Consider the following 56,485-nt stretch of genomic DNA (forward strand, 5'->3'; position numbering starts at 1 on the left):
CGCATGCCCAGGCGAGAACCGCCTCGGGAACGGAAGATCAGCTGCGCACAACGGCGGTGCGGGCGGCGATGTCGTGGAAGCCGCGCCGGTCGGCATCGAAGATGACGGCTGGGATGACGAGCATGAGCAGCAGGGTGCGGATGAAGCCGGAGGCGATGCCCGGGGTTGCGCCGTCGAGACGGATGACGCGGATGCCGAAGATCTTCTGCCCGACTGTTGTGCCCAGCAGCGAGACGAGCACGAGGTATTCGACGAAGAAGATCGCGAGGATGGCCAGATTGCTCCCTTCGAAGAGCCAGAACGCGATCCCCAGGCACATGAGGTAGTCAAGCCACAGGGCCAGCAGGCGCCGCCAGATCGGGGCGATCGAGCCCGGCCCGTCCTCAGGCAGGCCGAGCCGGCTGCCTGGCCAGCTGCTGCCGGTGCTCGCGGCGGTGGGTCCGTTGAGCCATGAGCCGAAGTCATCTCGCTGAATCACGCCCTCAAGTGTAGCCGCCGGCAGCCGGTGGCTTTGCACCGGCAGAGGGTGATGCAGCACTCGCCGACGTCGCCGAAAACGGCGTGGCACCTGTTCTGGCAAGGGCGTGGGGTGAATTAGGATGGAGAACACACCACAGGGCCACGCCCGAGTCGTGGCCCGCGACTTCCAGGAGTGATCTTGTTCAATACCCCGGCAGAGCTCGTCGCCTACATGAAGGAAAACGACGTCGACTTCGTCGACATCCGGTTCTGTGACCTTCCCGGTGTGGTGCAGCACTTCAACCTCCCGGCCTCGGCCTACGGCGAGGAGCAGCTGGAAGAGGGTCTGCTGTTCGACGGTTCGTCGATCCGCGGGTTCACCTCGATCCACGAGTCGGACATGAAGCTCATCGCCGATGTCACCAGCGCCTACATCGACCCGTTCCGCATGGCCAAGACGATGGTCATCACGCATTCGACCGTCGACCCGTTCACCGATGAGCCGTTCTCCCGCGACCCCCGCCAGGTCGCAGCGAAGGCCGAGGCGTACCTCAAGTCGACCGGCATCGCCGACACCGTGTTCTTCGGCGCCGAGGCTGAGTTCTACCTCTTCGACTCGATCCAGTACCAGAACCACCCGGGCAACAGCTTCTTCAAGATCGACTCGGTCGAGGCCGCCTGGCGCTCCGGTGCCGAGGAGGGCGGCAGCAACCTCGGCTACAAGACCCCGTTCAAGGGCGGGTACTTCCCGGTCTCCCCGCAGGATCACTTCGCCGATGTGCGCGATGCGATCTCGCTGACGCTGGCCGAGATCGGCTTCGAGGTCGAGCGCGCCCACCACGAGGTCGGCACCGCCGGCCAGCAGGAGATCAACTACAAGTTCGACTCGCTGAAGAAGGCCGGCGACCAGCTGCTGGACTTCAAGTACGTCGTCAAGAACGTCGCCTGGGACTTCGACAAGTCGGTGACCTTCATGCCGAAGCCGCTGTTCGATGACAACGGATCGGGCATGCACTGCCACCAGTCGCTGTGGAAGGACGGCGAGCCGCTGTTCTACGACGAGAACGGCTATGCCGGCCTGTCGGACGTCGCGCGCTGGTACATCGGCGGCCTCATCGAGCATGCCGGTGCGGTACTGGCGTTCACGAACCCGACGATCAACTCCTACCGCCGTCTCGTCAAGGGCTACGAGGCACCGGTCAACCTTGTGTATTCCTCCGGCAACCGCTCGGCGGCCATCCGCATCCCGGTCACCGGCACCTCGCCGAAGGCCAAGCGCCTGGAGTTCCGCGCACCGGACCCGTCGGCCAACCCGTACCTGGCGTTCTCGGCCCAGCTCATGGCAGGCCTCGACGGCATCCGCAACCGCATCGAGCCGCCGGAGCCGATCGACAAGGACCTCTACGAACTGCCGCCGGAGGAGCTCGAAGACATCAAGCTCGTGCCCGGCACGCTCGAAGAGTCCCTGGCCGCACTCGAGGAGGACCACGACTTCCTCACCGAAGGCGATGTCTTCACCGAGGACCTCATCGAGACCTGGATCCAGTACAAGCGCGAGAACGAGCTCGACGTCGCTCGTCTGCGCCCGACACCGACCGAGTTCGAGCTGTACTACTCAATCTGATGAGCACCCCGTAACCTGAGCAGCCGGGCCCGGCTGACAGGAACAGCGCCGCAGGCGGTCTCCCCCACCGGGATGCCGCCTGCGGTGCCTCTGCGCGGCGGCTGCACATCTGCGACCTGGCTGATCTCGTAGGATATGGGTCATGACTCATTACGACGTACTCGTCATCGGCACCGGATCAGGCAACTCGATCATCGATCACCGCTTCGACGACCTCTCGGTCGCCATTGCTGAGTCCAACCGCTTCGGCGGCACCTGCCTCAACGTCGGCTGCATCCCGACGAAGATGTTCGTGCACACCGCCGATCTCGCTCGTGACGCCGCTGATGGTGAGCGCTTCGGCATCGACACCTCCTTCAACGGCGCGGACTGGCAGTCGATCCGCGACCGGATCTTCTCGCGCATCGACCAGATCGAGTCCAGCGGCCGCGCCTACCGAACCCATGAGCTCGACAATGTCACCGTCTACCCTGAGCACGTCGAGTTCGCCGGTGCCCGCTCCTTCCGCACCGCCTCAGGCAGGGAGTTCACCGCCGACCGCATCGTCATCGCCACCGGCTCCCACCCGGTCGTTCCGACGGCCGAGGGCCTCGATCCCCAGCGCGTCGACACCCCCGGCTACCCGGTGCGCACGTCGGATACCGTCATGCGCATCGACGCGCTGCCTGAGTCGATGGTCGTCATCGGCGGCGGCGTCATCGCCGCCGAGTTCGCCCATGTCTTCTCCTCCTTAGGTGTGGAAGTCACGGTGCTCGTGCGCGGGAAGCGGCTGCTGAAGCACTCCGATGAGCTCGTCTCCGAGCGCTTCACCCATGCGTTCGGCGCCGCCCCGCGCATCGACCTGCGCACTGACACCGTGGCGACCCGCTACGAGATCCGCGAGGACGCCGATGCCGCGCAAGGCCAGCCCGGCGCCCGAGCGGTGCGCCTGACGACCGATGCCGGCGATGTCATCGACACCGACCTCGTGCTCGTGGCCACCGGCCGCACGCCCTCGACCGGGCGGCTGGGTCTGGAGCACACCGACATCGACGTCGAAGGCGGCTCGGTCAGCGTCGATGAGTACCAGCGGGTGCTCTCCAGCGGGAAGCCGCTGCCCGGTGTCTTCGCCCTCGGCGACGTGTGCTCGGACTACCAGCTCAAGCACGTCGCCAACCACGAGGCACGCATTGTCAAGGCCAATCTGCTCGCCGACATCGCCTCCGGTTCGCTCGGCGGCGCGCAGGAGGCCGATCTCACCGAGGCCAACCATCACGCGGTCCCGGCAGCGGTGTTCTCGTACCCGCAGTCGGCCGGCGTCGGCCTGACCGAGGCTGAGGCCCGGGAGGCTGGCTGCGACTATACCGTCAAGGTCCAGGAGTACAGCGACGTCGCCTACGGCTGGGCTCTGGAGGACCGGACCGGATTCTGCAAGGTCATCGCCGATCGCGCCAGCGGGCAGATCCTCGGCGCCCACATCTTCGGTGCGGAGGCCTCGATGATCATCCAGCCGCTCATCCAGGCGATGTCCTTCGGGCTGCCGGCGGATCAGATGGCCAAGCACCAGTACTGGATCCATCCGGCTCTTTCCGAGGTCGTCGAGAACGCCCTCCTCGGTCTCGAACTCGGTTGAGCAGGTGCGAACCGGTGGTTCAGAACCGGCGAGAGTAGCCGCGGGCGAATTCGTCGGGGTCGACGACATGGCCGCGGTTGGCGGCGTGGGCGTGGCTGCCTGCCTGCTCTTCGTCGAAGTCGTAGAACAGCCGCTCCATGACCTTGCGTGCCCGGCGGGTGGCGCCGAGGTAGTCGTCGAAGAGGTCCTGGCCGCACCCGGGTTCGTAGTCGAGCAGCCGGGCAGTAGCCTCCAGTTCGGCTGAGTCCGAGGGCAGGGCGGCTGCCGTGCGGCCGCGGAACAGGGTCACAGCTGAGCGCACGCCGGTGGCCAGCAGCCAGGCCTCGCTGAGGATCTCGGCGTCCTCGGCACCGACCTCCCCGGCGGCGAGGAGCGCGTCGAGGGCTGCCAGGGTCTCGGTGGTGCGCAGATGTGGATTGTCAGCGGCGTGCTGCATCTGCAGCAGCTGAACCGTCCATTCGACGTCGGACAGGCTGCCGCGGCCGAGTTTGAGGTGCCGATTCGGGTCAGCGCCGCGGGGCAGGCGTTCACTCTCCATGCGCGCTTTGAGCCGGCGCATCTGCCGCAGCGAGGATTCAGGCACCTCGTCGGGGTAGCGCAGCGGGTCGATGAGCTCGGTGAAGGCATCGCGCAGAGTCTGCTCACCGGCGATCGGCCGGGCGCGCAGCAGCGCTTGCGCCTCCCACGGCTCGGACCAGTTGTCGTAGTAGCCGGCGTAGGAGTCCAGAGAGCGCACGAGCGGCCCCTTCTTGCCCTCCGGACGAAGGTCCGCATCGATCTCAATCGGTCGGGAGGGCCCGGCGCTGCCGAGCTGATTGGTCACCTCGAGCGCGACCCGGCGCACGTGCGAACTGAGCGTGGAGCGGGCGTCGGCGTCGAGGTTCTTCTCCAGAGAGCGGAAGGCGAACATCACATCTGCGTCGGAGAAATACCCGATCTCAGCTCCCCCGAGGCGGCCCATCGCGATGATCGCGAACTCGTACTTGCCCACCTCGGCATCGGCGTCGAGTCCAGCGCGTACCGCGCGCACGGTCGCATCGATCGCCGTGTCCATGAGGGTGGCCAGCTGCTTGGGGATGTCCCTGCGGTCGGCGATGCCGAGGATGTCGGACAGCGCGATGCGCAGCACCTCCCGGCTGTAGCGGGCGCGCACCGCCGGGACCGCCTCGTGGCCGTGCCGGTCGACGATGCCGCGCAGCTGGGCTTCGATGTCCTCTGGCTCCCGCAGCTGCAGCCGACTCTGATCGTCCAACCAGGACACGGCGCTGGGGTTGCGCAGCAGCAGCTCGGTGGCGAACGAGGACAGCGACAGCACGTGGGCCATCGACTTGGCTGCGACGCCGGAATCGCGCAGCATCTTGACGTACCACGTCGAAGTCGACAGCGATTCGGAAAGCCGACGGAACGCCAGCAGTCCGGCATCAGGGTCGACACCGCGGGAGAACCAGTCGAGCAGCGCCGGGAGCACCTGCTTCTGCACCATCGCTGCGCGCGACACACCAGTGGTCAGCGCCTGAATGTGCTTCATCGCCGACTTCGGATCGCGGTAGCCGAACGCCGACAGACGTTCGCGAGCCGATTCGGCTGAGAGCCGGGAGATCGCCCCGTGGCCGGCAGCGGCTTCGAGGATCGGGCGGTAGAAGATCTGCTCATGAAGCGCCCGGATCCGCCGGGACCGGGACTCGCGCTCCTCCTGCAGCCGCTGCGGAGAGCGGTCGCCGAGGGCGTAGACGCTGCGCGAGAGTGCGCGCATCTTCTTCTCCTGTGTCGGCAGCAGCGCAGTCCGGCGCATCCGCGGGATCTGCAGCCGGTGCTCGACGGTGCGCAGAAACCGGTAGGACTCGCTGAGGTCGGCGGCATCATCGGAGGAGATGTACCCGCGTGCACCGAGCCGGTCGAGCAACTCGAGGGTGTTCGTCACCCGGATGGCTTCGTCGTCGCGGCCGTGGACGAGCTGCAGCAGCTGGGCGGAGAACTCAACATCCCGCAGTCCCCCGGCCCCGAGCTTGATCTGGCGTTTGGCTTCCTTGGCCGGGATGAGGTCGACGACGCGGACGCGCATCCGCCGCACCTCGTCGATGAACCCGGGTCTGGCCGAGGCGGTCCACACATGCGGGTTGAGGGTCTCGAACCAAGCTGTGCCCAGGTCGCGGTCACCGGCGATCGGGCGGGCCTTGAGCAGCGCCTGGAACTCCCAGTTGTGGGCGATGTTCTCGTAGTAGTGCTCGAACTCCTCCAGTTTGCGCACCAGCGGGCCGTTCTTGCCCTCCGGACGCAGTGCGGCATCGACCTCCCACAGGGGAGGTTCGGGCGCGTAGCCGGCGATGACCTCGGCCAGCCGGTGGGCGAGCTTCGTCGCTGTTCGCGCACCGGATTCGTCGAGTTCGGCGAGTCTGCGGGCCTGCGCACCGTGGTCGGTGTCCTGGCCGCCGCTGTCGGGCTCACCGGTGTCAGCAGGTGCCCAGCAGTAGACTACGTCGACGTCGCTGACGTAGTTGAGTTCCCGGGCTCCGCACTTCCCCATCGCAATGACAGCGAGCCGCACCGTCTCGGCATCATCGGTTTCGGCCCGCGCGACGGCGAGAGCGGCGTCGATCGCCGCGGCTGCCATGTCGGCGAGCAGCGCGGACACATCGCAGACGATCTCATTGGCGAACAGGCTGCCGAGATCGTCGCAGGTGAGCTGGACGAGCAGATCCCGGTAGGCCTGCCGCAGCGCGACGACAGCGTCCTCCCCCGTGACCGAGGCGACCGGGGCCTCGGCGGCGGGATCGGCACCGATGGCCTCGAACAGGTGGGACCGCAGACGCGCCGGTTCGGCCGCCTCGGTGCCCAGGAGCAGGGTCTGGTTCTCTGCGGCGAGCAGGAACACCGCCTCGGGCCGGCGCACGAAGTGATCGACTGAGACATCCGAAGTCCCTGCCAGATGCGACAGTCGTGGGAGGAAGTTCGAATACTCATCGACGGCGCTGGCGAAGCGGCGCTGACCCTTCTCATCGAGTGCCTCGATGGTGCGCAGGATCCCAAGCGCCGCGGCATCCGGGTCAGGTGCCTGGGTGATGAGCTCGACGCTGACCGGTGAGCTCAGCACCTCCCTGCCGAGCAGCTCGTCGGCCTCAGCCAGGAACCCCCTGGCACGACGGGAGTCCCCGAAGCCTGAGCGGCTGCGTGCGGGGTCGACCTGACGGCTCATATGGTGTTGAAATGGCGTCGGTACTCGTGCGGGGTGACCTGGTCGCGGTAGTCGACCCACTCCTGCATCTTGTTGCGCAGCACGAACTCGAACACCGCTTCGCCGAGGGTGTCGGCGACGAGTTCGCTGTTCTCCATCTTCGCGACCGCGTCGTTGAGGCTCACCGGCATCGCCGAGATGCCGAGTGCGCGGCGCTCATGATCGGACAGCAGCCACACATTGTCCTCGGCTTCGTCGGGCAGCTCGTAGCCCTCTTCGATGCCCTTGAGGCCAGCGGCCAGCATGAGCGAGTACGTCAGGTACGGGTTGGCTGAGGAGTCGATGCCGCGGTATTCGACCCGCGCCGAGGAGGCCTTGCCCGACTTGTACTGCGGGATCCGCACGAGTGCGGAGCGGTTGCGGTGGCCCCAGCAGATGTAGCTGGGCGCTTCGTGCCCGGTCCACAGCCGCTTGTAGGAGTTGACGTACTGGTTCGTCACCGCTGAGATCTCCGGGGTGTGCTCCAGCAGACCGGCGACGAACTGCCGGCCGGTCTGGGAGAGTTGATACTCAGCACCGGGTTCGTAGAAGGCGTTCTCATCGCCTTCGAACAGCGAGACGTGGGTGTGCATGCCGTTGCCGGGCTCGTCGATGAGCGGCTTGGGCATGAACGAGGCGAACACGCCCTGTTCGAGGGCGACTTCGCGGATGACGGTGCGGAACGTCATGACGTTGTCGGCCATCGTCAGCCCGTCGGCGTAGCGCAGGTCGATCTCGTTCTGGCCAGGGCCGGCCTCGTGGTGCGAGAACTCCACGGAGATGCCCATCGATTCGAGCATCTGCACAGCACTGCGGCGGAAGTTGTTCGCCGTGCCGCCATCGACATGGTCGAAGTAGCCTGCGGTGTCGACGGGCACCGGCGGCTGGCCGCCGAGGTGGCCGGACTTGAAGAGGTAGAACTCGATCTCGGGGTGGACGTAGAAGGTGAAGCCGCGGTCGCTGGCGATCTTCATCTGGCGCTTGAGCACATTGCGCGGGTCCGAGGCCGACGGGGTGCCGTCGGGATCGTAGATGTCGCAGAACATCCGGGCGGTCGGCTCGGTGTCTCCGCGCCACGGCAGCAGCGCGAAGGTCGCCGGATCGGGCCGCAGCACCATATCGGCTTCGAAGATCCGGGAGAAGCCCTCAACGGAGGAGCCGTCGAAGCCGATGCCCTCCCGGAAGGCGCCTTCGAGTTCGGCGGGCACGATGGCCACCGACTTGAGCTGGCCGAGCACATCGGTGAACCACAGGCGGATGAACTTGACGTCACGGTCTTCGACCGTGGACAGCACGTACTCCTGCTGGCGGTTCATCGACATCAGCCGTTCCACTCCTTGTCCTCAGCGTCCCACTGCTTCGTGTTCTCGGCTGCCTTGGCCAGGGCCTGTTCGGCTTCTTTGGCGGTGTCGTAGGGGCCCATGCGGTTCTCCCAGTTGCTCTGCGGGCCGTGCTCGACCTTGCCGGTCTTGGTGTTGAACCAGTACTTCTCGGCGCCGTAGGTCTCTTCCTGATCAGTCATCGCTGAGCTCCCTCGTCGGAAGGTTAGGCAGCGCCGGGGACGCGTGTGCCCCAGGCACCCTGTCGTCCCAGTCTAGCGCGCTGACTGGCGGCAATTGGCCGCTATCGTCCGCGCGCCGTAAGGTGTGCGTCAGGGAGTTGTGAATTGCGCCCCAGAGCGTTGAAATGAAAGGTCTGTCAATGAAGATTGCCGTTCCCACTGAAGTCAAGAACAGCGAATTCCGCGTGGCCATCACCCCAGCCGGTGTCAATGAGCTGACCAAGCGCGGTCACGAGGTCAGCGTCCAGGCTGGCGCCGGTCTCGGCTCGAGCATCACCGACGAGGAGTACGCCGCCGCCGGTGCCACCATCACCCCTGATGCCGCCTCGACGTGGGAGGCCGGCGAGATGGTGCTCAAGGTCAAGGAGCCCGTCGCTGAGGAATACGACTTCCTGCGGAAGGATCTCACCCTCTTCACGTACCTGCACCTGGCCGCCGATGAGCCGCTGACCAACCGCCTCGTCGAGGCCGGCACGACAGCGATCGCCTACGAGACTGTCCAACCCGATGGTCAGGGTCTGCCGCTGCTGGCACCCATGTCCGAGGTCGCAGGCCGCCTGTCGACCCAGGTCGGCGCCAACAGCCTGCTGAAGAAGAACGGCGGCCGCGGCATCCTGCTCTCGGCCGTCCCGGGTGTCGAACGCGGCAAGGTCACCGTCGTCGGCGCCGGTGTCGCCGGCACCGCTGCCGCCCGCATCGCCCTGGGTCTCGGTGCGCAGGTCGACATCTTCGACATCTCGCTGCCGCGTCTGCGCCAGCTCGAAGAGCAGTACGGCACCGGCCTGCAGGCCCGCATGTCCAACGAGTACGACATCGCCGATTCGCTGCGCACCGCAGACCTCGTCATCGGCTCGGTCCTCATCCCCGGCAAGCGCGCCCCGAAGCTCGTGACCGACGAGATGGTCCAGAACATGAAGCCCGGCTCGGTGCTCGTCGACATCGCCATCGACCAGGGCGGCTGCTTCGAGAACTCGAAGCCGACCACCCACGACGACCCGACCTTCGAGGTTCACAACTCGGTGTACTACTGCGTGGCGAACATGCCCGGTGCTGTGCCGACCACCTCGACCCGCGCCCTGACGAACGCCACCATGAGCTACGTGCTCAAGGTCGCCGACCAGGGATGGCGCGAGGCGATGAAGAAGGACACCGGCCTGGCACGCGGCCTCAACACCTTCGACGGCCACGTCACCAACGCCAATGTCGCCGAGGCATTCAACCTCGACTTCACCGCACCTGAGAAGGTCCTCGCAGACTGAGGCACGTCTCACCGCAGGCGGCCGTCTCCACACCTGGAGGCGGCCGCCTTCCGCGTTAGACTGGGGATCATCATGACTTCACACGCACCGCTTGGCACCCTGCGCAAAGGAACCGTCTCTCCGATCCTGCCCGTTCCCAAGGACATCCCGCGTCCGGAATACGTCGGCAAGGCCGTCCCGAACGAGGGCAACGCCGGCGATGTCTACTCCGCCGAGGACATCGAGAAGATCCGCGCCGCCGGCCGCATCGCCGCCAACGCGCTCGAAGCCGTCGGCCAAGCGGTGGCTCCCGGCATCACGACCGATGAACTCGACCGCATCGCCCACGAGTTCCTCTGCGACCACGGCGCCTACCCGTCATGCCTGGGCTACCGCGGGTTCCCCAAGGCCTGCTGCACCTCGGTCAACGAGGTCATCTGCCACGGCATCCCCGATGACACGGTGCTCAACGACGGGGACATCCTCAACGTCGACATCACCGCCTACATCGAGGGCATGCACGGGGATACGAACTTCACATTCTTTGTCGGCGATGTCGATGACGAGTCCCGCAACCTCGTGCTGCGCACCCACGAGGCGATGATGCGCGGCATCAAGGCCGCCAAACCCGGCCGCCAGATCAACATCATCGGCCGGGTCATCGAGAAGTACGCCCAGCGCTTCAGCTACGGCGTCGTCCGCGACTACACCGGCCACGGCGTCGGCGCGGAGTTCCACTCCGGGCTCATCGTCCCCCACTACGACGCCGCCCCGAACCACGACGAGCTCATCGTCCCGGGCATGGTCTTCACCGTCGAGCCGATGCTCAACCTCGGCACCGAGGGATGGGAGGCATGGGATGACGATTGGACGATCGTCACCGCCGATAAGAAGCGCTCAGCCCAGTTCGAGCACACCATCGCGATCACCGAGACCGGCGCCGACATCCTCACCCTGCCCGATGAGACCGCAGCCATCTACGGCGGACCAGGAGACCCGGCATGAGCCCGGCAGCGCAGCGCGCCGACTGGGCGATCGGCGTCGACATCGGCGGCACCGGCATCAAGGCCAGCCTCATCGACCCGGTCGCCGGTGAGCTGGCGTTCAAGCGCCGCCGCATCCTCACCCCGCAGCCGGCCACCCCCGAGGCGGTGGTCGCCACGGTCAGCGAGGTCGTCCAGCAGGTCATCGACAAGGCCCTGCAGAAGGACATCATCGCCGATGCCGCCGAACTCGACCACGCCCCCATCGGCGTGGCCTTCCCCGGCGTCCTCAAGGACGGCGTCGTGCGCTTCGCCCCGAACCTCGACCAGTCCTGGATCGGCGAGCACCTGCCTGAGCATCTGGAGAAGGCAACCGGCCGTAGCTGCTACGTCCTCAACGACGCCGATGCCGCAGGCCTTGCCGAGATGACCTTCGGCGCCGGCCGCGACTACCGCAAGCAGACCGTCATCCTCACCACCCTGGGCACCGGCATTGGCACCGCGCTGTTCGCCAACGGCCAGCTCGTGCCCTTCACAGAGCTCGGCCACATCGAGATGAACGGCGCTGATGCCGAGACGCAGGCAGCCGAATCGGTGCGCACCCGCGAAGGGCTGACCTTCGCACAGTGGGCTGAGCGGCTCCAGCAGTACTACGAGCAGATCGAGCTGCTCCTCCACCCCGACCTCATCATCGTCGGCGGCGGAGTGTCGAAGGAGCACGAGAGCTTCCTGCCGCTGCTCAAGCTCGAAGCCCCGATCCGGCCGGCTGAGCTGCGCAATGCCGCCGGCATCGTCGGAGCCGGCTACTCGGCCGCTCGCGCCGGCCGGACGAAGGTGAAGAAGAACACCGCCAAATAGCGAGGTGAGCCGCCCGGCGGCGTGCCGGTTTTGCACCCAGCTGAACACTGTTCAATAATTGAACGATGTTCATCTACTCTTCCCTCGCCGATCGCGTCCTCGCTGGCACCCCGGCCACCGCTGACGACGCCCACGCCATCCTCTCCAGCTCCGATGAGGAGCTCCTCGACCTCGTCGCCGCCGCCTCCCGCCTGCGCCGGGAGCACTTCGGCAGCCGGGTGAAGGTCAACTACCTCGTCAACCTCAAGTCCGGCCTGTGCCCGGAGGACTGCGGCTACTGCTCGCAGCGCCTTGGCTCCGAGGCCGAAATCCTCAAGTACTCGTGGCTGCCCGGTGACGAAGCCCGCCGGCAGGCGGAGTTCGGCCTGGCCGGCGGCGCCTCGCGCGTGTGCCTGGTGGCCTCCGGCCGCGGCCCGTCGAACCGCGATGTCGAGCGCGTCTCCGGCATGGTCGAGGACATGAAGGCCGCCAATCCCGGCGTCGAGGTGTGCGCCTGCCTCGGCTTCCTCAAGGACGGCCAGGCCAAGCGCCTCAAGGACGCCGGAGTCGACGCCTACAACCACAACCTCAACACCGCCGAGTCCCACTACGCCGACATCTGCTCGACGCACACCTTCGCCGACCGCGTCGACACCGTCGACAAGGCCCGCGAAGCCGGTATGTCGCCGTGCTCGGGCCTCATCGTCGGCATGGGCGAGACGAACGCCCAGATTATCGAGACGATCGAATCGCTCAAGGCCGTCGACTCTGATTCGATTCCGGTCAACTTCCTCATCCCCTTCGACGGCACTCCGCTGGAGGGCACGAACACGCTGACCCCGCAGCACTGCATGCGCATCCTGTGCGCGGTGCGGTTCATGTGCCCGGACCGCGAGCTGCGCATCGCCGGTGGCCGAGAGATGCACCTGCGCTCGCTGCAGCCGCTGTCGCTGCATGTGGCCAACTCGCTCTTCCTCGGTGATTACCTCACCTCCGAGGGCCAGGCCGCAGAAGACGATCTCGACATGATCGTCGACGGCGGCTTCGAGATCGTCGGTGCGAAGAACACCGCCCAGCTGCGCGATGAGCTCAAGGCCCACCGCGCCGCCCACCAGGCCGCCTTCGACACCAGTGCCAACGGCACCGGCGCCTCCGAGGACACCGCCTCGGCGGCAAGCCCGGCGGCTACCGCGAGCACCCTGCCGTGCGGCAAGCCGCTGCCGCCTGCCGGCCACGAGGCGGGTTCGACCGGTGTGCAGATCCCGACGATCCGCCGCCGCGGTGCCGGCACGGAGCTCGCCCCCAATGCCTGACCAGCACCAAGCCTCGACTCTGAAGCGCGACACCGGCCTGCTGTGGCACCCGTATGGGCCACTCGATGCCGGTGCGCACTTCTCGGTCACCGGTGCCTCGGGCCCGTACGTCGACCTGATCGACGCCGCAGGCACCAGCCACCGGCTGCTCGACGGCATGAGCTCGTGGTGGTCGGTCGTTCACGGCTACCGCCACCCGGTCATGGACGCCGCGCTCACCGAGCAGATCGGGTCGTTCTCCCACGTCATGTTCGGTGGGCTGACCCACGATCCTGCCGTCGAGCTTGCCGAACGGCTCGTCGACGTCACTCCTGCCGGGCTCGATCACGTGTTCCTCGCCGATTCCGGTTCGGTCTCTGTCGAGGTCGCGCTCAAGCTCGCGATCCAGTACCAACGGGCGCGCCGGCGGCAGCGCGGCACGTTCCTCGCCCTCGAAGGCGCCTATCACGGCGATACGACCGGGGCGATGAGCGTGTGCGACCCGGTCGGCGGCGTGCACGCCGATTTCGCGGCGCTTCTGGCTGAGAACGTCTTCCTGCCCCGGCCGCCGCTGCCGGAGGCGCCCGCCGCCGAGGTGGAGGCGTGGGTTACCCAGGCAGAGAACCTCGTCGACGCCCACGCTGAGGATCTGGCCGGCATCATCGTCGAACCCCTGTTCCAGGGGGCCGGTGGCATGCGGCCGTACCATCCGGCGGCACTGCAGGCGCTGCGCCGGCTGGCCGATGAGATCGACGCGGTGCTCATCGCTGATGAGATCGCCACCGGTTTCGGGCGCACCGGCACCGCCTTCGCCTGCGAAGCCGCCGGGATCGTCCCCGATGTCATGTGCCTGGGCAAGGCGCTGACCGGCGGATACCTCACCATGGCCGCACTCCTGTGCCGCGGCCCGGTCGCTGAGGTCATCACGCAGTCGTCATACCGAGCGCTCATGCACGGCCCGACCTTCATGGCCAATCCGCTGGCCTGTGCTGCGGCGTCAGCCTCGCTTGGGCTGCTTTTTGGCGATGAGACGAGCGGCTGGCAGCCGGCGATCGAGCGCATCTCCCCGGCCTTGGAAGCAGGCCTCTCCCCTGCCCGAGAGCTGCCGGGCGTCCATGAGGCCAGGGTGACCGGCGGGATCGGCGTCATCGAACTCGACCGGCCCGTCGACGTCGGCCTCACCACCCGCATCGCGGCCAGGCACGGCGTGTGGTTGCGGCCGTTCCGCCAGCACATCTACACGATGCCGCCCTACATTTCCACACCGGAGACGATCGCCACGATCACCCTGGCGATGGTCGCCGCAGCGGCTGCCCACACCGAGGAGACGGAGTCGTGAACGCCATCGCCGCCCGGCTCGCGGCTGCCGGTGAGCGACGGCAGGCTGCTGATATGCACCGCACTGATCCGGTGCTCACCGGCCTCGACCTCGCCTCGAACGATTACCTCAGCCTGTCCCAGCACCCGCAGGTGCGTGCGGCGGCCATCGAGGCGATCGAGCAGTTCGGCACCTCGGCACGTGCCTCCCGGCTCGTCACCGGCACGACGCGAGCCCATCACGCGCTCGAAGCCGCCCTGGCCGAGCGTCTGCTCCACCCGGCCTGCGTCACCTTCTCCAGCGGGTATATGGCCAATCTCGCTGCGGTGGCCACACTGGCTGGGCCGGATACGCTCATCGTCTCCGACGCCCACAACCACGCCTCGCTCATCGATTCGTGCCGGCTGACGAAGGCACCGGTGCAGATCGTCGCCCACAACGACACGGCAGCCGTCGAGGCCGCACTGGCCGAACGCCGCCAGCCCGAGGCACTCGTCATCGTCGAATCGGTCTACTCCGTCCTCGGCGATGCCGCAGATCTGGACGCGCTGCTCGATCTGTGTGCTCGCTACGATGGGATGCTGCTCGTCGACGAGGCTCACGGCCTCGGGGTCGCCGGCACCGGTGAGCACACCGGCTTTGGCGCAACCGCCCAGCTCTCAGCTCACCGCGACCGGCTCGTCGTCACCGCCACCTTGTCCAAAGCTCTCGGCTCGCAGGGCGGTGCGCTGCTGGGCAGCGAGCTCATCCGCGATGCCGCGATCAACACCGCCCGCTCGTTCATCTTCGACACCGGCCTGGCGCCGGCCAATGCCGCTGCCGCCCGTGCCGCACTCGACCTCATCACCCCAGAACGGGTCGCTGACATGGCGTCTGCCCGCGCTCAGCTGGCGGCCGCGCTCGAGGTGCCGGTCCCGGCCGGTGCGGTGCTCTCGGTGCCGATGCCCAGCCCCGAATCCGGAGTGCGGGCCCGGGCGCTGCTGCGCGAGGAGGGCATCCTCGTCGGCTGCTTCCGCCCGCCGTCGGTCCCCGATGGCATCACCCGGGTGCGGCCGACCGCCCGCGCCGGCCTCAGCAGCGCCGAGCTCGAACGCGCCTGCACCCGCATCCGTGCGATCACCGATGCCTGCGCATCCCTGGTCGCCGGCGCTCAGGTGACCGGGTCATGATCCCCCGGTATCTGCTTGTCACCGGCACCGACACCGGTGTCGGCAAGACGATCGCGACCGCCGCCCTGGCTGCAGCGCTCTCAGCGGCCGGGCGGCGGGTCATCATGGTCAAGCCCGTGCAGACCGGGCACATCAGCCCCGATGATGCCGAGCGCACCGAATTGGAGGCACAGTACTCCGACGTCGTAACCGAATCCGATGCGCAGATCATCGCCCGGCTGGCCGGCATCGAGACGTTCACACACACCACCCTGCGCCTGCCGATGGCACCAGTCCCGGCCGCCCGTGCCGAAGGCGCCAGCCTGCCGACAGCCGGTGAGCACGCTGAGTACATCCGCGAGCTGGCTGCGCAGACCAGCGCCGACCATGTCCTCATCGAAGGCGCCGGCGGGGTGCTCGTCGACTTCGGCGGGCACACGGCAGCCGATCTCGCTCACACCCTGGCAGTCGAATCCTGTGAACCGGTCGGTGCCGTCATCGTCGCCCGCTCAGGGCTGGGCACACAGAATCACACCGCACTGACCGCCGAAGCGCTGGCCCACCGCGGCGTGGACGTCACTGGCATCGTCATCGGCTCGTGGCCTGATCCTGCCCTGCCGGTCGATATCGACAACCGTGAGGCGCTCACGACCATCGCCCCGCTGCTCGGTGCCCTGCCAGCCGGAGCCGGCCACCGCCTCGGTGCCGGTGATTTCCAGGCCCAGGCACCTGCCTGGCTGCGCCTGCCGGACTGACCTGTTCATGAGTGCTCGTGCCACTCCTGCCGCACCCGGCTGAGATCCTGGTTGGCATCCTCGAGTGCCTTCTCATTGGCCGCCTGGCCGAACTATCAAATGTATAAAGGACTGCAAAGACGGGGAGGTCAGGCCGCCTGTACGCCGGGTTCTGTCCGCAGGCGGGTCGCCCCGGTCTGCGTGACGGTCATCTGTCTAGGAGCACCGTTGCCGGTGCCCTCAAGCGATCCACCCGACAGCTTCAGCGAGCAGCCGTCAGGCGCTGTCTGTGCGATCTTGCTCCCGGCGGGGTTTACCGTGCGATCCCAGTCACCTGGCACCCGGTGGTCTCTTACACCACCCTTTCACCCTTACCGGCCGATGGCCGGCGGTCTGCTTTCTGTGGCACTGTCCCGCGAGTTGCCCCGGGTGGGCGTTACCCACCGCCGTGCTCTGTGGAGCCCGGACGTTCCTCGTCAGCATCTGCTGCCGCGACCGTCCGGCGACCTGACCTCGGCCTCCAGTGTACGCCCGCGCCCGAGGCGACAGGCACCGGATGTGCGCATCCTCACCTGCACCTGAACGCAGGTTGGGGCCTGGAGATGGCTACGATGGCTGGCGTGATTGTTCTGCTGCCGCCCTCTGAGGGCAAGACGCTTGCCGCCTCGGGTCCCGTGCTCGATTTCGATGAGCTGAGCTTCCCGGAGCTCACCGGTGCCCGCATCGAGGTTCTCGAATCACTCGCCGAGGTCTCAGCTGAGCCCGATGCCTGCGAGCAGCTCGGTGTGGGGCTCTCCCTCCAGGACGATGTCGAGCGCAATACGCACCTGACGGAGATCCCCTGTGCTCCTGCGCTGGAGACTTACACCGGGGTCCTGTATGCCGCCCTCGATGCGGGGAGTATGCGCGGCAAGGCTCGCGAACGTCTCTCGCAGGTCTATGTATCCTCAGCGCTGTTCGGGCTCCTGGCAGCCGGTGATCCGATTCCTGCCTACCGGCTGTCGATGAAGACGAAGCTCGCCGCGCATGGGGTGCTCGCCACATGGTGGAAGAAGCGCCTCTCACCGGTCCTCGATGAGGAGTTCGCCGGTCAGCTCATCCTCGACTGCCGCTCGACGGAGTACCGCAAGTCCTGGCCGGGGCCGGTCGAACAGGTCGTGACCGTTTCCGCAGTGACGGAGAAGAACGGCAAGCGCTCGGTCGTCTCCCACAACGCCAAGCTCACGCGCGGGGAGCTCGCCGGTCATCTGCTGCGCAGCAGGGCGGGCCTGCCGGAGACTCCTGAGGCGCTGCTCAAGGCTGCGCGCAAGCACTATGAGGCGGAGCTGACCCCTGCCACGAAGCGCAAGCCTGCCGAGCTGACGATCGTTCTGCCCGGCTGAGAACACTCACGTGCAGGTCAAGCGTGCAGCAGCAGAGCGCCGCACTCATCGCAGTCGGCGGTTGCTCCGGATCCCGAGGCGCCGAGTCGGTCGAGGGTCATCGCGCTGATCTGCGAGCCGCATGAACCGCAGGAGCCGGCGCTGACATGCGCGGCCGTCGGCTGACCGGCGGCGAATGCCTGCACCAGCCGGCTGCCGATCGGGCCAGGCAGCTGGGAGGCGATCTGCTGGCGTTTGGCGGCGAGCTCTTCGCTGCGTGACTGCAGTTCGGCGGCGCGTTCGGCGCGTTCGGCCTGCAGCTGCTTGCCGGTGACGGCGATCTGATTGAGGTCCTCGGTGACGGTGCTGATGCGCTCGGTGAGGTCGTCGATCTCGCCCATCACTTCGAGCTGGTCGTTCTCGCGTTCACCCTTGGCTGCAATCGCGGTGTCGATATCGGACTGCAGCGCCACGAGGTCACGGCTGGTCAGGCCTTCACCGGAGTTGAGGGCATCGCGCATCTGCTCGATGCGGGTGCTGCGGGCTTCGACGTCGGCATTGATCTCAGCGGTCTGTTTGCGGTATCCGGCCTGGGCGGCTTCGAGCTCTTTGAGCATCGCGGCAGTCGCCTGATGTTCGCCGGCGAGCTGCCGCAGACGGGCGATGAGCTCAGTCTGCTTGGCCTCATGCTCGGTCTTGCGTGATGCGGCTGCCGTTTCGATCCAGTCGTTCAGCGCCTGCTGCTCGCCTGTGCTCAGTGTTGTGGTGTTGGCTGTCATGTCATTCACCTGCCTGTCCGATGCGCTCCGTCCACGGGTCGGTCGAGATCTCCGAGACTGTGACCGTCACGTCCATGCCGCCTGAGCTCAGCTGTTCGCGCAGTTGTTCGGCGGCTCTGGCCATCCACATGGATTCGGCTGCCCAATGGGAGATGTCGATGAGATGCGGGGTGCCTGCGGCGCGCCGGTGGGCGGTGTCCCGGGCTTCGGTGGCCGGGTGATGGCGCAGATCGGAGGTGATGTAGACCTCGGCGTCGGTGGCGCGGACCTCGTCGAAGAGTGAGTCCCCTGCTCCCCCGAGCACGGCCACCCGCTCGACCTGAACTTCGGGGTCGCCGGCGATGCGGATGCCGGTGGCGGTTGCCGGTGCGGCTTCGGCCAGGCGGGCGGCGAGTTCGCGCACGCTCACCCGAGCCGACAGGGTTCCGACCCTGCCGAGTCCCACTCCGGCAGGGGCGTCGCTGTGCTGGACGAGCGGGGTGAGCTCGGTCAGGTCGATCGCCTCAGCCAGAACGTCGGAGACCCCGCCGATGGCGGAGTCGGCGTTGGTGTGGGCGTTGTACTGGGCGATGCCGGAGCGGATGAGTTCCGTGATGGCCCCGCCTTTGAGAGTATCGGCTGACACCGAGGTGATGCCGCGCAGCAGCAGCGGGTGGTGGGTGAAAAGGAAGTCGGCGCCCAGGTCCTTCGCCTCGGCGATGACGGCATCCATCGGGTCGAGTGCGAGGTGGATGTGGGAGACCTCAGCGGCCGGGTCACCGACAGCGAGTCCGACGCTGTCCCAGGGCTCTGCGTAGGCCGGAGGCCACAGCGAGTCGCAGATGCTGATGATGTCCGAAACGCGAGGTGAGCCCATGCGCATACCGTAATACACTTCAGCTGCTGAGAACATTCGCCATGATGAGCCTGTCCATGCTAGCCACAGGCGGTCTGGCACAAGATGAGACCCCCGTGCAGAGCACTTCAGGCCCTAGCGCATAATCGGTGGTATGAATCACATCACTGCCCTGAATGCCAGCACTATCTCCGATGCGGTGGCCCGGTCTGCACGCCGGAACACCGACCGGGTCGGCGTCGTATTCGCCGACCGCACCTGGACCTACCCGCAGCTCGATGTCGCCGTCACCGCCGTGGCCCGGCATCTGGTCTCACTCGGCCTGTCCAAGGGTGAGCGCGTCGCCGCCTACGGCAAGAACTCCGACCTGTACCTCATCGTGTTCCTCGCCGCCGCGCGCGCCGGCCTCATCCACGTGCCGGTGAACTACCAGCTCAAGGAGGCAGAGCTCCAGTACATCCTCACCGACTCCGGCGCCGGCGTCGTCATCGCCGATGCCGACCTTATGGAGCATGTCGAGAACACCGAGGCAGGCCAAGCCGCCCAGCGCCTGACGATGGACGACCTCGTGCCGGTCGCCACTGCCACAGATGTCACACCGGTCGGCGAGGGCGAGTTCGATGTCATCGACACCGACGCCGTCCAGCTGCTCTACACCTCGGGCACCACCTCGGCGCCCAAGGGCGCAGTGATGACGCACCGGTCGCTCATGCACGAGTACCTCAGCTGCCTTGATGTCCTCGACTTCTCTGCTGAGGACCGGCAGGTCCACGCACTGCCGATGTACCATTCGGCGCAGATGCACGTGTTCCTGCTGCCGAGCCTGCTCAAGGGCTCGTACAACATCATCGTGCCCGCTCCCGTCCCGGCTGAGCTCATCGAGCTGTTCGCCTCGGAGCGGATCACCTCATTCTTCGCCGCACCCACGGTGTGGGTGGCGCTGGCGAACACCCCGGCGTTCTTCGAACGCGATCTCTCCAGCCTCAAGCGCGCCTACTACGGTGCATCGATCATGCCCGGCCCGGTGCTGAAGAAACTGCGCGATCACCTCCCGGAGCTCGGCTTCTACAACTGCTTCGGCCAGTCTGAGCTCGGTCCACTGTGCACGGTGCTGCGACCGGAGGAGCACGACGATCATCCCGGATCGGCAGGCCGCCCGGTGCTGTTCGTCGACGCCCGCGTCGTCGACCCGATGGGCCAGGAGGTCGGACCCGGTGAGCAGGGCGAGATTGTCTACCGCTCCCCGCAGCTCATGCGCGAGTACTGGAACAAGCCCGAGGCGACCGAGGAGGCGCTGCGGGATGGCTGGTTCCACTCCGGTGACCTCGTCGTCGCAGATGAGCAGGGCTTCATCGAGGTCGTTGACCGCGTCAAGGACGTCATCAACACCGGTGGTGTGCTCGTGGCCTCCCGCCAGGTGGAGGACGCGATCTTCGAACTCGACGCCGTCGGCGAGGTGGCAGTCGTCGGCATGCCCGATGACAAGTGGATCGAGGCGATCACCGCGTTCGTTGTGCCGAAGGGTGAGATCACCGAGGACGCGGTCATCGACCACGTCAAGGAGCGCCTGGCTCCGTTCAAGGTGCCCAAGGCCGTTCACTTCGTCGAGGAGCTGCCGAAGAACACCTCGGGCAAGATCCTCAAGCGCGAACTGCGCGACCGCTGAGCATTGAGGCTGGGGCGTGTGGGAAAGCGCGCCCCGGCCTGCTCGTATGGCATACTGTTGTCCGGCCGGAGACGATTCCGCCTGGGGGCCTATAGCTCAGTTGGCTAGAGCATCTCGTTTACACCGAGAGGGTCGGGGGTTCGAGTCCCTCTGGGCCCACTTTTTCTTCAAGTCTCGGGACATCGTCCACTCGATGCCCCGAGACTTCTTCTCGTTTTGGCGCTGATGTCCCAGGCTACCCGCCATCGAGGAACGACACGCAGGACGCTTCACCGCCATCCTCACCAGCGCCGGCACCGCCTCGGTCAACTGGCTCATCCACCTCGGCGACCACATCTGCACTCACCATGACGGCCAGCCGTCAACCTCTCCCTGGGCCCAGGCGCCAGCTCTACAGGACATGAGCGCGTGGTCTCACAGCTAGGCTTGGGAGATGGAGACTGTGACACGGCCGGTTCATCCCGCACTTCAGAGCTGCCTGGCTGAGCCCATGGTGGCCTACGACATTGTGCTGCCGGTCGACGCCGTCCACGTGGGAGTGCCCAGCACGGCCGCCACGGTGATCATCGCGGTGGAGGAGCCTCTCGATGTGGGGTGGCTTCACGAACCCAACCGATCCACGGCGCGCTGGTGCTCGATCTCCGGTCTCCATCTGCGTCCTGCGCTGATTCACACGCACGGTCTCCAACGAGGTATTCATCTGGCTGTCACACCGATTGGATGCCGAGCACTCTTCGGCGCACCGATCGGCTCTGTGGCAACACACACCGTCGATATGGATGACCTGCCGCGAGGGCTGACCTGCGACGAGCATGAAGGCATCGCCAGTCGCACCTCGTGGACAGACCGCCTCGCCGCCGCGGAAGCCATGCTGTTGACCCGACTGAATCGGTGGGCTGGCGACCCCACGGTGACGGCGGCGTGGCGTCTCCTTGGGAGTGGTCTTCCGGTCGCCGAGGTGGCCGCGGAAATTGGGTGCTCGCGGCGCCACCTGAGAAATCGCGTCCGCGCAGAGTTTGGCCTGACGCCCAAAGAGATCAGCCTTCTGGCCCGCTTCGAGAACGCCCAGCGCCTTGTCGCATCAGGAGCGTCCCTGACCGAGGCGGCCAGCAGTTGCGGGTATGCAGATCAGTCGCACCTCTCGCGGGAATGGAAGAGATTCGTCGGAGGCAGTCCCAAAGCTCGAACTGAAGATTTCCCAAATCTTCAAGACCTGGCACTGATCGCCGACCATGATTGAACACATGACGACAACCAAGCCCCAGCTGTTTCACTGCCTCACCTACGCCGATGTCGACAAAGGTCTAGCGTTCCTCGCCGCGCTCGGGTTCGAGCAGGTCCTCGTTGTCCGCAGCGAAGCAGACCCCAGCCGGGTTGAGCATGCCGAACTGCGCTGGCACGATTCGGGCGGGATCATGCTTGGCTCCGCCCGGCAACCAGCCCCTCACAGGATCCCAGACACGGCCGGCCAGGCCCGCTGCTATCTCGTGGTCCCGGCAGCCGCTGACGTCGACGCAACCTACGAGAAGGCGATGGCAAACGGCGCCACGACCATCGAAGACCCCGCCGACCAGCCCTACGGCGGACGTGTCGCCACCGTCGCAGATCCAGAAGGCAATCACTGGTCTGTTGGCTCGTACCCGGGCGAGTGAGAACATGTCTTGACTCGGGACACATCTGGGCCCACTTCTTAGAATCTCGGGACATCGTTCACTCGTGAGCCTCCCCGCAAGTGGTGGACACGTGAACCACGTCACGCGGCCTGCGTAGACGGTTCATCCTGAATCTGATCGGCATTCTGCTCGGCCAGGAGCTTCTCTTCGAACTCCACCGGCGGGACCATTCCCAACGCTGAGTGCAACCTCCGCCGGTTATAGACCACCTCGATCCAACGAGCGACTTCCCGCGTCGCCTCAGCCCGGGTCTGCCAGACTCGCCGCTGGAAGAACTCCGTTTTCAACGACGACCAGAACGACTCCGACATCGCGTTATCCCAACACACCCCAGTCCGGCCCACGGACTGCCTCAAACCCAGCTCAACAGACGCCTGATGCAACTGCGCCGACGTGTACCGCGCTCCTTTATCGGCATGAAAAATCACGTCATCTGGAATGATTTCTCGCAGTGTATGAGCCATCCTCAACGCCCGTTCCACGAGGTCAGAATCCTGCCGGGCATCCATCGACCAGCCGAGCACTCGACGGGAGCACCCATCGCGGATCACGCACAAGTACACGAACCCCTCCCAGGTGCGCAGATACGTAATATCGCTGATCCACACAGCATCCAACTCACCTCGGTCCCAGACCCGTTTCACGAGGTCCGGAATGTGATGAGTCGCCACACCCGGCAGAGTCGTCACCGGCTTGAACCTGCGCGGGCTGATCCCCTCAAGGCCCTGCCTGCGCAACGAGGCGGCGACCGTCTTCTCATCCACGCACACACCTTGCCGAGCCAATTGCGCTGACACCCGCGGTGCCCCGTAGACACCATCAGACTCCGCGTGGATCGCTACGACTTGCCTGTCAAGGCTCCGTTGCGCTCTGCCGCGTTTCGATGGCCCGATCTGCCGGCGCTTCTTCCATGCGTAGTACCCGGATCTCGTCACCTCCAGGAGTCTAGCCATCCGGCGGATCGCGTAACGTGCCTTCTCCGAGTCCATCAGCTCGAATTTCTCGTGTTTCGAGGCTTCGACGCGAAGAAGGCGGCTGCTTTTCCCAGGAACTCGTTGTCCTGCTTCAGATCGAAGTTCTCCCGCCTCAACCGTGCCAGCTCAGCCCGCTCATCCTCGTCCAATGGACCCATGGGCTCACCATCGACACGGCGCCGACCCTTCTAGGCTTTCACCCAGGTACCCAGAGTCTGTTCACCGACTCCGATTTCCCTGGCCACCGCGGCAATAGACCTGCCAGTATCGATGACGAGGCTCGCGGCCTCGACCCGATACTCCGGAGTGTAAGAACGACGCTGTCGCTTCTGATCTGGCATATTGAACATCCTTCCAGCAGGACTACAAATCCCGCTAACTTGGGTGTCCACTATTCGAGGGTAGCCTCACTCGATGTCCCGAGATCTCTTTTGCTTCGACATTGGTCTCTCGCGTCATCGTTCCGTATGCCGCATCAGCGGACACGTTCCGTAGACCTGTCAGCGATGCGGCGTCGTTCTGCCCACTCGTGGAGAACTCGCCCGCCGCCGGGGTGACCAGCACTGTTGCAGTAACGTGGGTTTGAGAACCATCCTTGATTTCGTTCCGGAACCGCCCACCGACCCCGATGCCGAGAGGATGTGGCAGTGAAGGCACTCTTCTTCACCGCCGACCTCGGGGGCAATGTGCCGCCGATCCTCGCGGTCGCTGAGGAGCTTGCCGCCAGGGGCTGGGATATCGAGGTCGCAGGCCTGGCAGCTGGTGAATCCGGATTCCCCCAGCCGCACTTTGCAGCAGGCATCGCAGCCGGACCCGTGTCAGGGATGGGCATCGCCCGCATTGCGTCGATCGTCAGGATCACTGCCAGCCCGTATGCACGCGAAGACGCTGCCGCCATCATCGCTGCCAGCCAGCCGGATGTCATCGCCGTTGACTGCCTGCTGCTCACTCCGCTGCGCGCCGCCCTCGTCTCCAGCATTCCGGTAGTCGTGCTCGCCCACACCTTCGGAAAATACTGGTCACCCCTGTACCACCCCTTCACCGCTGAGGGTCTCGACCTGTTCGGCGTGAGCCTGAGCAGGAACTGGGACCAGGCCGCGGCGCGGCTCATGCTCACCGATGCCGAACTCGACCCCGGCAGCCGCAACCCGGTGCTGCGCCACTGCACCTGGACTGGATCGACCGAACAGGCATCCCCTCCGACCCGGGGCCTACCCGGTCACCGTCCCCGCGTCCTCGTGTCACTGTCGACAACCGACTGGCCGGGCATGAAGCCGATCTACCGGCGCGTCATCGAAGCACTCTCCCACCTGCCCGTCGACGCCATCGTCACCACCGGCGGTGCATCATTCAGCAATGAACTCGACGGGGCCGACAATGTCGAGGTGCGCGGCTGGGTCGATCATGCCGCGCTGATGCCGCAGATGGATCTGCTCATCGGGCATGGCGGACATTCGACGACACTCAAGGCGCTCGCCCATGGCATCCCGGTTCTTGTGCTGCCGGTCAACCCGGTCTCGGATGAAGCCGGCATCGGTGATGTGCTGCGAGAACGCGGACTGGGAATGCGCGTGCGGCCTTCGGCGCGTCCGCGCAGACTGGCGGCCGCGGTCACCTCGCTGCTGACCGACAGCACTGTGCGCGAGAACGCGGCATCTCATGGGCGGCGGCTGCGCGCGCTTCGACCCGGTGCTGCTGTGGCGGCAGACCATATCGCCCGCCTCACCACAGAGTAGTCGCAGTCCGTCGGCGCTGCAGCAGTTCTCAGCTGTCGGTCGCAGGCATGCCGTCGACGCTGTAGCGACGCTCGATTCCTGCGGTCGCCTGTCCCCTTTCGTTGGATGCCACGCGCTCCTGATGGGTTGCGAATGCAGCTGGATCGGCGAAGCGCTCGGACACCTGCCAGATGAGAGGCTCACGCGTCTGGTCAACGGAGGAGGCAAGGCATCCGAGTTCGGCGCGGGTCCGCGCGATGTGATCCGGCAGGTGTTCTTCTACGACCGCCAGTTCGTGGGCGTCAGTGCAGATCAGCTGTCCTGTCAGGCGAACCTCTGACATCAGTTCCTCCGTTCCGCGGCGTGTGTGATCAAGACTGTCACATGGCCATCGGTCACCGCAGCAGCGGAAGTGTGAGCGGGTAACGGTACTTCTGGTAGCGGGAGGCAGCCATCGCCGCGATGATCGGGATGACGATGCTGACGATGTAGATGACTGCCCAGATGATCCAGGCTGCCGGCAGCAGGATGACGGTGAAGGCGAGGATCGATGCGACCATCGACGCCAGCGCCAGGGTGACGGCGAAGTTGAAGGAGCCGGCGGCCGCGTTGCGGACGAGGTCGCTCTTGTCCTTGTAGATGAACCAGAAGATGAGCGGGCCAACGAAGGCCAGCATTCCGAGGCTCAGCACCGCGGAGATGATGAGCGAGAGGTGGCACAGAATCGCCCAGGTGCGGTCGGTGGACTGATGGCTGGTCTGGTGCGGGGCGTATGTCTCGTTCATGTCCTCTATTCTCCCCTGCTCAGCTGGGCGCCACCATGCGGTTTTCCTCCGCGTGCCCACGGCGGACAACCAGAGGGTTGACACAAACTAGTTTGCATTACAAACTGGTTTGTATGAACCAGATTCCGCAGCAGAACCCCGAACCGCACGATGCCGAGGGCACACCAGCTCTCGATCCGCGTCGCGCTCTGGAGATCGCCACCTCCGGGCAGCGCACAATCAGTCGTCGCGAACAGCGGGCCGGGATCATCACCTCACTGCTGTGGTCGGCCATCTGGTTCGTCGGGTACAGTGCCATGGCAGCCGCCTACGTCTTCGGGCTCATGCCCGCAGCCATCGCCGGCATCATCTTCGCCGCCGGCATGACGGCAGCCCTCATCGCCACAAGCATCATCAATGTGTGCGCCGCCTCCGGCCGCCGGGGTCCCGCCGCCCGGCAGGGCACGCTCTACGGCGTCACCTGGGCGCTCGTCGTCACCGTCATGATCATCGTGAGCATGCAGCTGGGCACCTACCTGCAGGACCCGCAGGTCATCGGCTGGCTGGCCAACTCGGTCGCCGTCTTCGGCGTCGGCATCATGATCGTCATGGGCGGCGTCATCTTCTCCGACCGGATGATGTTCGGATTCGGCATCGGGGCGATCGTGGCCCTCATCATCAGCCTGCTGGTCGGCCCGGAGCTCTTCACGCTCGTCTTCGCCGCAGCGGCCCTGGCAGGACTCGTCGTCAGCATCATCGCCCTCGCGCGCACCGGACGGGAAGCAGGCCGGTCATGACGGCACTTGATCCGGTCATCCACGCTGATTCGCGCCTGCGCATCATGGCCGCCCTGGCCGGACTGCCGGCCGGCGACGAGGTGCTGTTCACCCGCCTGCGCAAGGACCTGTCGATGACCGCCGGGAACCTCTCCACCCACCTGCGCAAGCTCGAAGAAGCCGGCTACCTCACCCAGACCAAGACCATCGAAGGCCGCACACCGGCCACCTACCTCTCCCTCACCGCCACCGGCCGTGCATCCTATGAGACTTATCTGACCAATCTGCGCACCATCCTGGAAGGAAACCCCTGATGTCACCGACCCCCACCCTCAGCCAACCGCAGCGCACAAACGCGCCCACCGCCTCGGGCACGGCCGCTGTCACCCTCGACAACGTCGCCAAGTCCTTCGGCACCACCACCGTGCTCTCGCGCATGAACCTGCGCATCACCCCCGGTGAGGCCGTTGGGATCCTCGGGCCCAACGGCGCGGGCAAGTCCACGCTGCTCTCGCTCATCACCGGTGAGCGGACGCCTGATGCCGGCAGCGTGGCGATCTTCGGGGCCAACCCGCGCACACCCGAGGCGCGGCGCACGATGGGCGTGACCCCGCAGGCGACCTCCCTGCCGGAGGTGCTCAAGGTCCGCGAGGTCCTCGACTTCGTCGCTGCGCACTACCCGAACCCGCTGTCGACGAGTGAGCTGCTCGACGATCTCGACCTCACCGCACTGGCCGGCAAACAGTGCGGCGGGCTCTCCGGCGGGCAGAAGCGCCGCGTCATGCTCGCCGTCGCGCTCGTCGGCAATCCCGACATGCTCGTCCTCGATGAGCCCTCGACCGGACTCGACGTCGAATCCCGCCAGCAGGTGTGGCAGCGCATCCAGGCGTTCAGCGCAGCCGGTGGCACCCTGCTTGTCACCAGCCACCACTTCGATGAGATCGAGCGCCTCGCAGACCGGGTCGTCATGCTCGCTGATGGGCAGATCATCGTCGACGACCAGCTCGATCGCGTCCGCACCGCCGTGGACCTGCGCCATGTCACCGTCACGCTGCCTGACACCCCCGAAGCGGTCATCGCCGCACTGCCCGGTGTCACCGGCATCCAGCCCGGTGAGGGTGCCCGGCAAGTCATCACCTGCAGCGATTCCGATGCCTTCATCCGCACCCTCATCGCCGAGGGCCTGACATTCACCGATCTCGAAGTGCGCGGGGCCAGCCTCGAAGAGGCCGTCGCCGCCCACACAGCACGTCACTGACCGACAGCACCGACAGGAGCAGCCATGTCCACCACCGCCGCCCCGGCTCTATACCTCCCGCATCTCATCTACCGCACCCGCGACACCCTGCGCGTGCCCGTCGTCGTCATCTCCGCAGCCGTCTTCCCCGTCATGGTCTTCGCGATCTTCTTCCTGCCGTTTATGGACGGCACCCCTGCCGACCAGCAGGCAGCCGTCGCCTTGGCCGGTGTCGCCCAGCTCGGGCTCATGGGCGTGGTGAGCACGTTCCTGTTCAACTACGGCATCGGCATCGCCGAGGAACGCAAGGCCGAATGGTCGAACTACCTGCGCACCCTGCCGGCCGGCCCAGGCCCGTTCTTCTCCGCCCGCGTGGCGGTGGCGGTTATCGTCGTGCTCATCGCCGTCGTGCCGCTGTTCATCGTCGCGATGGCCGCCACCCCGGTCCTCGAGCCATTCGCTGCCGGTGAGCTGGGCTGGTGGCGTCTGCCCGCGCTCATCCCGGCATGGATCCTGGCAGCGCTGCCGTTCCTCTTCGGCGGGCTGCTCATCGGCTACCTCGCCACACCGAAGGCTGCGGTGGCGATCACCCAGATCGCCTTCCTGCCCTTCGCCGCAGTCGGCGGTCTCATCCTGCCGGTGCAGGCGATGCCCGGCTGGCTCAACGCGATCTCCGAGTTCACCCCGGCCCGCCCCGGCCGCGATGCCGTCACCGCGCTCATCGGCGAGGGCTCGGTCGACATGCTCAATGTCGTCGTGTGGCTCGGCTGGCTCGTCCCGCTCATCATCGCCGCCGTGTGGGCGCACCGCCGCGATGAGGGCCGCCGCTTCTCCTAACCCACTCCCCTCAATCACCCTCGCAACAGACGGTCCGGCATCCGAGACGATGCCGGACCGTTGTCGTGTCGCTCACCAGGACGGTCACCACCCGGCAGGCCGGGTGAGAACTAGTTCCCATCCGATCCTTGACCGTTACCTGCACCACACCTACAGTTAACGCAACGCTGTTGCATTGTTTGCAACTCACGAGTTTTCTGCTTCCAAAGGAGGAAGCCATGGTCTTGGAACCGAAAGCCCCCAGCCCTGACACCGTCCCCGACGGAACCCGACCGCACCCGGTGCGCAGCACCTCGGGCGCCTACGGGCCTACGCTCAGCGGACAAGGGCGCACACATCCCGACGGCGTCGATCGCGCCACCCGGCGGCGGGTGATCGCCGCCAGCTTCATCGGCAACTTCGTCGAATGGTTCGACTACGCCGTCTACGGCTACCTCGCCACCACCATCGCCGTGGTGTTCTTCCCCGAAAGCGACCGCCAGGTGGCACTGCTCTCGACGTTCGCACTCTTCGCCATCAGCTTCCTCATCCGCCCGATCGGCGGGTGGGGTCACCTCGGCGACCGGGTCGGCCGGCGCGTGGCATTGAGCTGGTCGATCCTGCTGATGTCGCTGGCGACCTTCTGCATCGCCCTCATCCCCGGGTATGCGACCATCGGGTTCTGGGCGCCACTCCTGCTGCTCGTCATGCGCATCGTCCAGGGCTTCTCCGCCTCCGGTGAGTATGCCGGAGCCTCGGCCTTCCTCGTCGAATACGCCCCACCCCACCGCCGCGGGATCTACGCCGCGATCGTGCCGGCCTCGACGGCGACCGGACTGCTCATGGGCTCGCTCATCGCCGCGCTCCTCTACGGCGTCCTCTCCCCCGATCAGCTCTCCGACTGGGGCTGGCGGATCCCGTTCCTCCTCGCCGCCCCGATGGGCCTCATCGGCCGCTACATCCGCACGAAGCTCGAAGACACCCCGGTGTTCAAGGAGATGGCCGCCGAGGACGAGGCGATCAAGGCACCTGCCGGAGACCTGTTCAAGAAGTACTGGAAGCTGCTCATCCTCGCCTCCGGAGCCGTCGCCGTGGGCTTCTATCTGCTCTTAAGCTACATGCCGACCTACCTCACCGAGGTCGTCAAGCTCAGCCCGACCCTGTCGAACCTCTCGACGACTGTGGCGCTGCTGACCTACATCGGCTTCATCCTGCTCACCGGATTGCTGTCCGACCGGCTCGGCCGCAAGAAGGTCCTCATCTCCGCCTCGGTGCTGTTCATGCTGCTGACGGTGCCGCTGTTCATGGTGCTCGACACCGGAATCTTCGTGCTCATCCTCTGCGTCCAGGTGGCACTCGGTGCTCTGCTGACCCTCAACGACGGCACCCTGCCGAGCTTCCTGGCCGAGCAGTTCCCGACCCGCGTGCGCTACTCCGGCTTCGCAGTGTGCTTCAACCTGTCGAATGCGCTCTTCGGCGGCACCGCCCCGTTCATGGCGACCTTCCTCATCGCCGCCAGCGGCTCGGATCTCGCACCGGCCTGGTACCTCGTCGCCGCAGCGCTCGTCTCCTTCATCGCCGTTGCACTGGCGAAGGAGACCTTCCGCAAACCGCTCGAACACGACTGACACGCTCGACCACTGCTCCGCACCCAACCCGATCCCGCCCGAAAGGAGAATCACATGTCCTTCACCGCACCCCACACGGCCACGCCTCCCACCACGGCCGGGGCACCCAACCCAGCCGATCCGCCGCAGGCGACCCCCGCCTCGGCGGCGGAGGCCATGGCAGCCGAACGGCTGAAGATCATGCACAACGGCCAGAAGGTGCCGCTGACCTTCTCTCCTGCCGAGTTCGAACGCCGGCTCGGCGGGCTGCGCGACATCATGGCCGAACAGGACTGCGACGCCGTCGTGCTGACCTCGTATCACGGGATCAAGTACTACTCCGACTTCCTCTTCACCTCCTTCGGCCGCTCGTATGCGCTCGTCGTCACGCCAGAGGATTCGGTGTCGGTGACCGCGAACATCGACGCCGGGATGCCGTGGCGGCGCAGCCACGGAGAGAACATCGTCTACACCGACTGGCGGCGGGACAACTACTTCTTCGGCATCACCGAAGCCTTGCGCCAGCGCGGCATCCGCACCCGCCGGATCGGCGTCGAGTACGACTTCCTCACCCTCGACCAGCACGCGAAGCTGCAAGCAGCGCTGCCGGATGCCGAGCTCGTCGACATCAGTGCGGCGACGACGCGGCAGCGGATGGTGAAGTCAGCCGAGGAGATCGAGGTCATCACGCATGGCGCACGGATCGCCGACATCGGCGGATATGCCGTGCGCGAGGCGATCCGGGAGGGCATCAGCGAATACGAGGTCGCCCTCATCGGCACCGAGGCGATGGTCCACGAGATCGCCCGCACCTTCCCCGACTCCGAGATCCGCGACACCTGGGTATGGTTCCAGTCCGGAATCAACACCGACGGGGCGCACAACTGGGCGACCACCCGCAAGCTTGAGCACGGCGACATCCTCTCGCTCAACTGCTTCCCGATGAGCTCGGGCTACTACACGGCACTCGAGCGCACACTGTTCCTCGGCGAGCCGGATGAGCGCAGCCTGCAGCTGTGGAAGACGAACGTCGAGGTGCATGAGGCCGGCCTGGAGCTCATCCGCCCCGGCGCGGTGTGCTCGGAGATCGCCGCTGAGCTCAACCTCATCTACGCCGACGCCGGGCTGCTGCCCAACCGCACCTTCGGCTACGGGCACTCCTTCGGGGTGCTCAGCCACTATTACGGCCGTGAGGCCGGCCTGGAGCTGCGCGAGGACATCGACACCGTCATCGAACCGGGCATGGTCGTCTCCATGGAGCCGATGATCACGATCCCCGAAGGCCAGCCGGGTGCCGGCGGATACCGCGAGCACGACATCCTCGTCGTCGAAGAGAACGGTGCCCGCAACATCACCGGGTTCCCGTTCGGACCTGAGAACAACATTCTGTGACCAGCAGTGACCTGCCGCGCCCGCTAGGCTGTTGACAAGGAGGAAGACGATGCGAGAGTCCGATCCGGCAGCCGGGCGCGGCAGGTCCGTGACCGCGAACATCCTGGCAGTGCTGCGCTGCTTCTCCGTCGACGAGCCGCTGCTCGGCGTCACGGAGCTGGCAGCCCGCCTCGACCTGCACAAGTCCTCTGTCTCACGCATCCTCTCCGCACTTGAAGACGAAGAGGTCGTCGAGCAGGATCCGCATTCGAAGAAGTACCGGCTCGGCCTCGGCCTGCTCGCCATCGCCGGACCGATGCTCGCGACCCTCGACATCCGCCGCTTCGCACTCCCCGTGCTCACTGAGCTCAGCGAGTCGACCGGAGAGACTGCCGCACTGACGGTGTGGAGTGCCGCCGAAGCAGTCGTCGTCGAGCAGGTGGCCAGCACCCAGCCCATCAAGCACACCGTGCCGCTCGGCACCCGCTACACCAACCTCGACTCCGCCTCGGTGCAGGTCTTCGCCGCCGAGGCGGAGGTCACCGGCCAGCACACAGAGCCGGGACTCACCGCACGCCTGGAGGAGGTGCGCACGCGCGGATACGCCGTCAACCATGCCGCAACCTCACCCGACGTCGTCGGCATCGCCGCTGGGGTCCGCGATCACCGCGGCGAACTCGTCGCAGCCATCATCATCGCTGCTCCCCTGTACCGGGTGCCCGATGACCGGATCGGCGAACTCGGGGCAGCCTGCGCTGCTGCGGCAGCAGACCTGTCGATGCGCCTGGGCCACCGCAGCTGACCTGCGCGTGACCTGCCTCACGTAAGCTGATGCCAGACGAGGGAGGGAGGCGTCATGCACATCGTCGTCATCGGTTCGGGACTGGCCGGCCTGGTCGCAGCCACAGAGGCCTGCGCGTCAGGGGCGACAGTGACCCTCGTCGACCAGGAGTCGGAGAACAACCTCGGCGGCCAGGCCTACTGGTCCTTCGGCGGGCTGTTCCTCATCGACTCGCCCGAACAGCGGAGGATGGGCATCCGCGACTCCCGTGAACTCGCCCACCGCGACTGGATGTCGACAGCCGGCTTCGATGAGTCCGATGTGTGGCCGCGCCGCTGGGCGGAGGCCTACCTGGAGTTCGCCGCCGGTGAGAAGCGCGCCTGGCTGGCGGCCAAGGGGCACCGGCTCTTCCCGATCGTCGGCTGGGCTGAGCGCGGTGATGGCCGGGCCGACGGGCACGGCAATTCGGTGCCGCGCTTCCACATCACCTGGGGCACCGGGCCCGGGGTCGTCGAACCGTTCCTGATCAGCGCCAAGGAGCACGTGCGCACCGGCCGGCTCATCCCCCGCTTCCGGCACAAGGTCACCGAGCTCACCCGCTCACCTGCCGGGATCACCGGGGTTGCCGGGCACATGCTCGCAGATGACCCTGCCCCGCGCGGGAGGCCCACAACGTCCGAGGCGGTCGGCGACTTCTCGATCGCTGCCGATGCCGTCATCATCGCTTCCGGTGGGATCGGCGGGCGACACGAACTCGTACGCTCCGCCTGGCCCACGCGTCTGGGCGCCGCCCCGGAGTCGATGCTCACCGGCGTGCCGGCCTACGTCGACGGGTCGATGTTCCCCGTCGCGCAGGCGGCAGGCGCACACATCCACGCCCCTGACCGCATGTGGCACTACGTCGAGGGGATCCGCAACTGGAACCCGATCTGGCCCGGCCACGGCATCCGGATCCTGCCCGGGCCCTCCTCCCTGTGGCTCGATGCCGCAGGCAACCGCCTGCCGGCCCCGAACTTCCCCGGCTTCGACACGCTCGGCACACTCGGCCACCTGCGGGCCGGCGGGCATGAGCATTCCTGGTTTATCCTCAATGAGCGGATCATCTCCAAGGAATTCGCGCTCTCCGGTTCAGAACAGAACCCCGATCTCACCGGCCGTTCGGTCCGCAAGCTCGCCGGCCGCCTCGGCTCCGGGCCGCCCGGACCGGTGGCCGATTTCCTGCGCCACGGCGAGGACTTCCTCACTGCTGCGACAGTTCCCGATCTCGTCGGCCAGATGAACCGGCTCGAACCGGACCACGCACTCGATGCCGCAGCAATCGGCGAGCTCATCGCCGCCCGCGACGACCAGCTGGCCAACGGTTTCGGCAAGGATGCGCAGCTGGCTGCGATCCGCGATGCCCGCGGCTACCGGGGTGATCGGCTCATGCGCACTGCTGCCCCGCACCGGCTCACCGACCCGGCCGCCGGTCCGCTCATCGCTGTCCGCCTGCGCACGCTGACCCGCAAGACCCTCGGCGGGCTGCACACGGATCTCGACGCTCGCGTTCTCGACGCCTCCGGCACTCCGATCTCGGGGTTGTTCGCGGCGGGTGAGGCTGCCGGCTTCGGCGGTGGCGGCATGCACGGTCACCGGTCGCTGGAGGGCACGTTCCTCGGCGGCTGTCTGTTCTCCGGCCGGGTCGCCGGCCGCGCGGCGGCCCATGGCTGAGCCGATGGACACTCGTGGTCATGCCGCCTCCGGTCCCGAGGTGGTGCCTGCGGCAGGCGCGGTCGTCACCGATGGCCGTGGCCGGGTGCTGCTCGTGCTGCGGGGTTCGCAACCGCACCGCGGCCGCTGGTCACTGCCCGGCGGGAAGGTCGAGCCGGGTGAGACCTGGCAGCAGGCCGCCGCCCGCGAGGTAGCCGAGGAGACCGGTCTTGAGGTGGCCATCGGTAGGCACCTGCCGAGCCTCGACATTCCAGCTGGTGAGAATCGCATCTACCGTGTCCGGGATTTCGCTGCCACGGTCACCGGCGGTCAGCTGCGTGCACGTGATGATGCCGCTGATGCACGCTGGGTGACAGCCGAGGAGCTGGCGGCACTGACGCTGACTCCGAATCTCGATCGGCTGCTGTATGACAGCGGCGTCTTCGACACCGACTGAATGACGTCAGCCCTGACTGCCCTCTGCCCCGCCTGCGTGGCGTTTGGCTTCGAGCGCCGCAGCGGTCTGCCGGCAGGTGAGCTCATTGATCCGCTCGGCCTCGTCGACGGCGACCGCAGTGTAGGCGCGCAGCCCGTCGCGATCGCGGCGCATCAGGTAGACATAGAGGCCTTCGGTCAGCAACCGCCCCTGGCTGTCGTAGAACAGCCAGCGCACATCAGCGAGGATGAGCTTGTCGGTGATCGCCCGGCAGCCGAGCAGCTCATGGGCGATATCGGCCAATCCGCGCTGCTGGTAGCGGGGATAGCCCTGCTGGAGGCCTGCAGCCATCTCCTCCCAGAAGTCGAGCACGCCGGCGAATTCATCGCTGATGACCATGCCCGGTTCACCCCACAGGCCAGCGCTTGTGTCCGCGTCGAAAGTGCGCAGTGAAGCGCCATAGGCGTGCAGGAATGCGTTGACCTGGGCGCGCGTCTTCTCGTCTGCGCCCCGGCCGATGAGCTGGTCATCCGTCATGCTTCCACGGTAGGCCGGTGCCGCCGGTTCGTCGAGGGTGCTGCCGCCAGGCAGACGCTCAATCCCAGATGCCGGAGGCCCCGCGTCGGTGGGAGCCGATGAGGTGCGTGTCGACCATGCCGATGGCCTCCATGAGCGCATAGGCGCTCGTCGGGCCGACGAACCGGAACCCGCGGGCTTTGAGCGCCTTCGCCAGCGCTGCTGATTCCGGTGATGACGTCGGGATCTCATCGACCGTGCGCGGCCGCGGGGTCTCTGCCGGCTGGAACAACCAGATGAGATCGGGCAGCCCTCCGTCGGCCCGCAGGTCGATCGTCGCCCGGGCGTTGATGATTGTGGCGCGGATCTTGGCGGAATTCCGGATGATCCGCGTATCATCGAGCAACCGAGCGACATCGGCCTCGGTGAAGCCTGCGACGGTGTCCGGGTCGAAGCCAGCGAACACCTTACGGAAGGCCTCCCGTTTGCGCAGCACTGTCGCCCACGACAGCCCTGCCTGGAACGCCTCTAAGCTGATGCGTTCGAACAGACCGGCCTCATCTCTGACTGGCATGCCCCATTCGGTGTCGTAGTACTCCTGCAGGAGCGGGTCGGTGGCCGCCCAGGCCGGGCGGGCCAGCCCATCGGAACCGATGACGAGCCCTGTCGTCGCGCTCATGCAGCGGCCTCCAGTTCGAGCAGCTGCTGTTTGGCCGGCAGCCCGCCGCGATAGCCGCCGAGGCTGCCGTCAGAGCGCAGTACTCGGTGGCAGGGCACGATGAGCGGGATCGGGTTCTGGGCGCATGCGGTGCCGACCGCGCGCACGGCCGTCGGCTGGCCGACCGCAGCTGCGACCTCGCTGTAGCTTTGAGTGGTGCCGTAGGGGATCTCGGAGAGCTGACGCTCCACCTCGCGGCGGAATCCGGTTGACAGGCGCCGGTCGAGCGGGATGTCGAATTCGCGTCGCTGCCCGGCGAAGTACTCCTCGACTTGGGCTGCGATCGACGCCAACTGCGCGTCTGCTTCCAGGACGCGTGGGCTGATCTTCTCTGCCAGTTCAGCGAGCACCGCGTCGTGGTCTTCGCTGTCGAAGGCCACGCGCACCAGCCCTGTCGGGGTGGCCGCCAGCAGCAGTGCGCCGATCGGTGAGTCGATGATGGTGTAGCCCACGTCGACGAGGCCGGCGTCCCCGGCGTGGTCGTCGAGGAGCTGGCGCACGCGGCGCATGTGCTCTTCGTCGAGTGGGAAGAGGTGGCTGAGGTCTTTCATGAGGATGCTCCGTTCTCTGCCAGGTGGCCGGCGCCGACCCCCTCGCTGTCGAGGCGTCTGCGCAGGGCGGCGATGCCGTCGGCGGCGGCCCGCCGGACGGCAGCGGGTGTGCTTCCGGTGAGCTCGGCGGTCTGCACGTGGGTGAGCCCGCCGAGGTAGTGGTAACCGATGACTTCACGCTGCCGGTCCGGAAGCCGGGCTACGTGGGTCCAGATCTCTGCTGTCTCCGAGCTGGCGGCCGGATCACAGTCTGCCGCGACCGGGTGGTCATCGCCGACCGGGCCTTCGCGGCGGCGGGAGCGGGCGCGCAGGACGTCGATGGCTTTGCACTGGGCGATGCGCACGAGCCACGCTTCGACATTGGCGTCGGCGTCGAGGTCCGGCCAGGCGCGCAGTGCCGTCACGAACGTCTCCGCCCACGCGTCATCGGCATCGTGCGTCGCCCCGCCGCGCCCGGCGAGTACGGCCAGGCACACCCGCATGACCGTTGCCCCGTGGGCGCGGATGACCGGTTCGAACGGCTCATGCATGTGGCTCACTCCCTCCTCTCACTGCGCAGACGCAGCGGCGGGCGAAAGTGTGAGGTCGACGCCGGCGCCAGCGTGCCGAACCCCGTTCCCGAGGCGGTGGCTGGCTCAGGCGACACGGAAGTCCGCGGGCACCGTGAGCCGGTGGGTCAGCGTCCACTCCCCGAGTGTCAGGCGTTCGGCGCGCAGGTCGAGAGAAGGGTCACCGGTCTGTGCTGACACGGCGGCCAGCGCATTGGCAAGGTGAACGGCACCGGCCCGGCCGGCGGCGATGTCGTCGGCTGCCAGTTCGACGAGCAGGGTGACGGAGCGCTGCATCGCCTGCCCGTAGCGCAGCGCCGGTGGCGTCATCGCTGCTGTCAGGGCAGCCGTGCGCAGGATCGTCTCGTGTCCGCAGCGGACGTGGGCGTATTCGTGGGCGATGATCGTCTGCAGCTGGGCCTCGGTGAGCAGCTGCTGCATCCCGGTGGAGACGATGACCATCGGCCGGGACCCGACTCCTGCCTCGGCGGGCGTGCGGGCCACGGCGTAGGAGAACACCTCTGGTGACCCGACGCGGGCTAAGACGAACGCCTCGCGCTGGCTGCGGGAGATGATGCGCGGTTCGAGTGCTGCGACGGCGGCATGCACAGAGCGCACGCTGGCGTGGTGGCGGTGCTTGAGACGGAACCACACAGCGGCTGCGGCGATCATGACGGCGCTGACGGCGACTGGGATAAGCAGGTGGGCCGGATGCAGGTAGCCGGCGACAGCAGTGACGATCGCCAGCACACCGGACAGCACCGTGGTGATGAGCCCGATGATGACGGCGACGAGGGAGGCCATCCACAGCCGCAGCGCGGTGGCGGGGTGGCGCAGCGCCCATGAGCCCGGTGCCAGCAGGCGGGGGACGGTGATGATGAGGGCTGCGGTGGCGGCCGCGCTGAGGGCGAGGAGCGTGAGCATCGCTCAGCTGCGCCTGCGGTCTCGTTTCCGTGCAGCGGCGCGGGCGGCGTCCTTGCGGGCGTGCCGGGTCTGCGCCTGCTGCAGCGAGGAGCGCAGCACGTCGAGGTCGGTGTCGCTTAAGTGCCCGGCGAAGGCCATGAGGGTGGCCTGCCGGTCACCGGAGGAGGACAGCACGCTGACCATCCGGTCGCTGGCGTAGGCGTCGCGGCTCTGTGCGGCGCGGAAGCGGATCTTGCGCGGTGAGGGGTCAGAGCGCACGACCATGTCCTTGCGCTCGAGGCGCTCAAGGGTCGTCATGATCGTCGAGTAGTTCGGCTTGCGTCCGGCGAAGCGCTCGCTGACGTCGTTGGCGCTCAGCTGTTCGTCGGCATCCCAGAGGATCTCCATGACCGCAGCTTCGAGTTCGCCGCGCTCGCGCCGGCTGTTGAGTCCTGTCATCGCTCACCCTCCTGGGTCGGATGATATCAGCCCCCGTGCGAGCAGTGCTCCTGCAGACCGCGCAACTGGCCTTCGAGTCCCTTCAGTGGTTTGTTGCACTCACCGTAGGCGCGGGTGGCCTCGACCAGGCCCTTGAGGTGACCGCGGTACTGCTCATCGCCTGCATCGGCCTGCTCCTCCATCCACGAGGCGGCTGCCTCCGGATCGGCATCGACGTTGTCGGGGAAGCCGCTCTCGAAATCCTCGAAGGCAGCACAGGTATCAACTGAGACCTCGGGCAGCTCTGCTGTGGCGTTCTCATCGCCAGTACCGCCGGCAGTAGCATCGTCGCCAGCGTCGTCGTTCGCGTCATCGGCAGCGTCGTCGCTGGCGGTGCCGGTCGGCTAAGCGCTCGCCTCGGCAGTGGTGGCGTCGTCGGAGCCAAGTGTCGGCGGCTCTTCCTCGGGGTCCTGACCATAGGCGGTGAGCAGCAGGGCGCCGAGGGCAACGGCAGCGGCAGTGCGGGTGCGAAGGCGTGTCGTCATACTGCCATCGTCGCATAAGCCGCTGGACTCGGTCACCTGCATCGTCACCGTCCAGGGTGGTTGCCTGCCGGTCTCACAAAAGCTGACTGACGCCGCGTTTGAACCGTGCCCCGGCAGCCGGGTCCTGACGGTCGAAGTCCGTGCGGTGCTGTTCGATGATGAGGGCGCCGACGATGTAGTCCATCAGCGTCTCTCCCCCACGCTCCCGGATGGGCTCTGGGATGAGCTCGTCGCCTTCGAGTGCGAGGCCGAGGGCGTAGATCTCGGCTCCGTCGCGGTAGCGCAGCAGCACGGTGCGCAGCGCCCAGGCGAGATCGGCGGCCTCGGTGCCCTCCGCCTCGGCGACGGCGGCGGCGAGCATCTGGCGGGCCAGCAGCACGAAGAGGTCCTGCTTGTTCTTCACGTGCCAGTACAGTGCCGAGGGCTGCACGTCGAGTTCGCGGGCGAGCCTGCGCATCGACAGGTCGCCCATGCCGAATCGCGAGAGGATCCGCAGCGATGTGTCGATGATCGCCTGTTGCGACAGCGCCATTCAGGTCTCTCTTCCAGGGCCTGGAGACGCGGTTTTTGACGTCGGCATCTCTAGGGGTATAGTTGTCTCCGCTGACGGGATATAGCGCAGCTTGGTAGCGCGCCTCGTTCGGGACGAGGAGGTCGTGGGTTCGAATCCCGCTATCCCGACCAATCTGGCCGGTGGCCTGGTGAGACTCAGAGTTCGTCTCTGATCCGCTGGGCCACCGGCTTCAGTGTTTCCGGGCCCTGCATTTCGCTGGCCCGCTTGTGCATATCGAAGTCGGCCACGGAGTTCGTCGGCCACACGTGCACATGGGTATGAGGAACCTCATAGCCCTGGATGAGCACGCCGATCCGCTCGCAGTCGAAGGCCTTCTTCTGAGCCGCGCCGATGCGCTGGGCGACGTCCATGAGATGGGCGAGCAGGTCTGCTGGCACGTCGATCCAGTGGGAGATCTCCTCACGGGGAACGACGAGGGTGTGGCCCTCGGTCTGCGGCAGCGCGTCGAGGAACGCGACACAGCGGTCGTCTTCGTAGACGATGGCGCCGGGAATCTCGCCGTTGATGATCTTGGTGAAAAGCGTCGCCACTTTCCATCACTCCTTCGCATACGTAGGTGGGATCCGTCCATACCCGATAGCCGGGTACCGCTGGATGCTGGGCTGTCCGGGCTGTCGTTGGGGCTGCGCTCAGCAGTCCGGGCAGCCGGCGGGTTGCCAGGCTGCCCGGATCGAGTGTCAGCTGAAGTTCTTCTTGGCCTCGAGCCGGAAGCCCGACCAGTCAGGTGCTGCGCTGATGGTCTTGGTCATGTGCATGCCCGCGGTCGGAGCTGCGTTGGTGATGTCGCCGGGCGGGATGTGCCCGTCGCGCTTGGCTTTGGGGGTCAGGAGCCAGATGATGCCGCCATCAGCCAGGGTGGTCTGCGCGTCGACGATGCCGTCGATGAGATCGGGATCGTCAGAGCGCCACCACATGACGACGACGTCGAACACATCGTCGACGTCCTCGTCTGCCATCTCCTCTCCGATCACCGCCTCGATCTCGTCTCGCAGGTCGAAGTCCACATCATCGTCATAGCCGATTTCCTGGACGTACTTTCCGGGGGCGAGGCCGAGGGTGTTCGCAGCGCTGCTGTCAGCATCCGCGTCCTGTGCAAGGGTCCTTTCGAAAGGAGTTGTGCTCATATCCCATATTGTTGCCCCCTTCCCTGCCCTGAGCAACTGTCCGGGCCGGTCTGCCGTGTTCTCACGCCGCAGGGGCGCCGCTCGCACCCGCTCACACTGGAACTTCCACCATGTGGCTGCAACTTCCACATAATGATTGGATATATTCCACACTGAAGCCCGATGTGCCTTAGGGTTGGTACCGAACCCCAAGGGCGGGGTGCCGCTGCGGCCACGATCGCTGTGTGACCCCCGCCCGCCGTCCGCCCGACGGTGAGTCCATCCCTACGAGAGGACATGAAAGTGGCCAATCAGAAGCGAGGAATCATCCTCAACGGCCTGCCCAGCCAGGTCCCAGACGTCGATCCCGAGGAAACTCAGGAGTGGCTCGACTCCCTTGATTCGCTGGTCGACGAAGGCGGTCGCTCCCGGGCCCGCTACATCATGCTCAGCCTCATCCAGCGCGCCCGCGAGCAGAGTCTCGGGGTGCCCAGCCTCACGGCGACTGACTACATCAACTCGATTGGCCCCGAGGATGAGCCCTGGTTCCCCGGTGACGAGGAAGTCGAGCGCCGGTTCCGCCGTTGGATCCGCTGGAACGCGGCGGTCATGGTCCACCGGGCCCAGCGGCCGGGCATCGAGGTCGGCGGCCATATCTCGACCTACGCCTCGGCAGCCACGCTGTACGAAGTCGGCCAGAACCACTTCTTCCGCGGCAAGGACCACCCCGGCGGCGGAGACCACGTCTTCTACCAGGGCCATGCCTCGCCGGGCATGTACGCCCGCGCCTATCTCGAAGGTCGCCTGACCGAGGACCAGCTCGACGGCTTCCGCCAGCAGGCCTCGCACTGGATCGACGGCGAACCGGCCGGCCTCCCGTCCTACCCGCACCCCCACCAGATGCCGGACTTCTGGGAGCACCCGACGGTGTCCATGGGCCTGGGCCCGATGAACGCGATTGCGCAGGCGCAGTTCAACAAGTACCTGCACAATCGCGGCATCAAGGACACCTCCGAGCAGCGCGTATGGGCGTTCCTCGGCGACGGTGAGATGGACGAGCCCGAAAGCCGCGGCATGCTGCAGTACGCCGCCTACGAGGAGCTCGACAACCTCACCTTCGTCATCAACTGCAACCTGCAGCGTCTCGACGGCCCGGTGCGCGGCAACGGCAAGATCATCCAGGAGCTCGAGTCGTTCTTCCGCGGCGCCGGCTGGAATGTCGTCAAGGTCATCTGGGGACGCGAATGGGATGCCCTGCTCGCCCGCGACCGCGACGGCGCGCTCGTCAACCTCATGAACAACACCCCCGACGGTGACTATCAGACCTACAAGGGTGAGGACGGCGGGTTCGTCCGCGATAACTTCTTCGGCCGTGATCCGCGCACGAAGGCTCTCGTCGAGGACTACACCGATGAGCAGATCTGGCAGCTCAAGCGCGGCGGCCACGACTACCGCAAGGTCTACGCCGCCTACAAGGCAGCTGTCGAGCACACCGGCCAGCCGACGGTCATCCTCGTCAAGACGATCAAGGGCTACTCGCTCGGGCCGCACTTCGAGGCCCGCAACGCCACCCACCAGATGAAGAAGATGGGTCTGGAGGATCTCAAGATGATCCGCGACCACTTCTCGATTCCGATCTCGGACAAGGATCTGGAGGAGAACCCGCAGCTGCCGCCGTACTACCACCCGGGCCCCGACGCCCCGGAGATCAAGTACATGCTCGAGCGGCGCCGTCAGCTCGGCGGCTTCAGCCCCGAGCGCCGCGACAAGCACGTGCCAGTCAAGCTGCCGGAGGACAAGCTCTACGACATCGCCCGGAAGGGATCGGGAAAGCAGGAGATCGCCACGACGATGGCATTCGTGCGCATCCTCAAGGACCTCATGCGCGACAAGGAGTTCGGCAAGCGCGTCGTGCCGATCATCCCGGATGAGGCCCGCACTTTCGGCATGGACTCCTTCTTCCCGACTGCCAAGATCTACAACCCGCACGGGCAGAACTACGTCTCGGTCGACCGCGATCTCTTCCTGGCCTACAAGGAGGCGACTGACGGACAGCTGCTGCACATGGGCATCAACGAGGGCGGCTCGACTGCCGCGTTCACCGCAGCCGGCACCTCATATGCCGCACACGGCGAGCCGATGATCCCGTTCTACATCTTCTACTCGATGTTCGGTTTCCAGCGCACCGGGGACGCCTTCTGGGCAGCCTGCGACCAGATGGCCCGCGGCTTCATCCTCGGCGCCACCGCCGGTCGCACGACGCTGGTGGCCGAGGGCCTGCAGCACGGCGACGGGCACTCCCATGTGCTGTCCTCAACCTTCCCGTCGATCATCTCCTACGACCCGGCCTACGGCTACGAGATGGCTCACATCGTGCGCGACGGACTGCAGCGGATGTACGGCGAGGACGACGGGCGCGACCCGAACGTCATGTACTACATCACGATGTACAACGAGCCGATGGTCCAGCCCAAGGAGCCCGAGGACCTCGACGTCGAAGGCGTCCTCAAGGGCATCTACAAGCTCAAGGACGGACCGAAGCTCGACGGCCCGAAGGTCCAGCTGCTCGCCTCGGGTGTGGGCGTGCCGTGGATCCTGGAGGCCCAGGAGCTGCTGGAGAAGGACTGGAACGTCTCGGCCGATGTGTGGTCGGTGACCTCGTGGCAGGAGCTGCGCCGTGACGGCCTGGCCTGCGACGACGAGCGTCTGCTCCATCCCGACGCCGAGGCGCGGGTGCCGTTTGTCACGCAGCAGCTGGCTGATGCCCAGGGCCCGGTGATCGCCACCAGCGACCACACCCGGACCGTGCCGGACATGATCCGCCAGTACGTTCCCGGCCACTTCACGTCGCTGGGCGCCGACGGCTACGCGATCTCTGATACGCGCCCGGCTGCTCGCCGGCACTTCCTCATCGATGCCCCTTCGGTCGTCGTCCAGGCGCTCATCAGCCTCGGCGACCTCGGCATCGTCGATCCGAAGCTCGCTGCCGAGGCGTCGAAGAAGTACCAACTCGACGATCCGCGGGCCGGCGCCACCGGCTCGACCGAGGGCGCCAGCGCCTGATCGCTCGCAGTTGCTGAGCACACAGAAGCGGGAGGGGAACACCCCTCCCGCTTTTGTGTCTTGTAAACAAATCTTTTGTCTCTTTTCGTGTAGTGTAGCGTCATGCCCGTTCGCTCTGAGGAAGCCGCCGCCCATGTGCGCGCCCGCGCCGAGACGAGCCGCCGCCTCAAGGCCGGTCAGGCGCTGCTGCACAAGCTGACCCTCCAGCGGCTCGAGGCCCGCCTGCCGTGGTACCGCTCGATGAGCGCCGCCGACCGCGGCTGGGTCGTGGTGCTGGCCAACTCCGGCATCGCCTCTTTCATCGACTGGTACCGCGACCCCGATGCCCAGCTGCGGGTCGTCCAGGACATCTTCCAGTCCGCACCCCGTGAGCTCGTCCGCTCCGTCTCGCTGCAGCAGACCCTGCAGCTGCTGCGCGTCGTCGTCGAGGTCGTCGAAGAGCGCGTCGGAGACCTGGCCCGGCCCAATGAGCAGGCCAAGCTGCGCGAAGCGGTGCTCGTGTACTCCCGTGAGATCGCCTTCGCCGCCGCCGACATCTACGCCCGTGCCGCTGAAGCGCGCGGCTCGTGGGACGCCCGGCTCGAGGCGATGGTCGTCGACGCGCTCGTGCGTGGCGATTCCGTCGACGAGCTCGCCAGCCGCACGGCCGCCTTCGGGTGGCGCACCGAAGGCTCGGTGTACGTGCTCGTCGGCCGCGCCCCGCAGCGAGCCGCGCACAAGAGCATCGACGAGATCCGCAAAGCCGCCCAGAAATGGGCCGAGGATGCACTCGTCGGCGTGCACGACGACCGGCTGCTCATCGTCATCGGCGGCGTCGAGGACATCGACCAGGCTGCGACAGCTCTCTCGCAGTTCTTCGGCCCCTCCGAAGTCGTCATCGGACCCGAGGTCAGCACGCTGGCCGAAGCCGCCACCTCGGCAGCGGCCGCCGGCTGGGCGCTGCGCACCGCCTCGGCCCGCCCGATCGTCGCCCGGCCGGTCCACGCCCGCGACCTGCTGCCCGAGCGTGCGATCGCCGGTGACACCTGCGCGGTGCGCGAGCTCATCACCAGCTACTACGAACCGCTCAACTCCGGCAGCGGCCAGCTGCTCGACACCGTTGCCGCCTACGTGGAGTTCGGCGGTTCGCTGGAGAACACGGCCCGCTCGCTGCACGTGCACCCGAACACCGTGCGCTACCGGCTGCGCAAGATCGCCGACCTCATAGGCATCGATCCGACCGAGGCGCGCGCCGGTTTCGTCATCAGAATTGCGTTGGTGTACGGCCAACTGTCAGAAGCCGGGCAATTGTCGAACCTGAACAAATCCCCGTGACGAACCTCCACATTGACGTAAGTTGAAACACGACCTCGACTGATTGGAAGCTACTCCAGTGCTAGTTATCGCCTGCCCGGGCCAGGGAGCCCAGAAGTCCGGATTCCTCTCCTCCTGGCTCAATCGCCCGGCATTCGCCGAATCACTCGATGCGCTCTCCGCCGCCGCAGACCTCGACCTGCGCATCCATGGCACGGAGTCCGATGACGAGACGATCAAGAGCACCGACATCGCCCAGCCGCTGCTCGTCGCCTCGGCGATCGCCGCCTACCGGGAGCTCTTCGCCGACGTCGACGTCTCCCCCGACGTCGTCGCAGGCCACTCCGTCGGTGAGATCGGTGCTGCGAACATCGCCGGCGTTCTCGATGACACCGCGGCGATGAAGTTCGTCATGACGCGTGCGACCGGCATGGCAGAGGCCTCGGCCGCCACACCCACCGGCATGGCCGCCGTCGTCGGCGGGGAGCCCGACGATGTGCTTGCCGCCATCGAATCCGCTGGCCTGTCGCCTGCCAATGTCAACGGCGCAGGACAGACCGTCGCCGCTGGCGCGGTCGAGAACATCGAGAAACTGGCCGAGAACCCGCCGGAGCGAGCCCGCGTCATCCCGCTCAAAGTCGCAGGCGCCTTCCACACCTCCTACATGGGCTCGGCCCAGGCTCCGCTGGCGACACTGGCCTCGAACCTCGAAGCCCAGGACCCGCAGCTGACGATCCTCACCAACGCCACCGGTGAGCCGGTCGACTCCGGCTCCGAGTACCTCGACCTGCTCGTCAAGCAGGTGACGAATCCGGTGCGCTGGGATCTGTGCCAGAAGCAGCTGCTCGACATGCGCGTCACCGGTCTGCTCGAGCTCGTGCCCGGCGGCACCCTCACCGGGCTGGCCAAGCGGGCGATGCGCGGAGTCGAGACGTTTGCACTGAAGTCAGCCGACGATCTCGATGACGCCCGCGCCTTCGTCCAGGCCCACGCTGGCCAGTCCCCTGCAGAATCCTGAAGCGGCCGCACTCGCAGCTGTAGACAGAGAAGAGGTTCCCTATGACAGCACCGACACTGCAGACCACGCCGGCCGGCCGGTACTCCACCATCACCGGCATCGGCGGCTACCGCGGTGAGATCACCGTGCGCAACGACGACATCGTCGAGCCGATCGACTCCTCCGATGAGTGGATTCGCCAGCGCACCGGCATCATCACCCGCCGCTACGCCAGCGAGGACGTCGGCGTCGCAGAGATGAGCGAGGAGGCCGCGCAGGAGGCGATCGCCAACGCCGGCCTCAAGCCCACCGACATCGGCGGCATCATCATCGCCACCGTCACCTTCCCCCACCCGACGCCGTCCGTGGCAGCGATGCTGACTGACCGGCTGGGCACTGGCCCGATTCCCGCCTGGGACATCTCGGCTGCCTGCGCCGGATACTGCTATGCCATCGCGCAGGCCGACGGGCTGGTGCGCTCCGGCGTCATGGACAACGTCCTCGTCATCGGTGCGGAGAAGCTCTCCGACTGGATCGACCCGACTGACCGGTCGATCTCCTTCATCCTCGCCGACGGTGCTGGCGCTGTCGTCGTCTCCGCCAGCGACGAGCCGGGCATCGGCCAGAGTGTGTGGGGTTCGAAGGGCGAGAACTGGGACACCATCCACATGACCAATTCGCTGCTGGATCTCAAGAACAGCCCCGAAGGCGGCACGTGGCCGACACTGCGCCAGGACGGTCCCAGCGTGTTCCGGTGGGCGGTCTGGGAGATGGCCGAGGTCGCCAAAGAGGCCCTCGAAGCCGCTGGTGTCGAAGCCAGCGGCCTGGCAGCTTTCGTGCCCCACCAGGCGAATATGCGCATCATCGACGAACTGGCCAAGCAGCTGAAGCTGCCTGACTCCGTCGTCATCGGCCGCGACATCGCCGACAACGGCAACACCTCGTCGGCGTCGATTCCGCTGGCCACCGAACGGCTGCTGCGCGAGCACCCGGAGCTCTCCGGTGGGCTGTCGCTGCAGATCGGCTTCGGTGCCGGACTCGTCTACGGGGCGCAGGTCGTCAAGCTGCCATGAGCACCACAGCAGGGATGACGGCGCGCCAGGCACGACCTGCCGAGGCACCTGGCTCCTTGCATATGCGCAGCAGGCATGACGTAGGATTCTGACGGGACAACTCGTCGAATCACGTTCCACAAGCCGGCCGGTCAACCTGGCCGGGAAGCATTGAGAAAGAAGGAAGATATGGCACATAGCGAAGCTGAAGTCCTCGCAGGACTCGCTGACATCGTGAACGAAGAGACCGGCCTGGCCACCGAAGCTGTCGAGCCGAGCAAGTCCTTCACCGATGATCTCGACATCGACTCGATCTCGATGATGACGATCGTCGTCAACGCTGAGAAGAAGTTCGGCGTGAAGATCCCGGATGACGACGTCAAGGATCTCGTCACCGTGCAGGACGCTGTCGACTACATCGTCAAAGCACAGCAGGCCTAAGAATTCCGATCACGGGGCGGCCGGCCCGCGCGGTCTCACCGCCCCGTGATGGACCCCAACCGATTCGACGAGGTTGATCACATGACTTCCACAGTTGTCGTCACCGGCATCGGTGCCGTCACACCCATCGGCACGACCGCCGAAGCCACCTGGCAGGCAGCGCTCAAGGGAACCTCGGGCGCCCATACTCTCGACAACAGCTGGTCTGAGGACTATGGCATTCCTGTCAGCTTCGCCGCCACCGTCGACCGCAGCGTCGTCGACGAACGCCTCAAGCGCGTGCAGGCCAAGCGACTCGACCCCTCAAGCCAGTACGCTCTCATCGCCGCCCGCGAGGCGTGGGAGGACGCACAGACCCCCGAGATCGATCCCGAACGTCTCGCCGTCTCCTGGGCCACCGGCATCGGCGGTGTCTGGACGCTGCTCAACGCCTGGGACACCCTGCGCGAAGAGGGCTCCCGCCGCGTCATGCCGCTGACGGTGCCGATGCTCATGCCCAACGCTCCGGCTGCCGCCATCGGCATGGACCTCAAGGCGCGTGCCGCCGTGCAGACCGTTGTCTCGGCGTGTGCCTCCTCGACCGAAAGCCTCGGCCAGGCACTCGACGTCATCCGCTCCGGCAAGGCCGACGTCGTCATCGCCGGTGGTTCGGAATCTGCCGTGCACCCGATCACCATGTCGGCGTTCTCGTCCATGCAGGCGCTGTCCCGCCGCAACGACTCGCCGGAGACCGCATCGCGTCCCTACGACGTCGACCGCGACGGCTTCGTCATGGGCGAAGGCGCTGGCGCGCTCGTGCTCGAAACCGAAGAGCACGCCAAGGCCCGCGGTGCCAAGATCTACGCTGAGATCGCCGGCTGGGGCGTGTCGAACGACTCGCACCACATCACCGCCAACGAGCCCGAGGGCAAGTACGCGCTGCACGCGATGCAGCATGCCGTCGACAACGCCGGCATCGACGTTGCTGACATCAAGCACATCAACGCCCACGCCACCTCGACCCCGGTCGGTGACGTGCCCGAGTCCCTGGCTGTCAACGCGCTGCTGGGTGAGAACGTCTCTGAGGCGCTCGTCTCCGCGACGAAGTCGATGACCGGGCACCTGCTCGGCGGTGCGGGCGCAGTCGAGGCGATCCTCGCTGTGCTGGCAACTCACCATCGTGTCGCCCCGCCGACGATCAACATCGAGAACCTCGATCCCGAGATCAAGCTCAACGTCGTCCGCGACACCCCGGCGGATCTGCCCAGCGGAGACTTCGCTGCGCTGACGAACTCCTTCGGATTCGGCGGTCATAACGCCGTGTGCGTCATCAAGACCGTCTGATCGGAGCACAACCGGTTTGCGGTTGGGCGTGTTTCAGGGCCTGCAGTCATCTGCGACTGCAGGCCCTGCTGCATCTGCGTGCTGGCTCGAGCCCCACGTGTGAGCTGGGAGCCCGAGCGTATGAGCCGAGAGCCGAGCGTGTGGGCCAGGGGCCAGGACCGCTGGCATCGGTGAGGCAGCCTGCGGGCAGGAGGAAGACACCGAAAGGCCGGATGCACCCCGCAACAGCTGCCGCGATGCCAGCGCTGGTCAGTAAGAGCGCAGGTCTGTGGGTCAGACTGCGGTGGTCAGCCAGCGCACGGGAGCGCCGTCGCCGGCGTAGCGGAAGGCTTCGAGCTCGTTGTCCCATGCCTCGCCCAGGGCGCGCTGCATGAGCGATTCGAGCTTCTCGGGATTGCCGGCTGCACGCTCCATGACCGAGCGGATGATGTCTTCGGAGACCATGATGTTGCCGTGCACGTCGGTGACAGCGTGGTAGATGCCCAGGCGCGGAGTGTGGCTCCAGCGGCCGCCGTCAGCGCCGGGTGATGGTTCCTCGGTCACTTCGTAGCGCACGCCCTCCCAGCCGCGCAGCGCCGAGGCGATGCGGGCACCGGAGCCTGCTGGGGCACGCCAGCAGATCTCGGCGCGGAACGTGCCGGGCGCGGCCGGCTGCGGCGACCAGTCGAAGGCCGCCTGCGCGCCGATCGCCCCGCCGGCGGCCCATTCGATGTGAGGGCACAGCGCACGAGGTGCTGAGTGGACGAAGAGTACGCCCTGAGTCATATCCATTTCTGCCTCCTGAGCCTTCGGATACGTCTTCCCCTACGATCCGAACAGGAGGATGCCACCAGCATAGACGATCGCCGTCCCTGTTCAAAAGACATCCCCGTCCTGGCGGCCTCGGTTCTCTGCTAATCTGTTGCTGGCCTCGGTCTGCTGGTGCTAAGGCAGGCGATGCTGGCCCCCATAGCTCAGCTGGTTAGAGCAGAGAACTCATAATTCTTTGGTCGTCGGTTCAAGTCCGACTGGGGGCACAGTCGGACAATCATCACCTCCGATCGCGCATACATGGGCGCATCTGGCGGCAGAACGGATTCCCAAAGCGACAACTCCGGCCGGCTCTTCTGCGGCTTGTGCAGAAGTGCTGCAGGCCATCTCTCTGAACATCGGCTTCGCATCAGCGCGGGCGGGTCATCCGGCATCATGCCGGTCGCGGACGCGAAGCCCACCGGGTCTTCACCACAGCGAAACCCCGCCGTCCGGAAACCCCAGGACACCCGGCAGCCCGAGGAGCAGCTCGGGCCCTTGCCGGCACGGCATGATCCGGTGCCGAGCGCGTTCAGCGTTCTGAGTTGACTCGGGTGAGGACCGCCCGTGCGGCGTCGATGCAGGCGTAGCGGTCGGTGGTGATGTAAACATCGAACTCGACTCGGCCCTCAGGCCCTGGGTCGTTCTTCCGAGAGGCAGTGACCATGCCCGACCAGTCCGGTCCCACGACGATGAGCCCGTATTCGTTGCGCAGCGGATCGGAGTGGTCGATGCGCCCGCTGCGCACACCGGGAACCGGTGCGACGTCGAAGCCGCCGGAGAGCATCGCGGAGAACCCACAGACCTGCTGGATAGATGCGAACCGCTCGGCGGTGTCCTCCCACACATCTTCCTGCTCGCCGTAGATGCCGATGATGACGATCGAGCTCGAACCATTGAGCGCGCGGCGCTGGAGCGATTCGAGTTCCGAGCCCACGAGCGCCTCGTCCATGATGAGCGGGTCGTGCTTGAGGCTCTTGCAGATGGAGAACGGGGTGCCCTGCACCAGCCGGTTGCGGGTGAAGTGGTCGACGAGCGGATCGTCGTAGAGCTTATCGACAGGGCTGGGCGCCTCCGTCGGCGCACCGATGAGCGGACCGGTGACATAGCGGGCGCCGATCGCACGCACCTGGCGCATATCCGCCTCAGTCGCCACACCCTCGGCGATGACGACGGCGTCGGTGCGTTCGACGTGAGCGCGTAGCAGGCGGATGAGCTCAGCGAGCTCCCCGCGGTCCTCCATATGCAGCACATCCGGATGCAGGCTCACGACCGAGGGATTGACCAGCGGCAGGAACGCAGCCGTACGCAGATCGGGGCCGATCGATTTCATGCCGATGCCCCAGCCGAGCTGGCGGGCCTGGCGTACCGAGCGCAGCACGGCAGCCGGCGCCCCGGCGATCCGCCCGGGATCGAGCTGCAGGATGACCGAGCGTTCGGGCTCGTCCGTGCGGTCTTCGAGGGTGACAAGCGACTCAGGTTCAGCCCCGAGGAACAGCCGGGTGGAGGCGCCCAGCCCGGCAGAGGCGGCATCGCGAAGGGCGATCGAGCGCAGGGAGGAATCGAAGTCGCCGATCATGCCGCAGGTGCGCACATCAGCACGCAGGGCTGCGAACTCATCGATGCGGTCGCGGTAGTTCCCAGCGTCCCCATCCGCCCGGGCTGGAAGCACTATGTAGCCGACGGTCTCATAACTCGACGCCTCTGCGACCGGTGCGAAGTAGCTGTTGACGAGGCCATGCCGGATCAGTCCTTCGATCTCGCCCGACGCCGATACATCGGCGGGTGTCGACAGCACGAGATGTCCTTTCCGTTGGCAGCTGAGTCCTGTAGAGCGCTTTCAGTTTCTCACACGCGGCGGACACCGATCACGGCAGAAAGTCATTTATGACAAGACTGATACACGATTGCCGGAAATCGATATCTGCGCCCCTGCAGAAAGGCGCCCACCGCCTCGGGAGCGGGGCGCTCAGCCCTGCGGATCCTCGCCTACGACCTCGATCGCACCGGTCATGGCGACGGCCTCGTGGTGGTGTTCTGGCAGGCTGAAGTGCAGTGTCTCTCCCCCGTCGAGGAGGCGCTCGTCGTCCCACACGCGCACCTTGACCTTCGAGGTCTCGTGCGAGCGGCTGGTGAGGACAAGTTCGCGTGCCGAGCAGCGCACGTCGATGACCTGGCCCTGGAACAGCACCCGGAAGCGCACACCGGTGAGCTTCTCCGGCAGGCGGGGGCGGAATTCGATGCGGTCGTAGCGGATGAGCACGCCGACGAAGGCACGCACGACGACGTCGACGGTGCCGGCCATCGCGCCGAGGTGAATGCCCTCCTGGGTAGTGCCCCACTGGGTGTCGTGCAGGTCGATGACGAGCGATTCCTGCCACACCTCCCAGGCTTCGGGCCGGCCGATCGAGGCCAGCACGGCGGCGTTGACGACGTTGGACAGGCTGGAACCGTTGGTCGAGCGGGCGGTGTAGTAGTCGACGGTCTGCTCGACCTGGCTCATCGTGTACCGGTAGCCCATCCGGCCGAGTTCGCGGATGAGGCCGTTGGCGCCGAGCAGGTAGATGAGCATCGTGACATCGGCCTGCTTGGACAGCTTGTAGTTGTTCGTCGAGTCGCCCTCGGCCTCCATGATGAGGTCCATGCGGCCGATATTGCCGTACTTCTTGCGGTAGGCGGCCCAGTCGAGTTCGTCGAGGTCGTCGTAGCCGTCGAACTGGCTGATGATGCCGTCAGCGTTGAAGGGCACCGCCAGGCGGGCGGCGAGCCGGCCCCACAGAGTGATCTCGGCCGGCTGGATGTTAAGCCGGAAGATGAGGTCCTCGGCGGCATAGGAGGGCAGCAGCCGGAAGATCTCGACCGCATGGCGACATACCCAGGCGGTCATGATGTTGGTGTAGGCGTTGTCGCGCAGCCCTGAGCCGGGCGTGCCGGGATATCCGTCGTGGAACTCATCTGGGCCCATGACATCGTTGATGTGGAAGCGGTCGGTCTCGGCGTCATACGTGGCCAGTGAGGCGAACAGCCGGGTGATCTCGATGACGAGCTCGCCGCCCTGCTCGGCGAGCCAGCCGACGTCCTCCGTGGCGCGGTAGTGCTGCCAGGCGTTGTAGGCGATCGCCAGGCCGACGTGCTTCTGCCGCCAGGAGTTGTCCGGCATCCAGCGTCCCGCCCGCCGGTTGAACAACTCGACTGGAGTCTCCTCACGGCCGTCGGAGCCGGACTGCCAGGGATACAGTGCCCCTTCGAGCCCGGCTTCACGCGCGAGGTGGCGGGCGGCGTTGAGGCGGCGCCAGCGGTAGAGCAGCAAGGATTTCGAGATCTCGGGCAGCCGCAGGTTCACCAGCGGCAGCACGAAGAGCTCATCCCAGAAGATGTGGCCGCGATACCCCTCGCCGTGCAGTCCGCGGGCCGGGGTGCCGGTGTCGGCGAAGACGGTGTGCGGGGACAGCGACTGCAGCAGGTGGAAGGTGTGCAGGTGCAGCAGCAGCTGGGTGTTCGAGTCGGCTTCGACCTCGACGTCGAAGCGCTCCCACAACCGCTGCAGGGCAGCGGTGTGCCCGGGCAGCAGGTTCTCGTAGCCGATTGCCGGCAGCCAGTTGAGCTCATCGACCGCGCCTTCGCGCACGGAGGTGAGCGCATCATCACGGGAGTTGACCAGGGCTGTCGTCGTGTCGATGCCGACAGTCGCGCCCTTGCGCATCTCGATGGTGGCATCGGTGAAGATGCCGGCGGGGTACTCGACCGGATGCACCTTCACTCCGGTGTCTTCGTCGGTCTGCCGGACGGTGTGCTCGCCGACGTGGATCTGGGTGCGCTGGGCGATGGCGATGCGCAGCTTGCTCTGGCTCGTCTCGACCTCGGCCAGCAGCGTGCCGTCGGAACCGAACTGCTGGAAGGTCGTCATGAGGTGCTTCTTCGACAGCGCATCGTACTCACGCACGTTGTCGTTGATGACGTTCATGTCGATACCGGTGCGCACAACGATCGGATCGGCGGTGTTGACCGGCGTGATCTGCGTGAGCATCGCTGCGACATGCTTCCGGTCCATCGACACGAGCCGCTGCTGGCGGATGATGAGCTCTCGTTCCTGCGCGTCACTCAGCGCCAGCTCGCGGGTGAGCACGCCGTTGGCGAACGACAGCGTGCGCTGGCCGCTGACGATCTTCAGCCCGCCGGCGGAGAACCAGTCGCCGTCGGCGAACCGGATGTCGCAGACGTTCCAGTTCGGCAGGTTGACCAGCGACTCGTGCTCAAGGTCCCGGCCGTTGACATGGCTCCACAGCCGGTTGAAGATTCCAGCCATGTACGAACCGGGGTAATGGGAGTGCCCAGCCGGCGCCTCGGGAGCGGCTCCGCGCAGCGACATGTACCCGTTCGCCAGCGTCGTCAGCGCCTCCCGGCGGCCCTCATGCTCAGGCTCGAAGCCGGCGAAGCTCAGCTCCCAGGGATCCTGGGGCACGATGCCCAGGTCGAGCTCATTGGCGTCGGTGACGACCACATCGGCCCCGGCTGCCTCCAGATCGGCGCGGTTGCGGTCGCGGGCGATGCCGACGACGAGGCCGAACTCACCAGTGCGGGCGGCCTGGACACCGGAGACGGCGTCTTCGAGCACCGCGCAGTCCCGCGGTGGGAAGCCGAGCAGTTCGGCGGCGGCGACGAACGTGTCGGGGGCCGGTTTGCCGGGCAGGCCGCGGTCGCGGGCGACCTGACCGTCGATGACGACGTCGAAGAGGTCGGCGATGCCGGCGGTCTCCAAAAGCTGCGGGGCGTTGCGGCTGGCGGTCACGAGACCAATCGGGGTGCCGCCCCGGCGCAGCCGCTCGATGAGCTTGACGGTGCCGGAGAACACTTCGATGCCCTCGCGTTCGAGCAGCACGGAGAAGTAGTCGTTCTTGCGCCGGGCCAGCCCGTGGATGGTGTGGGCAGAGGACGGATCGTCATCGTCGCCTTCGGGCAGGAAGATGTTGCGGGCGTTGAGGAAGGTGCGCACACCGTCCTCGCGGGGCCGGCCGTCGACGTAGCGGCGGTAGTCCTCGACCCCGTCGAAGGGGGTGGTGTCGATGTGGTGGCTCAGCGGCAGGTCGCCGCTGGTCACTTCGGGGCTGGCGAGCACGTCGTCGAACAGCCGCTTCCAGGCGATCGCGTGCAGGGAGGCGGTGTCGGTGACGACGCCGTCCATGTCGAAGATGACCGCTGACCATGGGGTTGTGACGATCGTGTTCATATTCTCCAGCTCGCTGGACGGGGGATGTGCGGCGCGCAGCGACCGAAGACGCCGGCTTGCGTCCAGCCTAGCGAGAACCCGGCCACATGGCACTCACCGGCAGATGAACGTCCGGTGGCAATCTGCCTGACAGGTCGCCTTGCGCTTTGTGCTTCAGCTGCGCGCGGCGGCCGCGTGCCGGCCCTGCCGCCAGTCGACGATGCCGACCACCGCCGAGGCGGTGACGACGATGGCGATGACGGCGAAGGCTGCGCTGAAGGCCGCGGTCCACCCGTAGCCGGCCTGCACGGCGAAGAACACTGAGGTCACGACTGCCAGGCCCATGGCGGTGCCCATCCGCTGCCCGGTCTGCAGCACACCGCCAGCGGCCCCGGCGTAGGTGAGCGGCACGTCGACGAGCGCGAGTGTCTGGTTGGGGCTGATGACCAGGCCCTGGGCGATGCCGATGAAGGACACGGCGATGACGACGAGGGCGAAGGGCCAGCCGGCGATGTCGTGCATGATGACCGAGCTGATGCCGGCCAGCAGCCCGAAGATCGCCAGTGCCATGCCGACGAGCACGAGCGGGCGGCCGAGGCGGATGACGTACTGTCCGGCGATCGCAGACGAGATCGCCGAGCAGATCGCAGCCGGCAGGCCGATGAGCCCGGCTTGGAGGGCGGTGAAGCCGAGTCCGTTCTGGGCGTAGACGGCGATGACGACCCACACGCTGGTGGTGCCGAAGAAGTACAGGGAGATGAGCAGGGCACCGTTGGCGAAGGTGCGGGTGCGGAAGAGGTCCATGTCGACCATCGGGCTGCGGCCGCGCCGCTTGTAGCGGTTCTCCCACATCACCCAGGCGATGATGAGGGCGATGCCGAGCACGCCGAGGGCGAGGTAGGCAAGTGCTGCCTTGCCGACGAGCAGCGGCACGAGCACGCCGAGGGTGCCCATGCCCAGCAGGGCGACGCCGACGAGGTCGAGGTCGGGTTTGTCACCCGGTGCGGTGGTGGTCTGTGGCGGCTCCCAGGCTGAGCGCGGGAAGAAGATGATCGCCAGGGTCACGGCGAGGATGACGAAGGGCACGTTGATGAGGAAGGACATGCGCCAGCCGAGGTCTTCGCCGAAGAACCGCACGAGCACTCCGCCGAGTGCCGGTCCGACGGCGACGGACACGCCGATCGCTGAGCCCATGAGCCCGAAGGCCTTGCCGCGGGCGGCGCCGGAGAAGTACTGCTGGATGAGCCCGACGACCTGCGGATTCAGCAGCCCGGAGCCGACGCCCATGAGCAGCCGGGCGAGGTTGAGCACGAGCGGGTTCGGGGCGAATCCGGCGAGCAGTGAGGCGATGCCGAAGACGATGAGCCCGGCGATGAAGAGCCTGCCGCGGCCGAACAGGTCACCGGCGCGCCCGGCCGGGACGAGGATGACGCCGAAGGTCAGCGTGTAGCCGGTGAGCACCCACTGCAGGGCGGTGTTCGAGGCGTCGAGGGAGCTGCCGATGGCCGGCAGCACGACGTTGACGATCGACACCGACAGCAGCGACATGAACAGCGGCACGAGGGCGATGAGGAGGATGCGGCGCTGGTCGTCGCTCATCTTCGGAGTCTGCGCTGCCCCTGCCTGTGCCTCCGCGTGCCGTTTCTCTGCCATTTCTCCATTCCTACACCCCCGCCCTCTGGCCTGGCAATACTCGCCGGTCACTGCCTCGGGCAGCCAGCGCCTCGTTACGATGGGCGCATGGACAGCTTCCCGCCATCTGCCCCGCACGCCGAGACCGCACCTGCCGCGCGGGGTGCCGGCCGGTACGCCCCGAGCCCGAGCGGCCGGCTGCACATCGGCAATCTGCGCACCGGAGTCCTCGCCTGGCTGTGCGCACACTCCACGGGCCGGGCCTTCCGCTGGCGGATCGAAGATCTCGACCGGGT

53 protein-coding genes, 3 tRNA genes, 1 other RNA gene and 1 pseudogene (1 of these 58 cut by a window edge) are annotated in these 56,485 nt (G+C 66.6%); 34 read left to right on the plus strand and 24 right to left on the minus strand.

Going from position 1 to position 56,485, the window contains the following annotated elements; genetic code table 11:
• Window positions 1-37 precede the first annotated feature (37 nt).
• Complete coding sequence (locus M3C25_RS03890) at window positions 38-478, minus strand: RDD family protein (RefSeq protein ID WP_259800382.1); 441 nt, start codon at window positions 476-478, stop codon at window positions 38-40.
• 180 nt (window positions 479-658) lie between these two features.
• On the opposite strand from M3C25_RS03890, the gene glnA reads away from it, so the two are divergent.
• Window positions 659-2,083 carry a type I glutamate--ammonia ligase gene (gene glnA, locus M3C25_RS03895; protein WP_259855119.1) on the plus strand — a complete coding sequence of 475 codons (1,425 nt, stop codon included), beginning with the start codon at window positions 659-661 and terminating at the stop codon, window positions 2,081-2,083.
• A gap of 142 nt (window positions 2,084-2,225) precedes the next feature.
• Window positions 2,226-3,695, plus strand: a complete 1,470-nt coding sequence (locus M3C25_RS03900) for a mycothione reductase (protein WP_259855120.1) — start codon at window positions 2,226-2,228, stop codon at window positions 3,693-3,695.
• A gap of 19 nt (window positions 3,696-3,714) precedes the next feature.
• On the opposite strand, the gene M3C25_RS03905 is transcribed toward M3C25_RS03900, so the two are convergent.
• From M3C25_RS03905 to M3C25_RS03915, 3 genes are read right to left on the minus strand one after another with little or no spacing between them, the layout of a single operon-like run.
• On the minus strand, window positions 3,715-6,888 hold the full coding sequence (locus tag M3C25_RS03905) for a bifunctional [glutamine synthetase] adenylyltransferase/[glutamine synthetase]-adenylyl-L-tyrosine phosphorylase (protein ID WP_259855121.1): 3,174 nt from the start codon (window positions 6,886-6,888) through the stop codon (window positions 3,715-3,717).
• Window positions 6,885-8,222: a glutamine synthetase family protein gene (locus M3C25_RS03910; protein ID WP_102160708.1), complete on the minus strand. Its 1,338-nt coding sequence runs from the start codon at window positions 8,220-8,222 to the stop codon at window positions 6,885-6,887. The genes M3C25_RS03905 and M3C25_RS03910 overlap by 4 nt, the downstream gene beginning before the upstream one ends.
• Window positions 8,223-8,227: 5 nt before the next feature.
• A complete protein-coding gene (locus M3C25_RS03915) occupies window positions 8,228-8,428 on the minus strand; it encodes a hypothetical protein (RefSeq protein ID WP_102159962.1) in 201 nt (66 codons plus the stop codon).
• A gap of 179 nt (window positions 8,429-8,607) precedes the next feature.
• Here M3C25_RS03915 and ald point away from each other — a divergent pair, with 179 nt between their 5' ends.
• From ald to bioD, 7 genes are all read left to right on the plus strand, one after another.
• Entirely contained in the window at window positions 8,608-9,726 is a 1,119-nt protein-coding gene (gene ald, locus M3C25_RS03920) for an alanine dehydrogenase (protein WP_102159960.1), read from the plus strand.
• 72 nt (window positions 9,727-9,798) lie between these two features.
• Window positions 9,799-10,710 (plus strand): type I methionyl aminopeptidase, encoded by a 912-nt coding sequence (gene map, locus M3C25_RS03925; protein ID WP_259855122.1) that lies wholly within the window; start codon window positions 9,799-9,801, stop codon window positions 10,708-10,710.
• Complete coding sequence (ppgK, locus tag M3C25_RS03930) at window positions 10,707-11,546, plus strand: polyphosphate--glucose phosphotransferase (RefSeq protein ID WP_259855123.1); 840 nt, start codon at window positions 10,707-10,709, stop codon at window positions 11,544-11,546. Before map ends, ppgK begins: the two co-directional genes overlap by 4 nt.
• Window positions 11,547-11,611: 65 nt before the next feature.
• Window positions 11,612-12,838 (plus strand): biotin synthase BioB, encoded by a 1,227-nt coding sequence (gene bioB, locus M3C25_RS03935; RefSeq protein WP_259855124.1) that lies wholly within the window; start codon window positions 11,612-11,614, stop codon window positions 12,836-12,838.
• Entirely contained in the window at window positions 12,831-14,156 is a 1,326-nt protein-coding gene (locus M3C25_RS03940; RefSeq protein ID WP_259855125.1) for an adenosylmethionine--8-amino-7-oxononanoate transaminase, read from the plus strand. The genes bioB and M3C25_RS03940 overlap by 8 nt, the downstream gene beginning before the upstream one ends.
• Window positions 14,153-15,304 carry an aminotransferase class I/II-fold pyridoxal phosphate-dependent enzyme gene (locus M3C25_RS03945; RefSeq protein ID WP_259846302.1) on the plus strand — a complete coding sequence of 384 codons (1,152 nt, stop codon included), beginning with the start codon at window positions 14,153-14,155 and terminating at the stop codon, window positions 15,302-15,304. The genes M3C25_RS03940 and M3C25_RS03945 overlap by 4 nt, the downstream gene beginning before the upstream one ends.
• A complete protein-coding gene (gene bioD, locus M3C25_RS03950) occupies window positions 15,301-16,038 on the plus strand; it encodes a dethiobiotin synthase (RefSeq protein WP_259855126.1) in 738 nt (245 codons plus the stop codon). The genes M3C25_RS03945 and bioD overlap by 4 nt, the downstream gene beginning before the upstream one ends.
• 124 nt (window positions 16,039-16,162) lie before the next feature.
• Here bioD and rnpB read toward each other — a convergent pair.
• Window positions 16,163-16,528, minus strand: an RNA gene (gene rnpB, locus M3C25_RS03955) — RNase P RNA component class A.
• A gap of 109 nt (window positions 16,529-16,637) precedes the next feature.
• Here rnpB and M3C25_RS03960 point away from each other — a divergent pair.
• Entirely contained in the window at window positions 16,638-17,399 is a 762-nt protein-coding gene (locus tag M3C25_RS03960) for a YaaA family protein (protein ID WP_259855127.1), read from the plus strand.
• Window positions 17,400-17,416: 17 nt separating this feature from the next.
• Here the strand turns inward: M3C25_RS03960 and M3C25_RS03965 are convergent, their stop codons facing one another.
• Together M3C25_RS03965 and M3C25_RS03970 are read right to left on the minus strand one after the other, a co-directional pair.
• Window positions 17,417-18,157 (minus strand): zinc ribbon domain-containing protein, encoded by a 741-nt coding sequence (locus tag M3C25_RS03965; RefSeq protein WP_259833286.1) that lies wholly within the window; start codon window positions 18,155-18,157, stop codon window positions 17,417-17,419.
• A gap of 1 nt (window position 18,158) precedes the next feature.
• Entirely contained in the window at window positions 18,159-19,013 is an 855-nt protein-coding gene (locus M3C25_RS03970) for a Nif3-like dinuclear metal center hexameric protein (RefSeq protein ID WP_259833288.1), read from the minus strand.
• Window positions 19,014-19,146: 133 nt separating this feature from the next.
• On the opposite strand from M3C25_RS03970, the gene M3C25_RS03975 reads away from it, so the two are divergent.
• From M3C25_RS03975 to M3C25_RS03990, 4 genes are all read left to right on the plus strand, one after another.
• Window positions 19,147-20,658, plus strand: coding sequence for a fatty acyl-CoA synthetase (locus tag M3C25_RS03975; protein WP_259833289.1), 1,512 nt, complete (start codon window positions 19,147-19,149; stop codon window positions 20,656-20,658).
• Between the two features lie 85 nt (window positions 20,659-20,743).
• A tRNA-Val gene (locus tag M3C25_RS03980) sits at window positions 20,744-20,817 on the plus strand.
• Between the two features lie 274 nt (window positions 20,818-21,091).
• Window positions 21,092-21,898 carry a helix-turn-helix domain-containing protein gene (locus tag M3C25_RS03985; protein WP_259855128.1) on the plus strand — a complete coding sequence of 269 codons (807 nt, stop codon included), beginning with the start codon at window positions 21,092-21,094 and terminating at the stop codon, window positions 21,896-21,898.
• Window positions 21,899-21,902: 4 nt separating this feature from the next.
• The gene (locus M3C25_RS03990) at window positions 21,903-22,310 is read left to right on the plus strand and encodes a VOC family protein (protein ID WP_259855129.1); all 408 of its coding nucleotides are present in this window, start codon (window positions 21,903-21,905) and stop codon (window positions 22,308-22,310) included.
• Window positions 22,311-22,411: 101 nt separating this feature from the next.
• On the opposite strand, the pseudogene M3C25_RS03995 reads toward M3C25_RS03990, so the two are convergent.
• Window positions 22,412-23,646: pseudogene (locus tag M3C25_RS03995) on the minus strand (IS3 family transposase).
• 306 nt (window positions 23,647-23,952) lie between these two features.
• On the opposite strand from M3C25_RS03995, the gene M3C25_RS04000 reads away from it, so the two are divergent.
• Window positions 23,953-25,041 carry a glycosyltransferase gene (locus M3C25_RS04000; RefSeq protein WP_259855130.1) on the plus strand — a complete coding sequence of 363 codons (1,089 nt, stop codon included), beginning with the start codon at window positions 23,953-23,955 and terminating at the stop codon, window positions 25,039-25,041.
• Window positions 25,042-25,069: 28 nt separating this feature from the next.
• On the opposite strand, the gene M3C25_RS04005 is transcribed toward M3C25_RS04000, so the two are convergent.
• Together M3C25_RS04005 and M3C25_RS04010 are read right to left on the minus strand one after the other, a co-directional pair.
• A complete protein-coding gene (locus tag M3C25_RS04005) occupies window positions 25,070-25,363 on the minus strand; it encodes a putative quinol monooxygenase (RefSeq protein ID WP_259833307.1) in 294 nt (97 codons plus the stop codon).
• 52 nt (window positions 25,364-25,415) lie between these two features.
• Window positions 25,416-25,805, minus strand: a complete 390-nt coding sequence (locus M3C25_RS04010; RefSeq protein WP_102160702.1) for a DUF4870 domain-containing protein — start codon at window positions 25,803-25,805, stop codon at window positions 25,416-25,418.
• A 113-nt stretch (window positions 25,806-25,918) separates the two neighbouring features.
• On the opposite strand from M3C25_RS04010, the gene M3C25_RS04015 reads away from it, so the two are divergent.
• From M3C25_RS04015 to M3C25_RS04055, 9 genes are all read left to right on the plus strand, one after another.
• Window positions 25,919-26,581 (plus strand): hypothetical protein, encoded by a 663-nt coding sequence (locus M3C25_RS04015; RefSeq protein WP_259855131.1) that lies wholly within the window; start codon window positions 25,919-25,921, stop codon window positions 26,579-26,581.
• On the plus strand, window positions 26,578-26,874 hold the full coding sequence (locus M3C25_RS04020; protein WP_170274032.1) for a transcriptional regulator: 297 nt from the start codon (window positions 26,578-26,580) through the stop codon (window positions 26,872-26,874). Before M3C25_RS04015 ends, M3C25_RS04020 begins: the two co-directional genes overlap by 4 nt.
• Window positions 26,874-27,818, plus strand: coding sequence for an ABC transporter ATP-binding protein (locus tag M3C25_RS04025; RefSeq protein ID WP_259855132.1), 945 nt, complete (start codon window positions 26,874-26,876; stop codon window positions 27,816-27,818). Before M3C25_RS04020 ends, M3C25_RS04025 begins: the two co-directional genes overlap by 1 nt.
• A gap of 24 nt (window positions 27,819-27,842) precedes the next feature.
• Entirely contained in the window at window positions 27,843-28,634 is a 792-nt protein-coding gene (locus M3C25_RS04030) for an ABC transporter permease (RefSeq protein ID WP_165883022.1), read from the plus strand.
• Between the two features lie 218 nt (window positions 28,635-28,852).
• Window positions 28,853-30,241, plus strand: a complete 1,389-nt coding sequence (locus tag M3C25_RS04035; protein ID WP_259855133.1) for an MFS transporter — start codon at window positions 28,853-28,855, stop codon at window positions 30,239-30,241.
• A gap of 156 nt (window positions 30,242-30,397) precedes the next feature.
• Window positions 30,398-31,612, plus strand: a complete 1,215-nt coding sequence (locus tag M3C25_RS04040; RefSeq protein ID WP_259855160.1) for an aminopeptidase P family protein — start codon at window positions 30,398-30,400, stop codon at window positions 31,610-31,612.
• Window positions 31,613-31,661: 49 nt separating this feature from the next.
• Window positions 31,662-32,393: an IclR family transcriptional regulator gene (locus M3C25_RS04045; protein ID WP_259855134.1), complete on the plus strand. Its 732-nt coding sequence runs from the start codon at window positions 31,662-31,664 to the stop codon at window positions 32,391-32,393.
• Between the two features lie 54 nt (window positions 32,394-32,447).
• Window positions 32,448-34,082, plus strand: coding sequence for an FAD-binding dehydrogenase (locus tag M3C25_RS04050; RefSeq protein ID WP_259855135.1), 1,635 nt, complete (start codon window positions 32,448-32,450; stop codon window positions 34,080-34,082).
• Window positions 34,075-34,518, plus strand: a complete 444-nt coding sequence (locus M3C25_RS04055) for an NUDIX hydrolase (RefSeq protein ID WP_259855136.1) — start codon at window positions 34,075-34,077, stop codon at window positions 34,516-34,518. The genes M3C25_RS04050 and M3C25_RS04055 overlap by 8 nt, the downstream gene beginning before the upstream one ends.
• Before the next feature lie 6 nt (window positions 34,519-34,524).
• Here M3C25_RS04055 and M3C25_RS04060 read toward each other — a convergent pair whose 3' ends face one another.
• From M3C25_RS04060 to M3C25_RS04085, 6 genes are all read right to left on the minus strand, one after another.
• Complete coding sequence (locus M3C25_RS04060) at window positions 34,525-35,034, minus strand: DUF6841 family protein (protein WP_259855137.1); 510 nt, start codon at window positions 35,032-35,034, stop codon at window positions 34,525-34,527.
• Between the two features lie 58 nt (window positions 35,035-35,092).
• Complete coding sequence (locus M3C25_RS04065; RefSeq protein ID WP_259855138.1) at window positions 35,093-35,692, minus strand: DNA-3-methyladenine glycosylase I; 600 nt, start codon at window positions 35,690-35,692, stop codon at window positions 35,093-35,095.
• Window positions 35,689-36,282: a methylated-DNA--[protein]-cysteine S-methyltransferase gene (locus M3C25_RS04070; protein ID WP_375545094.1), complete on the minus strand. Its 594-nt coding sequence runs from the start codon at window positions 36,280-36,282 to the stop codon at window positions 35,689-35,691. Before M3C25_RS04070 ends, M3C25_RS04065 begins: the two co-directional genes overlap by 4 nt.
• Window positions 36,279-36,812 carry an RNA polymerase sigma factor gene (locus tag M3C25_RS04075; protein ID WP_259855162.1) on the minus strand — a complete coding sequence of 178 codons (534 nt, stop codon included), beginning with the start codon at window positions 36,810-36,812 and terminating at the stop codon, window positions 36,279-36,281. Before M3C25_RS04075 ends, M3C25_RS04070 begins: the two co-directional genes overlap by 4 nt.
• Before the next feature lie 105 nt (window positions 36,813-36,917).
• The gene (locus M3C25_RS04080) at window positions 36,918-37,754 is read right to left on the minus strand and encodes a M48 family metalloprotease (RefSeq protein WP_259855139.1); all 837 of its coding nucleotides are present in this window, start codon (window positions 37,752-37,754) and stop codon (window positions 36,918-36,920) included.
• Between the two features lie 3 nt (window positions 37,755-37,757).
• Window positions 37,758-38,192 (minus strand): BlaI/MecI/CopY family transcriptional regulator, encoded by a 435-nt coding sequence (locus M3C25_RS04085; RefSeq protein ID WP_165883030.1) that lies wholly within the window; start codon window positions 38,190-38,192, stop codon window positions 37,758-37,760.
• Between the two features lie 44 nt (window positions 38,193-38,236).
• On the opposite strand from M3C25_RS04085, the gene M3C25_RS04090 reads away from it, so the two are divergent.
• Window positions 38,237-38,461 carry a hypothetical protein gene (locus M3C25_RS04090; RefSeq protein ID WP_259855140.1) on the plus strand — a complete coding sequence of 75 codons (225 nt, stop codon included), beginning with the start codon at window positions 38,237-38,239 and terminating at the stop codon, window positions 38,459-38,461.
• Window positions 38,462-38,575: 114 nt separating this feature from the next.
• Here the strand turns inward: M3C25_RS04090 and M3C25_RS04095 are convergent, their stop codons facing one another.
• Both M3C25_RS04095 and M3C25_RS04100 read right to left on the minus strand, forming a co-directional pair.
• On the minus strand, window positions 38,576-38,716 hold the full coding sequence (locus tag M3C25_RS04095) for a hypothetical protein (RefSeq protein ID WP_259855141.1): 141 nt from the start codon (window positions 38,714-38,716) through the stop codon (window positions 38,576-38,578).
• 73 nt (window positions 38,717-38,789) lie between these two features.
• Window positions 38,790-39,248 (minus strand): TetR family transcriptional regulator, encoded by a 459-nt coding sequence (locus tag M3C25_RS04100; protein WP_102159895.1) that lies wholly within the window; start codon window positions 39,246-39,248, stop codon window positions 38,790-38,792.
• 75 nt (window positions 39,249-39,323) lie between these two features.
• Between M3C25_RS04100 and M3C25_RS04105 the strand changes: the two genes are divergently transcribed.
• A tRNA-Pro gene (locus M3C25_RS04105) sits at window positions 39,324-39,400 on the plus strand.
• Window positions 39,401-39,424: 24 nt separating this feature from the next.
• On the opposite strand, the gene M3C25_RS04110 is transcribed toward M3C25_RS04105, so the two are convergent.
• Together M3C25_RS04110 and M3C25_RS04115 are read right to left on the minus strand one after the other, a co-directional pair.
• The gene (locus M3C25_RS04110; protein ID WP_102159894.1) at window positions 39,425-39,820 is read right to left on the minus strand and encodes an HIT family protein; all 396 of its coding nucleotides are present in this window, start codon (window positions 39,818-39,820) and stop codon (window positions 39,425-39,427) included.
• 147 nt (window positions 39,821-39,967) lie between these two features.
• Window positions 39,968-40,414: a DUF3052 domain-containing protein gene (locus M3C25_RS04115; RefSeq protein WP_259855142.1), complete on the minus strand. Its 447-nt coding sequence runs from the start codon at window positions 40,412-40,414 to the stop codon at window positions 39,968-39,970.
• 282 nt (window positions 40,415-40,696) lie between these two features.
• On the opposite strand from M3C25_RS04115, the gene aceE reads away from it, so the two are divergent.
• The 6 genes from aceE to M3C25_RS04145 all read left to right on the plus strand — a co-directional run bounded on the left by aceE (window position 40,697) and on the right by M3C25_RS04145 (window position 48,562).
• Window positions 40,697-43,456: a pyruvate dehydrogenase (acetyl-transferring), homodimeric type gene (gene aceE / locus M3C25_RS04120; protein WP_259855143.1), complete on the plus strand. Its 2,760-nt coding sequence runs from the start codon at window positions 40,697-40,699 to the stop codon at window positions 43,454-43,456.
• A gap of 102 nt (window positions 43,457-43,558) precedes the next feature.
• Entirely contained in the window at window positions 43,559-44,770 is a 1,212-nt protein-coding gene (locus M3C25_RS04125) for a PucR family transcriptional regulator (protein WP_165883036.1), read from the plus strand.
• A 58-nt stretch (window positions 44,771-44,828) separates the two neighbouring features.
• Complete coding sequence (locus tag M3C25_RS04130) at window positions 44,829-45,767, plus strand: ACP S-malonyltransferase (protein WP_165884786.1); 939 nt, start codon at window positions 44,829-44,831, stop codon at window positions 45,765-45,767.
• Window positions 45,768-45,808: 41 nt separating this feature from the next.
• Window positions 45,809-46,819, plus strand: a complete 1,011-nt coding sequence (locus M3C25_RS04135) for a beta-ketoacyl-ACP synthase III (protein ID WP_259855144.1) — start codon at window positions 45,809-45,811, stop codon at window positions 46,817-46,819.
• 168 nt (window positions 46,820-46,987) lie between these two features.
• A complete protein-coding gene (locus tag M3C25_RS04140) occupies window positions 46,988-47,239 on the plus strand; it encodes an acyl carrier protein (protein ID WP_102159882.1) in 252 nt (83 codons plus the stop codon).
• Between the two features lie 81 nt (window positions 47,240-47,320).
• A complete protein-coding gene (locus M3C25_RS04145) occupies window positions 47,321-48,562 on the plus strand; it encodes a beta-ketoacyl-[acyl-carrier-protein] synthase family protein (protein WP_102159880.1) in 1,242 nt (413 codons plus the stop codon).
• A gap of 273 nt (window positions 48,563-48,835) precedes the next feature.
• Here the strand turns inward: M3C25_RS04145 and M3C25_RS04150 are convergent, their stop codons facing one another.
• Window positions 48,836-49,327 (minus strand): DUF3145 domain-containing protein, encoded by a 492-nt coding sequence (locus M3C25_RS04150; protein ID WP_102160700.1) that lies wholly within the window; start codon window positions 49,325-49,327, stop codon window positions 48,836-48,838.
• A 177-nt stretch (window positions 49,328-49,504) separates the two neighbouring features.
• Between M3C25_RS04150 and M3C25_RS04155 the strand changes: the two genes are divergently transcribed.
• Window positions 49,505-49,578, plus strand: a tRNA-Ile gene (locus M3C25_RS04155).
• A 305-nt stretch (window positions 49,579-49,883) separates the two neighbouring features.
• Here the strand turns inward: M3C25_RS04155 and M3C25_RS04160 are convergent.
• The 3 genes from M3C25_RS04160 to M3C25_RS04170 all read right to left on the minus strand — a co-directional run bounded on the left by M3C25_RS04160 (window position 49,884) and on the right by M3C25_RS04170 (window position 56,156).
• Complete coding sequence (locus tag M3C25_RS04160) at window positions 49,884-51,149, minus strand: EAL domain-containing protein (RefSeq protein ID WP_259855145.1); 1,266 nt, start codon at window positions 51,147-51,149, stop codon at window positions 49,884-49,886.
• A 171-nt stretch (window positions 51,150-51,320) separates the two neighbouring features.
• Window positions 51,321-54,578: a beta-phosphoglucomutase family hydrolase gene (locus tag M3C25_RS04165; protein ID WP_259855146.1), complete on the minus strand. Its 3,258-nt coding sequence runs from the start codon at window positions 54,576-54,578 to the stop codon at window positions 51,321-51,323.
• A gap of 153 nt (window positions 54,579-54,731) precedes the next feature.
• Window positions 54,732-56,156: an MFS transporter gene (locus tag M3C25_RS04170; RefSeq protein ID WP_259855147.1), complete on the minus strand. Its 1,425-nt coding sequence runs from the start codon at window positions 56,154-56,156 to the stop codon at window positions 54,732-54,734.
• A gap of 141 nt (window positions 56,157-56,297) precedes the next feature.
• On the opposite strand from M3C25_RS04170, the gene gluQRS reads away from it, so the two are divergent.
• On the plus strand, window positions 56,298-56,485 hold the 5' end (the start) of the coding sequence (gene gluQRS, locus M3C25_RS04175; RefSeq protein ID WP_259855148.1) for a tRNA glutamyl-Q(34) synthetase GluQRS. It continues 850 nt past the right edge of the window; the window shows 188 of its 1,038 coding nt (coding positions 1-188); the start codon lies at window positions 56,298-56,300; its stop codon lies beyond the right edge, outside the window.

It is taken from the genome of Brevibacterium luteolum, from assembly GCF_025147615.1.
In the GTDB taxonomy this organism is placed as follows: domain Bacteria; phylum Actinomycetota; class Actinomycetes; order Actinomycetales; family Brevibacteriaceae; genus Brevibacterium; species Brevibacterium luteolum.

Coding starts and splice junctions, on each gene's coding strand:
- M3C25_RS03900 (WP_259855120.1), top strand. CDS start 2,226: ATGACTCATTACGACGTACTCGTCATCGGCACCGGATCAGGCAACTCG.
- M3C25_RS03905 (WP_259855121.1), bottom strand. CDS start 6,888: ATGAGCCGTCAGGTCGACCCCGCACGCAGCCGCTCAGGCTTCGGGGAC.
- M3C25_RS03910 (WP_102160708.1), bottom strand. CDS start 8,222: ATGAACCGCCAGCAGGAGTACGTGCTGTCCACGGTCGAAGACCGTGAC.
- M3C25_RS03915 (WP_102159962.1), bottom strand. CDS start 8,428: ATGACTGATCAGGAAGAGACCTACGGCGCCGAGAAGTACTGGTTCAAC.
- ald (WP_102159960.1), top strand. CDS start 8,608: ATGAAGATTGCCGTTCCCACTGAAGTCAAGAACAGCGAATTCCGCGTG.
- map (WP_259855122.1), top strand. CDS start 9,799: ATGACTTCACACGCACCGCTTGGCACCCTGCGCAAAGGAACCGTCTCT.
- ppgK (WP_259855123.1), top strand. CDS start 10,707: ATGAGCCCGGCAGCGCAGCGCGCCGACTGGGCGATCGGCGTCGACATC.
- bioB (WP_259855124.1), top strand. CDS start 11,612: ATGTTCATCTACTCTTCCCTCGCCGATCGCGTCCTCGCTGGCACCCCG.
- M3C25_RS03940 (WP_259855125.1), top strand. CDS start 12,831: ATGCCTGACCAGCACCAAGCCTCGACTCTGAAGCGCGACACCGGCCTG.
- bioD (WP_259855126.1), top strand. CDS start 15,301: ATGATCCCCCGGTATCTGCTTGTCACCGGCACCGACACCGGTGTCGGC.
- M3C25_RS03965 (WP_259833286.1), bottom strand. CDS start 18,157: ATGACAGCCAACACCACAACACTGAGCACAGGCGAGCAGCAGGCGCTG.
- M3C25_RS03970 (WP_259833288.1), bottom strand. CDS start 19,013: ATGGGCTCACCTCGCGTTTCGGACATCATCAGCATCTGCGACTCGCTG.
- M3C25_RS03975 (WP_259833289.1), top strand. CDS start 19,147: ATGAATCACATCACTGCCCTGAATGCCAGCACTATCTCCGATGCGGTG.
- M3C25_RS03985 (WP_259855128.1), top strand. CDS start 21,092: ATGGAGACTGTGACACGGCCGGTTCATCCCGCACTTCAGAGCTGCCTG.
- M3C25_RS03990 (WP_259855129.1), top strand. CDS start 21,903: ATGACGACAACCAAGCCCCAGCTGTTTCACTGCCTCACCTACGCCGAT.
- M3C25_RS04005 (WP_259833307.1), bottom strand. CDS start 25,363: ATGTCAGAGGTTCGCCTGACAGGACAGCTGATCTGCACTGACGCCCAC.
- M3C25_RS04010 (WP_102160702.1), bottom strand. CDS start 25,805: ATGAACGAGACATACGCCCCGCACCAGACCAGCCATCAGTCCACCGAC.
- M3C25_RS04015 (WP_259855131.1), top strand. CDS start 25,919: ATGAACCAGATTCCGCAGCAGAACCCCGAACCGCACGATGCCGAGGGC.
- M3C25_RS04020 (WP_170274032.1), top strand. CDS start 26,578: ATGACGGCACTTGATCCGGTCATCCACGCTGATTCGCGCCTGCGCATC.
- M3C25_RS04025 (WP_259855132.1), top strand. CDS start 26,874: ATGTCACCGACCCCCACCCTCAGCCAACCGCAGCGCACAAACGCGCCC.
- M3C25_RS04030 (WP_165883022.1), top strand. CDS start 27,843: ATGTCCACCACCGCCGCCCCGGCTCTATACCTCCCGCATCTCATCTAC.
- M3C25_RS04035 (WP_259855133.1), top strand. CDS start 28,853: ATGGTCTTGGAACCGAAAGCCCCCAGCCCTGACACCGTCCCCGACGGA.
- M3C25_RS04040 (WP_259855160.1), top strand. CDS start 30,398: ATGGCAGCCGAACGGCTGAAGATCATGCACAACGGCCAGAAGGTGCCG.
- M3C25_RS04045 (WP_259855134.1), top strand. CDS start 31,662: ATGCGAGAGTCCGATCCGGCAGCCGGGCGCGGCAGGTCCGTGACCGCG.
- M3C25_RS04050 (WP_259855135.1), top strand. CDS start 32,448: ATGCACATCGTCGTCATCGGTTCGGGACTGGCCGGCCTGGTCGCAGCC.
- M3C25_RS04055 (WP_259855136.1), top strand. CDS start 34,075: ATGGCTGAGCCGATGGACACTCGTGGTCATGCCGCCTCCGGTCCCGAG.
- M3C25_RS04060 (WP_259855137.1), bottom strand. CDS start 35,034: ATGACGGATGACCAGCTCATCGGCCGGGGCGCAGACGAGAAGACGCGC.
- M3C25_RS04065 (WP_259855138.1), bottom strand. CDS start 35,692: ATGAGCGCGACGACAGGGCTCGTCATCGGTTCCGATGGGCTGGCCCGC.
- M3C25_RS04070 (WP_375545094.1), bottom strand. CDS start 36,282: ATGAAAGACCTCAGCCACCTCTTCCCACTCGACGAAGAGCACATGCGC.
- M3C25_RS04075 (WP_259855162.1), bottom strand. CDS start 36,812: ATGCATGAGCCGTTCGAACCGGTCATCCGCGCCCACGGGGCAACGGTC.
- M3C25_RS04080 (WP_259855139.1), bottom strand. CDS start 37,754: ATGCTCACGCTCCTCGCCCTCAGCGCGGCCGCCACCGCAGCCCTCATC.
- M3C25_RS04085 (WP_165883030.1), bottom strand. CDS start 38,192: ATGACAGGACTCAACAGCCGGCGCGAGCGCGGCGAACTCGAAGCTGCG.
- M3C25_RS04095 (WP_259855141.1), bottom strand. CDS start 38,716: ATGACGACACGCCTTCGCACCCGCACTGCCGCTGCCGTTGCCCTCGGC.
- M3C25_RS04100 (WP_102159895.1), bottom strand. CDS start 39,248: ATGGCGCTGTCGCAACAGGCGATCATCGACACATCGCTGCGGATCCTC.
- M3C25_RS04115 (WP_259855142.1), bottom strand. CDS start 40,414: ATGAGCACAACTCCTTTCGAAAGGACCCTTGCACAGGACGCGGATGCT.
- M3C25_RS04125 (WP_165883036.1), top strand. CDS start 43,559: ATGCCCGTTCGCTCTGAGGAAGCCGCCGCCCATGTGCGCGCCCGCGCC.
- M3C25_RS04135 (WP_259855144.1), top strand. CDS start 45,809: ATGACAGCACCGACACTGCAGACCACGCCGGCCGGCCGGTACTCCACC.
- M3C25_RS04140 (WP_102159882.1), top strand. CDS start 46,988: ATGGCACATAGCGAAGCTGAAGTCCTCGCAGGACTCGCTGACATCGTG.
- M3C25_RS04145 (WP_102159880.1), top strand. CDS start 47,321: ATGACTTCCACAGTTGTCGTCACCGGCATCGGTGCCGTCACACCCATC.
- M3C25_RS04150 (WP_102160700.1), bottom strand. CDS start 49,327: ATGACTCAGGGCGTACTCTTCGTCCACTCAGCACCTCGTGCGCTGTGC.
- M3C25_RS04165 (WP_259855146.1), bottom strand. CDS start 54,578: ATGAACACGATCGTCACAACCCCATGGTCAGCGGTCATCTTCGACATG.
- M3C25_RS04170 (WP_259855147.1), bottom strand. CDS start 56,156: ATGAGCGACGACCAGCGCCGCATCCTCCTCATCGCCCTCGTGCCGCTG.